Origin of the sequence: Coprococcus phoceensis, assembly GCF_900104635.1 — a bacterium.
GTDB lineage: Bacteria > Bacillota > Clostridia > Lachnospirales > Lachnospiraceae > Faecalimonas > Faecalimonas phoceensis.
The window spans coordinates 173,015-230,685 of sequence record NZ_FNWC01000006.1; the positions used below are offsets into that span (position 1 = coordinate 173,015).

Here is a 57,671-nt window from a genome sequence, read left to right on the forward strand (position 1 = left end):
TGGTATTTTTTTTCTGAACTTTCTTACAATGAGGATAAATGAAAGAACACAAAGGGAGGAAGAACGGAATTTTACCGATGATTTTTCACAAGCGACGTTTGACTTTCGATGTAATTATCTCCGGAACCCGGAGATGGAATGTTATGTGAGAGATACAGACAGGCAACGTCTGATTTTAAACGGAACAAACGAGACATTAAATGATGCGGCAAGCCCGACATGAATTGGGTAAGACAACAGGGATTTATAATGCAAAAAGCGCATTTCATAATACAGAGAATTGTCACTGTGACAGGGGTGTGTTATCTTATAATGGTATTCAGGAAAAGAGGGAAAAAATAATGAATTACACATATATCGTAGAATGCAAGGATGGCACGCTATACACGGGGTGGACGAATAATCTGGAAAAGCGAATTGCAGATCATAACAGCGGGAAAGGCGCCAAATACACGCGGGCGAGAAAGCCGGTCACACTTGTGTATTATGAGACTTTTGAAGCAAAAGAGGAAGCGATGAAGCGAGAGTATGCGATCAAACACATGAGTCGGAAAGAAAAAGAAAAATTGATAGAACATTTTCCTATACTTTAAGAATATTCTATATTATAATAGGAGTTAGATGTATATTTGCAAAAAAAGGAAGGAATCGGGAAAATATGAGCGATAAAAAATTAGAAGTAATTAAAAATTTACAACAGGCAGAAGCAATTTATGTGATTATGTCAGGATTTACAAAGATGCCGTATGTTGCGTGTGACGAAGAGACATTCGATGATAAGGTGTTTGTCTATTTTGAGGAAGAGCCGGCAAAGGAAGCTGGAAAGAAGCTTTTAGATGCAGGGAACCTCGTACATATAGCAAAGGTCGAAAACCGTCTGTTTTTAGAGTTTTATACAAGCCTCTATCCGATGGGAGTGAATTGTCTGCATATCAATCAGGGCGTGGATGGAGATATTTTGATTCAGCACAGTGATTTGCTGCGCAGAAAAGATCCTGCGGAGATTGACGATGGGAAAGTGCGTGTGGAGAATCCGGAATTCCAGCTCACAGCGCTTTATTTTGAGCAGGAATTTCGTAAGAATCAGACAATTCCAATGTCTGATGAACTGAAAGAGACTTATGAAGAGATGCTGGTGCATTTCAGCAGAGGAAAATACATTGTTCCGACACAGGAAGAGCATGGCATCCCAATTTTAAAACAAAAAGAAGGACAGGCTTACCTTCCTTTATTCACAGATCTTCACGAATTTCAAAAGTTCAATCGTGAGGACAAATTTAAGGGAGGCGTCGTAGAGGCTGAAAAAGTATCTAATCTTTTGAATGATGAGATGTCAGGAGTTGTTATAAATCCGTTTGGATTCAACTTAGTATTAAATCTGCAAAAGAAGGACGCTTAGTGGGAAAAGATGTGTTTCACAGAATGAACACAGAATTCTCATAATTTAAACACAAAAATATCATAAAGTTATCGATTTCTTTTCATATAATATAAACAATTCATGTTGTTTCAGGAGGGAAGAAATTGATAGAAGTAAAAAATTTAGTCAAGAAATATGGCGATCACACAGCTGTAGATCATCTGAGCTTTACAGTTGAAAAAGGACAAATCTATGGATTTCTCGGACCGAACGGCGCCGGAAAATCTACCACAATGAATATTATGACAGGATATTTGGGGGCAACAGACGGTGAGGTACTCATCAATGGGCACGATATTTTGAAGGAGCCGGAAGCGGCGAAGAAAAGTATCGGTTATCTGCCGGAGCTGCCTCCATTATATATGGATATGACTGTCATGGAATATCTTAAGTTTTCAACAGAATTAAAAAAGATTAAAAAAGAAGACCGAGAAGCGGAGATTGAAAAGGCGTTGAAGCTTGTCAAGCTCGCAGACGTGCAGGACAGATTGATTAAAAATCTGTCAAAAGGATATAAGCAGAGAGTAGGACTTGCGCAGGCGATTTTAGGATTTCCGGAGATTATCATACTGGATGAGCCGACTGTAGGGCTCGATCCAAAGCAGATCATTGAGATTCGTGAACTGATCCGTGAACTGGCGAAAGAGCACACGGTTATTTTGAGTTCGCATATTTTGGCGGAGATTCGTGAAGTGTGCGATTACATTATGATTATCTCAAAAGGAAAGCTGGTTGCAAGCGATACTCCGGAGCATTTGGAAGAATTGATGAATGGCTCCGATACGATTCATATTGAGACAAGAGCCGAAGAAGAGACGGTAAGAGAGATCCTAAGTGGACTGAAAGATATCGAAGATGTGACCTATACACAGGAAAATGAGATCTTGAAAGCAGAGGTTAAGACGAAAGAACGAAAAGATATCAGAGAAGCGATTTTCAGTGCATTTGCAGAGGCACAATGTCCTCTTCTCACATTGCAGAAGACAACAGTTTCGTTGGAAAAAGTATTCTTAGAATTGACAGGAGGACAAAAATCAGATGAAAGCAATTTATAAAAGAGAGTTAAAATCTTATTTTCAATCTATGATCGGGTATGCGTTTATCGCATTTTTACTGGCGTTTGTCGGTATTTATTTTATGGCATATAATCTGAATGCAGGGTATCCGTATTTTTCTTACGCGTTATCCGGCGTGATGTTCATGTTCCTCGTTGCTGTGCCGATATTGACGATGAAGAGTTTTTCGGAAGAACGAAAGAGTAAGACAGACCAGCTACTTTTGACATCGCCGGTCCGTCTGGTGGATGTTGTGCTTGGGAAATATCTTGCGATGGTAACAGTATTTCTGATTCCGAATCTAATTTTTTGCATCTATCCGCTGGTGATCAAAATGCAGGGGACTGCCTATTTGCGGGTGGACTATGCGGCGATTTTGATGTTTTTTATACTTGGCTGTGTCTACATAGCAATCGGAATGTTTTTATCTGCGTTGACAGAAAGCCAGATTATCGCAGCGGTAAGTACTTTTGCAGTGCTTCTCATTTTACATCTGTGGGGCGGATTGTTAGATTTTATCCCGAGTACGGCAATCAGTGGAGTGATTGGAATAATCGCAATTATCACGATTGTGGCGTTGATTATATACCAGTTGACAAAAAACTGGGTTATCAGCGCGGTGATAGAAGCAATTGGAGTGATTGCATGTGTCGTTACATACGTTGTGAAATCATCTTTGTTTGAGAATCTGCTCGTGAATCTTTTGGGTAAATTAGATATTTCCGGTAGTTTTTCAAATGTGTATATGAACAAACTATTGGATGTCAGTGATTTGATCTTATGTTTTTCACTCATTGCATTGTTTGTATTTCTGACAATTCAGACTATACAAAAAAGACGTTGGAGTTAGGAGGCTGTATCGGTGAAGAAAATAAAAGAAATGTTTCAAAGTCCTCAATCACGTTATGGGACATATAGTATGGTAATAACTGCGGTGGTAATCGCAATCGTGATCGTGATAAATATGATTGCAGGTCAGCTTCCTGACAGTATGAAAAGTGTAGATTTGAGTGGTAATTCACTCTATGAGATTACGAAGACGAGCAAGAAGCTTTTGAAGAATCTGGATAAAGAGGTACAGATTCATGTGTTGGCGGAGAAAAGCTCTACAGATGAGAGAATTCAGACATTCATAGAGAAATATGCAGCGCTCTCAAACAAGGTGAAGGTAGACTGGGTGGATCCGGTACTGCATCCTTCAGCGGTTACAGAATATGAGGCACAGGAGAACAGCGTTGTTGTAGAGTGTAAGGATACAGAAAAGAAGATGGTAATCCCGTTCACAGATATCATTGTGTACGATGAGATGTCTTATTATACGACAGGGTCAATGACAGAAAGTGAGTTTGATGCAGAAGGCCAGCTGACAAGTGCGATAAACTATGTGACAAGTGACGCTTCAAAGACAATCTACCGCACAACAGGACACGGAGAATCTACTTTCTCCACGACAATCACAGATTTGATGGGAAAATCCAATTTCACAATATCTGAGTTGAATCTGATGATGAATAATAAGATTCCGGATGACTGTGATCTGCTTGTTCTGTATGCGCCGACGTCGGATTTGACAGCGGACGAGAAGACATTGATCACAGATTATCTCACAAATGGCGGGAAGGTATTGTTCATTATGGGAGATACGCAGAATGAGACACCGAATTTAGATGCGCTGATGAAGACTTACGGAATGGAAAAGGTAGACGGCTATATTGCAGACACAACAAGATGCTATCAAGGAAATCCATATTACATATTCCCGGAGATCACAGCAAGCGGAGAGATGGCGGACGGTCTTTCTTCAAAAATGGTGTTGTTGATCAATGCGCTTGGATTTAACACGGCAGATCCGGAACGTGATACTATCACAGTTGACAGCTTCATGACAACTTCCAGCAACGGATATGCGGTGACAGAGGATAAGGAGACTCAGGGAACTTATACTCTTGGCGCTGTGGCAACAGAGGATGAAAGCCGATTTACAGTTATTTCGGCGGCAACTATGATCGATGCAAATGTGACAGATTCCTTCTCAACCTTGGAAAATACAACGCTATTTATGAATGCGGTTACAAGTAATTTTGACGATGTAGACAATCTTTCAATCGAAGCGAAGAGCTTGGAGACAACATTCAATACAATGCAGCACACAGGATTATTAGGACTTGCAGCGATCATAGGTGTTCCGGTTCTCATTGTCATCTTTGGATTTGTAAGATGGCTGAAACGCCGTAAAGCGTAAGGAGGACATAGAATGAAGAAATATAAATCACTGATCATTCTTTTGGCAGTTCTGGTTGTGCTTGTAGTTGCGTATGTTGTGACAGGGCAGTTAAAAAAGAAATCTGCGGAGAAAGAAAACGAAGAGAAACAGATTGCAGTGCTTGATATGTCGGATATCACCTCAATTCAGTATACGAACGGAACAGATACGATGTCGTTTATAAAAGAAGATGGTACATGGTACAGTGAGTCTGATAAAGAATTTCCACTGCAGCAGAGCAGTCTTAAGACGATGGCGGAGACTTTTGGAACGCTTTCAGCTAATCGGGAGTTAACCGATGGAGATACACTTGCGGACTATGGACTGGAAGAGCCACAGTATACGATCACGCTCAAGAATGCTGATGGAGAAGAACAGAACATTTATATCGGCAATGCGGCAGGTGAAGACTATTATATGACTGTAGGAGATAAGGAAAAGATCTATACGGTAGATTACAGTGTGGTAAATGCAATGAATTTTGATTTGGATTCTATGCTTCAGAAAGAGACATTCCCAAGCATTGGATCAGATAATATCAAGAAGGTGACAATTACAAAAGCCGGCGAGACAACCGAGTATGATGCAGATAACAGTGATCAGTCAGATGATATCACAGCAATCGGCGGAAGACTTGGAGCAGCTTATTTTGTAGATTGCGTGGACTATTCTGTACAGGCGGACGAACTGGCTCAATATGGATTAGATGAGGCACAGCGCACAACAGTCACAGTCGTATATACAGACAGCGATGATAAAGAACAGACATTTACACTTTATGTAGGCGGAAGAGATGAGAGTGATGCCTATAATTATGTGCAGATGGATGGCTCGAAAATGGTTAATACGATGACAAAAGAGACTGTAAATAACATATTGAATATTGAAGAATAAGAAAAACGGAGGCTATTTGTATAGTCTCCGTTGATATACATATATTTAAAGTATGAACACATACATTACGATGAAATGACAGATACTTCCACCCATTACAAACAGATGAAAGATCTCGTGAGTCCCGAAATTTTTATGCCGGCTGTTAAATATTGGAAGTTTCAGTGCGTAAATAATTCCGCCAATGGTGTAGATGATACCACCTGCTAAAAGCCATCCGAATGCGGCGGGAGAAAGTGCGTTCAACAATTTTGTAAAGGCGAGAACACATGTCCAGCCCATTCCGATATACAGCACAGAAGAGAACCATTTCGGACAGTTGATCCAAAATGCTTTGATCAGTATTCCGAAGATTGCAATGCCCCATACGATGGAAAGAAGAATGATTCCGGTTGTTCCTTTTAAGACAAGCAGACAAATCGGAGTGTAGCTTCCGGCAATCAAAACGGATATCATCATGTGGTCAAATTTTTTCAGTCTTTTATTCACTTTTTCTGAGATATCAAGGGAATGATAAATCGTACTCGCTGCATATAATAAGATCATGCTGACCAAATAAATCGTAAGTGAGATAAGGTAAATTGGGCTTGGTTCATGGGCAGCTTTTATCAGTAATGGTATTCCGGCAAAAATTGCCATTAACATGCCGATAAAATGAGTGATTGCGCTTCCCGGGTCTTTTAAATGCTTTTTATTCATAAGTCATACCTCCTGGTGATGAAAAATATTATATGTAGTAATTAATACTATGTTAAGTATATGTATATATTACACCTGATATGTATAAATAGCAAGTTAAATTTGACAAAAGCGTTTTGCTCTGTTATGATGTTACCCAGAAACTTTGTGAATACCCTTTACTTGGTGGCAAGTGAAGGGTATTTTTATTGAATGATAGGAAATTCCTTTGGAATCCTATCATTCAATAAATGCACACCGCGCGAAGATTACGCTACTGCGCAATCTTTTTTAAATAGAAAGGATATAAAATATGGGAAATATGAATTTTGAGAATCTCGGACTTTGTTCAGAGATTCAAAAAGCAGTAAAATACATGGGATTTGAGGAGGCGTCGCCAATTCAGGCAAAAGCAATTCCGGTTATTTTGGAAGGAAAAGATATCATTGGTCAGGCGCAGACAGGAACCGGAAAGACAGCGGCATTCGGGATTCCACTTTTACAGAAAGTCGATCCGAAAAACAAAAAGCTGCAAGGGATTGTTCTTTGCCCGACAAGAGAACTCGCAATACAGGTGGCGGATGAGATTCGAAATCTGGCAAAATATATGCATGGAATTAAAGTGCTTCCAATCTATGGAGGGCAGGAGATTGTAAAACAGATCCGTTCTCTGAAAAGTGGGACACAGATTATTATCGGTACGCCGGGGCGTGTGATGGATCACATGAGACGAAAGACGATCAAGATGGATCAGGTGCACACGGTTGTCCTTGATGAGGCAGACGAGATGCTCAATATGGGATTTCGCGAAGATATTGAGACGATTTTAAGCGGAGTGCCGGAAGAAAGACAGACAGTTTTGTTCTCAGCGACAATGCCAAAAGCAATTATGGAGATTACAAAAAAATTCCAAAAGAATGCCCAAGTGGTGAAAGTGACAAAAAAAGAGCTCACAGTTCCGAATATCGAGCAGTTTTACTATGAAGTAAGACCAAAGAATAAGGAAGAGGTGTTAACTCGTCTTTTAGATATTTATACACCAAAGCTTTCTGTTATTTTCTGTAATACGAAAAAGCAGGTGGACCTTCTTGTGACCGCATTGCTTGGAAGAGGATATTTTGCGGCGGGACTTCACGGTGATATGAAGCAGGCGCAGCGTGACCGTGTGATGCAGGGATTCCGAAGTGGGAAGACAGACATTCTTGTTGCGACCGACGTGGCAGCCAGAGGAATTGACGTAGATGAAGTAGAAGCAGTATTTAACTATGACTTGCCGCAGGATGATGAATATTATGTACACCGTATCGGGAGAACGGGGCGTGCGGGAAGAGTCGGACGTTCGTTTTCATTTGTATCCGGAAAAGAAGTGTATAAACTGAAAGAGATTCAGAGATATTGTAAGACGAAGATTTATGCACAAAAGGTTCCGTCATTGGACGATGTTGCGAACACAAAGATGGAGAATATTTTGGAGGACATTGACCGCATTATCGAGACAGAAGATCTGACAGCGATGGTCAATGCAATCGAGAGCAAAGTAAATGGCTCTGATTACACAGCGATGGACATTGCGGCTGCATTCTTGAAAATGTGTACGGGAATGACGATGGGCGATGACGGTTCAGCGGAGGATATGGACTTTGGTGACACCGGAGCAGAAGAGCCTGGAATGGTACGTTTGTTTATCAATATTGGAAAAAAGCAAAAAGCAAAACCGGGAGATATTCTTGGAGCGCTTGCGGGCGAGACCGGAATGCCTGGAAAACTCATCGGTACCATCGATATGTTTGACAAATATACATTTGTAGAGGTTCCGAGAGAGTATGCGAAAGACGTTCTGCATGCGATGCAGAATGCAAAAATCAAAGGAAAATCGATTGCCATAGAACCGGCGAACCAAAAATAAATAAACTGGACTGGTTAAAAACTCAAAAACTGGTATTTTTAAATATACCAGAATGATGTTAGTATAGTACCTAACTTAAGTAAGGAAAGGGGTATACAACATGGAAAAAAAGAATGAGACAATGATAAAATTAGCACAGACTGCTTTGGTGGCGGCGTTATGTTATGTGACCTTTACATTTTTGCAGATCAAGATACCGATGCCTGGTGGAGATGCCACATCACTGCATCTGGGAAATGCGGTATGTGTACTTGGGGCACTGCTGTTAGGCGGCTGGTATGGCGGACTTGCAGGAGCTATCGGAATGTCTATTGCAGATATTATGGATCCGGTTTATATTACAGTTGCACCAAAGACATTTGTATTAAAGTTATGCATCGGTCTGATTGTCGGACTTGTGGCGCATCGCATTGCCAAGATCAATGAGAGCAGTGATAAGAAGTATGTGCTCAGATGGAGTGTGATTGCATCTGTTGCAGGGCTTGGATTCAATGTAATCGCAGATCCGCTTGTAGGTTATTTTTATAAACAGTGGATACTGGGACAGCCGCAGGAGATGGCGGAGGTGCTTGCGAAATGGAGCACGGCGACCACATTCGTAAATGCAGTGGTATCAGTCATTCTGGTCGGTGTTGTATATAATGCGCTCAGACCGGTATTGCTTCGCAGCGGACTTATTCATATGAAGAGAAAGGCTGTTTAACTATGAGGCAGAGTAGTACGATAAACTTAAAGACGATTGTGACGGCTGGTTTTTTTGCCGCAGTTACATTTCTTGGGATACAGATGTTTCGGATTCCGCTTCCGGCAGCAGTTGGGACACCATTTGTACATTTTGGACATATTTTTGTTGTGCTGGGTGTGCTGCTGCAAGGCGGGAAGAAAGGTGCAGTATCAGGAACGATCGGACTTGTATTATTTGATCTGTTAAACGGATACGTGCAGGCGATTCCACAGGTTTTTATAGAGACAATTGTGAAGTGCCTGATCCTCGGTGCCATTTTAAAACACTTTGTCAAAGGGAAAGATGATAAGAAGACAGAATACCGGGCTGTCACGATCGGCGTGTTCGTGTACGCTGTGATGAATATTGTGATTGAATTTGTGATGGGAACGATTACACTTTTGATTGCGGGAAGTGGAGTGAATGCGGCACTTTTGGGAGCGCTCACTTCAATCCCTGCCACAGTGATAAACGCAGCGTTTATGGTCGGCGTGGTGCTTCTTATTTACAGACCGATAGGAAGGATATATAAAAAGTACTTCCATTAGCAGGCGCATCTGTGATTTCCAGATTAGTTCCCATATGGTCAGCTAACATTTACTCTATGATCCTGTAGTTCAGCGGAAAGCTGAATTACAGGATTTTTTTGAATTATAGGAAAATCCTTTGGAATCCTATAATTCAAAAAATGCACTTCGTGCAAAGATGCGCAGCTCGCGGGGGTGAAATTATCACTGCGTGAACCGCTCGCGCGCGAAGATTGCGCTATTGCGCAATCTTTTTTTAGATTTCACTTCATAACAGGGAAGAAGAACTTTTGAAAAAATTAAATTAACATACTTTTTGCAAAAAACAATTCTGAATTTAACAAATATCTTTTACAATTCTCTCGTAGTGCGTTTATTTAGGAGGAAAACAAATATGAAAAAAGTATGGAAAAGAGGAGCAGCGTTTGCATTAGCAGCATCTGTAGCCTACTCGCAAAATGTTATGAGTTTAGTTTACTCAGCAGATAAAAATAGTGATAGCGTGGAATGGAATACGGATGCAGAGGTTTCTGTAGAGTACCTGACACTTCAGCCGGGGGAGACGGATTCGGCTGTGAATCTGAATTGGTATGCGCCGACAGGAACGGAGAAAGCGATTGTGAAATTTGGGGATCGGATAGTGGAAGTATCTGTGGAGGAACTTCATACACCGACAAAGGTAGACAAAAACAAATATACTGACACTGGGAAAATGGTATGTAAAGCAACAGTTGACGGGCTTACAAAAGATACGGAATATCAGTATCAGGTGTCCTATGATGATGGGAAAACATGGTCGGAAATCAATAGCTATAAGACAGCAAAAGAAAATGAGTTTAAGTTTGGCTTCACAAGTGATCCTCAAATCAAGGAAAATGGAGAGAGCAACAAAGAAGGATGGAACTCATCTGATGGTACGAACCAGACCGGTTGGGCAACTATGCTGGATAAGCTGATGCAGGAGAATGTAAATCTGGTTGTATCTGCCGGAGATCAGGTGGAAGATCAAAGTTGGGGAAAGTCAAGTGAATATGCCGCATTTTTTGCACCGAAGGAGATGTCCTCGATTCTTTATGCTCCGGCGGTTGGAAATCATGACAGACATTATATGTTTGCAGATCATTTTAATCTGCCAAATGAAATGCTTGTAGATGGAAGTGAAGGCGTGCTCAGCCAGGTGAAGACAACATTTCGTGGGCAGAACAGTGGGACGAGTCAAAGTCATGGAAACTATATTCAGGCAACGGCAGATGAAATTGCGAACCAATCTGAGTCAAACGGAGTGACGCCAAATGCAGAAGGACAATATGACTTTACCGAGAGAAGAGAGATGGAGACAAAAGGTAATTATTATTATCTGTACGATAATGTACTTTTTGTAACTTTAAATACAGGGGCATATCCGGGTGGCAACGATGCGGAAAATGCAGGACAGTATCAGTGGCTGATTGTAACACATCACAAATCTACACAGACAGTGGCAAAGCATGCCGCAGACTCCGATATTGAGAACTATGTAGATGGAGGATTTGAAAAAGTCATGGATGAGTTTGATGTGGATTTTGTACTGGGAGGACATGATCATGTATATTCCAGAAGTTATGTTTTAAAAGACGGACAGCGCAATTCAGAGCGCCTGGATACGATTAATGATCCGGACGGAACGATTTATCTTACTGGAAATTGCTGTTCTGATATGCAGTATTATACCCCGTTTGAAAAACTAGATAAAAATAATAATGCGGATTTTCCGATTTTAGCAAATGGAGAGAGTGGTTCTGCATCCTATCTGGAAGGAAATCTTCCTGTGGGAAATCAAGAGTGGAATCAGGAGTATAGTCCAAGTTATGCTATTTTTGATGTGACAGATCAAAAGATTTCTGTAAATGTGTATAATCTTTCCGGAGAGAGCGATGCACCAGACAGTGAGCTGATCGATTCATTCAGCGTTACAAAGAATACAGACGGAGGAGAACAGACATCAGGAAAAGAAAATACAAAGACATCTCTGGATGTGGTTCAAAAGGCACGATATGACTCTGGCATGACAAATGCTGACGGCGGTGTGATGGAGATTGTAGATTATAATACGACGACTGGATGGGCATATGCGGTCAATGGCGTAACCGGAAACTTGACAGCCATCGCGATCAAAGATATGAAGTCTTCAGAAAAGATAGACCTTTTGGATGGCAATGATATTGATGTAAAATCGATGGTAGAAGAAAATTGTGCAGGGTTTGTATATGGAGATATGACTTCTGTTGCAGTTTCGGAAGACGGAAGTAAGCTTGCAGTTGCAATACAGGCAGAAAATTATGCAGATACCGGACGTGTGGCGTTATTTACATGCAATGCAGATGGGACGTTGACCTTTGATAAGGTTTATGAGACCGGAGTGCAGCCGGATATGGTTACATTTGCGTCGAATGATAGTAAAATTCTTACGGCGGACGAAGGGGAACCAAGAGATGGATACGGGGATGGAATCATAGATCCGAAGGGGACAGTCACAATTATTAATTTGGCAGACCAGACAGTATCACAGGTAGATTTTACATCGTATGATAATTCTGACAGCCGGGAACAACTCGTAGAAAGTGGAGTTATCCTGAAGAAAAATACGAATCCTTCTGTAGATTTTGAGCCGGAATATATTGCAGTAGGAGATAAGACAGCATATGTGACGTTTCAAGAGGCAAATGCTATCGCAGTAATTGACTTGAACCAGCAATCTCTTACAGGAGTTTATTCTGCCGGGTATGAAGATTATAGTACTTGCGCAGTAGATATTGACAAAAAAGATGAAGCATATAAACCAGCAGTTTATGAGACATTACGAGGAATTCGTATGCCGGATGGGATTGCAACATATCATATAAATGGTGTAGACTATATAGTAACAGCAAATGAAGGTGATTCTCGGGAATGGGGTGAGTGTCTGAATGAAGATGAGCGGAATTTCGGGAAAGGAGAGACGTCTCCAACAGGAAAAATCACAGCTGAAAACAGTGGACTGACTGGAAAAGTTGTATTTTTTGACAGCAGTGATTACGATGGGCTTGACAGTGAACTTGACTATCTCTTTGGAGGGCGCTCTTTTACGGTATTTAAAGCAGATGAGCAAGGTCTGACAGAAATATACACAAGCGGTAATGAGTTTGAAGCAAAAACAGCAGGCTATGAACCAGAACACTTTAACTGTTCGAACGACAATAATGACATAGATGACCGCTCAGGGAAAAAGGGGGTTGAAGCAGAAAATGTAACTATAGGAAATGAAGGCGAAAAGATTTACGCATTTATTGGTTTGGAAAGAATCGGAGGCGTAATGATGTATGATGTTACAAATCCAGAGAAAATCAGTTATGCAAATTATATTAACTCCCGCGATTTCAGTGCGGATATTGCAGGAGATGATTCACCGGAAGGACTTTGTTTTATATCGGAGTCGGAAAGTGTGGATGGAAATGCACATTTATTAACGGCATGTGAAGTATCAGGAACCGTTGCATCATATGAATTAACTGCTCGGAAAACAGAAGATCAGGGAAATGAGCAAGATTCGGATAACGGGCAGGATTCGGGGGAAGGACAGAATTCAAACAATGGACAGGAATCCGGACAAGGAGCAAAATCAGATGCACCAAAGACCGGAGATATGCAGAAAACAGCAGGACTTTTCACAGCAATTATTTTGACTTTGACAGTCGTATTTGGAATTACAAAACGCCGTCGCTATACGTTATAAAACGAGAGTTTCTTTTGAAAATTCAAAACAAAGGAGAAGGCGAAAATGGGAGAAATTTATATGAACCGGGAGCTTTCCTGGCTAAAATTCAACGAAAGAGTACTGGAAGAAGCAGAAAATGAGTCCGTTCCACTATGTGAGAGAATGACATTTGTCTCTATTTTTGAGAGCAATCTGGACGAATTTTTTATGGTAAGAGTCGGGTCTTTGAGAGACCAGATGCTTATCAGCAGTAAATGGAAAGACAATAAGACAAATATGACTGCACAGGAGCAGATTCATGCAATTTTTCGAGAAGTAAAGAAGCTTAACAAAAGAAAAGATAAAATATACAGCAAGCTGATGACAGAAGTAGAACAGTTTGGAATCTGCCTGATTGATTTCCAGATGGCGCGTGAAGAAGAACAGCAGTATTTGGAAAAGTATTTTGAGACAGAGATTGCGCCGTTGATTTCACCTACCGTAGTCGGAAAACGCCAGCCATTCCCATTTTTGCGCAACAAGGAAATCTACGCGGTTGTTGTATTGGAGACAAGAAACGGAAAGGAACGTCTTGGAATTATTCCATGCACAAATAATATGCTGGAGCGTATGATTGAGCTGCCGTTTGGACAGGGAAGATATATGCTGTCAGAAGATTTGATTTTACACTTTATGGCAAAAGTATTTAAAGGTTACAAGATCAAAGGAAAGTCTCTCATTCGAGTGATTCGAAATGCGGACATTGATGCAGATGCACTTTATGACGAAGATTTGGATTACCGTGAATTTATGGTAGAATTAATGAAAGAACGAAAAAAACTTTCTCCGGTACGACTGAGTCTTTCGCGTGAGATGGACGGAAATGTAGTGCATGCATTGTGTAAATATCTGGATATGGATACAGACAGTGTATTTCGTGAAGAGTCACCGCTGGATATGACGTTTATCTCTGAAATTGAGGACCTCCTCAGAAAGAATTCGGAAATGTTCTATGAAAAGCGAGTTCCGCAGAAAACACCTGATATCAAAGACGGAATCAGCATTATTGAACAGATCAAAGAAGAAGATAAGATGTTATCCTACCCGTATGAATCTATTCGTCCATTTTTGAATCTGCTCGTAGAAGCGGCGGAAGATGAAAATGTAGTTTCGATTAAAATGACCTTATATCGACTTGCGAAACAAAGTAAAATCATAGAGGCGTTATGCGAGGCGGCAGAAAACGGAAAAGAAGTAGTTGTATTGGTAGAGCTTCGGGCAAGATTTGATGAGGAAAATAATATTGAGTGGTCTAGAATGCTTGAAAAGGCAGGATGTCAGGTAATATATGGTCTGGAAAATTATAAAGTACATTCAAAGCTTTGCCTGATTACCCGCAAGGCAGAAGGAAAGATCGAGTATATTACGCAAATCGGAACCGGTAACTATAATGAAAAAACATCCAGATTATATACGGATTTGTCTTTAATGACAGCAAATGTGGATATTGGTCTGGAGGCAGCGGGAATCTTTCAGGCACTGTCAAAAGGGGAAGTGGTGAAAGAGACAAAACATCTTTTAGTTGCTCCCAAATGTCTGCAGTCAAAAGTCATTGAGATGATTGAGGAAGAAATCATACGTGCAAAAAGTGGAGAAGATGCATATATAGGATTAAAACTGAATTCTCTCACCGATAAAAAAATTATGGATAAGTTAGTGGAAGCTTCCTGCGCAGGAGTGAACATTGAGATGGTAGTGAGAGGAATCTGCTGTCTGATTCCGCAAGTTGCAGGTAAGACAGAAAATATCCGTGTACTTAGCATTGTCGGGAGGTTTTTGGAACATTCCCGCATCTATATATTTGGAGTTGGAGAAAGACGAAGATATTACATTGGTTCCGCTGATTTTATGACGAGAAATACAGTGAAAAGAGTGGAGGTTGCCGCTCCAGTCTATCAGGAGAATCTAAAAGAACGACTTCAGGAATTGTTTGATATTTTGCTGCATGATAATCAGAAAGCAAGATGGGAAGATAAAGATGGTTGTTATCACATGCGGGTGAATGAAGAAAAACCAGTCAATGCTCAGGAAGTATTGTACCAGATGGCATATGACAGAATTACAGAAAAAATATAAAGTAAAAGGAGCCTGACCACAAGCTGGTCGGCTCCTTTGTAAATGCTCGTAAGAAGCATTCAAATTAACCAAAATATCTGTTAAGAAGTCCTTCGAAAGCTTTTCCGTGACGAGCTTCGTCTCTAGCCATCTCGTGAACTGTATCGTGAATAGCATCTAAGTTAGCAGCTTTTGCACGTTTTGCAAGATCAAATTTTCCTGCTGTAGCGCCGTTCTCAGCTTCTACTCTCATCTCAAGGTTCTTCTTTGTGCTGTCAGTTACAACTTCACCTAATAATTCAGCGAATTTAGCAGCGTGTTCTGCTTCTTCCCAAGCAGCTTTTTCCCAGTATAATCCGATCTCTGGGTATCCTTCTCTGTGAGCTACTCTAGCCATTGCAAGGTACATACCAACTTCTGAACATTCTCCTTCGAAGTTTGCTCTTAAGTCAGCTAAAATATCTTCGCTAACGCCCTGTGCAACACCAACTACGTGCTCAGCAGCCCATTCTCTTTCTCCTGTCATTTCTTTAAATTTATCAGCTCCTACATGGCACTGTGGACATTCTGCTGGAGCAGCTTCTCCTTCATAAACATAACCGCATACTGTACATACAAATTTTTTCATTTTAAAACTCTCCTTTTCTGTTAATAATATTTTTTATCATCAATATTAGTAATAGTTACTGATATTAATTTATCATAATCAAATGAAAATGTCAATCCTTATTTTGAATTTTATTGTTTTTTAACACATTCATTACATGTCCCGTAGAACATCATAGAGTGGTTCTCGATAATACCATCAAAATTCTTGCCGGCAGTCTCATTAATGAAATCCATCTGTTCGATATCAAGATCCATGACTCTGCCACAACAAGTACAACAAAAATGATAATGTGGAATTGTTCTTCCATCAAATCGATCTCCGCCATTGGGAGTAGGTATCTTTATAGCATCTCCAATCTCTGCCAGCAGATTCAGATTGCGATATACTGTGCCCAGGCTGATGTTCGGAAACTCTTTCCTTACATTTAAATAGACAGTATCTGCTGTTGGATGTTCAGTTGTGCTATTCAGATAGTCTTTGATGGACTCTCGCTGGCGGCTGTATTTTAAAGTTGCCAATGGGAATCCTCCTTTCAGTCAATAATAGTAATAGTTACTATATTTATAATATTAAAAAAGTGAAATTTTGTCAATACAGAAAATAAAATTCACAATAAAAACACAGTATACACGGTTGACAGTAAGATGTTACGTTGATATAATACCAATGTAACATATTTAACATTTTTGTAACAATTAAGAAAAATATAGTAGGAGGACAATTTATGTATTCTAAATTCCTGAAAAAAGGAATCGCTTTAGGAGTATTGACAAGTGCAGTCTTAATACCGAACGATAAAGTTCTTGCAGCCGAAGCAAAAAATGCGGAGGGGGTAAGTACTGTAAATATAAATAAAGGATATTTGGCAAATGCTACAGCTGAGATTGAACGATACGTAGAAACTGAACTGAAAAATGTGTACGAAGACATGGCATTTACACAGGTGGAAGAGGGAAGTTATTTATTTGTAAGAACAGAACCATCTCAGGACAGTGAATGGGTTGGTAAGCTCTATGAAGCGGACGCAGCAAAAGTAATCGGTCCGGTGGGAGAATGGACACAGATTGAATCCGGCAATGTAACCGGTTATGTGAAAACAGAATATATTTTGACAGGGGAGTCAGCAGAAGAAAAAGCAAAAGCAATTGTAGCAGAGAAGAAACCGGAAGTAGATGTAGAGACATTGGATGAAGCGAAAGCAGAAGAGCTTGCGGCAGAGTGTTTTTCTTATGCAGAGTCAAAAGAAGAGGAAGCGGCAAGACTTGCAGAGGAAGCAGCGAAAGCAGAAGAAGAGGCTAAGGCGGCAGAAGCGGAAACAGTGGGAAATGGACAGGCTGTTGTGGACTATGCAATGCAGTTTGTAGGAAATCCATATGTATGGGGAGGTACAAGCCTGACAAATGGAGCGGATTGCTCTGGATTTGTTCAGTCAGTATATGCTAATTTTGGAGTTAGCATGCCACGTACATCAAGTGCCATGAGAAGTGCGGGAACAGAAGTAAGCTACAGCGAGGCTGTTCCGGGAGATGTAATCTGTTATGAGGGGCATGTAGGAATTTATATAGGAAATGGTCAGATTGTAAATGCGATTGATGAAGCGCATGGAATTGGTGTATCTTCAGCAACATATACAAACATTATCACTGTCAGAAGACTTCTGTAATAGTTCAGAAATTATAAGGAAAACCTCAGGAATTGTCTTGAGGTTTTTTTTGTGCCAGAACACATAAGAAAAATAGCGTGTACAAAATGCACAAAAATGTCGAAATGTGAAAAAAAATGAAAAAAATTAAAAATACACTTATCCACATGAAAAATTGGAAAAAACACAATAAATAGTAGTTTTCCTCAAAGTTATCCACATTATCCACACTAAAGGGCGTGGAAAGTGTGGATTATTATTGTGAAAAAAAGAACAAGCGTTTTGTAGAGAAATAATAAAAAAATTATTTTGTCGAAAAAACGGAGAAAAAATGTTGACTTTTAAGTAATCTCAATTTGTATACAATTGTATATACAATTGAGAAACTTTTGAAATGTTTAAGAGATTGATAATTTATAAAAATGGTATTATAATAGGTAAAGTAAAAATTATAGAAGGAGGAATCTCAAATGACTGTACAAGTTTCAAAAGAAATGACAATTGGTGAAATTCTTGCAATTAATCCTATGGTGGCACCGATTTTAATGGAAATTGGTATGCACTGTCTCGGATGCCCATCTGCACAGGGAGAATCTCTGGAAGAAGCAGCAATGGTACACGGTATTGACGTAGAATTATTAGTTGAAAAGATTAATGCAGCAATTAATGCATAAAGAAAAAATGGGAAGAGAGTATTTGAACTCTCTTCCCATTTTTTTAAATTACTGCCAACTGTTGAACTGCATTGTTGGCTATAAATACTTCACAGTGCTCTTCCAAATATGCAAGTGTTGCTCCGGAAGCACGTTCTAAGGATCCATATTCAGATAACATGTTACAAATCTTATTGTATTCATTAGTTGTATGCTCAGACTGTGTGAGCGCTAAGATGAATACATTGTTTGAAGTATCTTTATATAATGTGTTGGAACCAAAGTACATTGCCTTTAGCAAATGAGCAGCATGGATGACGCTGTCCATATTCGAGAATGAAAAAAGGCGAATTGCCGGATTTTTTGCTTCTTTTATCTCTTCTTTTTTCGCTTCCGCCATTTTAGCCGGAGGTTCGGATACCGCTTCTTTTACTTTATTTATCAAATCTAAAATATCTTCTGCGCCTTCCAGTTTATCTAATACATTTCGCTTTCTGCTGTCTAAATCAGCCGGAGAAGGAGCGAATTTTGAAAATCTTGTATCAAGTTCTTCCGGATCTTCTACCTTTGTGATAATGAGTACAATAGAATCGGAAGATGTAGGAATTGCCTCTATCATCAAAGGGATATCTTCTGCTTCGAAACCAAATTCAGCAGCAGCCTGTTGCATCATATCGTGGAAAAGTGATTTTGCCTTTTCAGTTCCATAAGCCAATTCGCTGAGTTTTAATTCGCGGTCAGCTAAATCAGCTTGTGTAAGAGTACAGCGTATTTGATTATCGTTAATTTTTTCAATCTTCATAATGATCACTTCCTATTCATAAATAGATCTGCTTACTTTTTATTAGTATAAACAAAAACAAAAAATATGTAAAGAGAATTTTGTGTGGAAAAGTATGTGGATATCTTGTGGAAAATCCGTGGATAAGTATAGTATGGATAAAGAAAAGCTTGAAATTACAAGGTAAATCTTTACAATTAGATATAAACAAAATAGTGCTTGCAAGTAATAAATGAAAATGATTATAATTTTATTACAAGAAGATAGTATGTCGGGCGGCTATGTTTACAATGTAAGGAGGGACGTATTATCGAAGGCAGGATTCTTAACTTCTCAATAAGAATCTTTTCGTAAAAATAATCTTTTAAGAAATAATCTGAAAAAGTCTAATTTGTTTAAATCAAACACATTTCAATAGCGAATCAACAATACATATCACAGGATTTAATCGAATCAGAAAACCAAAACAAGCAACGTATAAAATAAACAAAAAAAGAAATTCTAAAGAGAAAACCTATCTTCTTGTCAGCAAAAACATTTCCATAAGATATATCACAGAACCTCAAGGAATAGTGGAATGTCAGATGCCATAGTTGCCAATTGTAAAAATTATGGAGGAGCGGAACATGGAAGAGAGAGAACTATATAAAGATTTGTATGCGGAGTTAGAAAAATACGAGAATCGAGGTGTCAGCATACGGTTGAACAATCAGCCGGCAAGTCCTATGCAGATTGTTACGGCACATATGGTAAAAGAGGAAAATGCCTATATGAGAGATTACGTCTGGGATGATAAGGGAGACGTTAAAGAAATCGTATTTCACAGTATCAGCAACAGTTAAGAAAGACGCACAGATACCCCTCTTGCGAAGACAATTAGATTGTTTATATTTGCGGAAATTGTCGAAATAGTTGATGACGTGTACAAAAAATATTGTTATAATAGGTTCAAGTAGGAGGTGTAGCATGGACGAAAGAACAAGAAAGAGTTCAGGTACAACAAGGCAGATGCAAAATAAGAACACGACCCAAAGAACCAGATCAGCACAGAATGGTTCGAATAGGAAGAGAAGAAATGGTGCATCAAGGAGACGGAGAAAACGCAATTTGGCGTTCAAGATGAGTATCCTTGTTTTGATAGTAATAGGTATTGTAGGAGGCGCTTTCTTATTAAAGAGATATAGCCCATCTAAAGAAAAAGCTGATTTGAAAAAATATTATGGAATAGAACAAGACAATCAGGTAGCTGTTATTATAGACAATCAGATTCTTGAAGCGAAAGCGGCGATGTTTGATGGAAAGCCATACTTGGAATATTCGCTTGTGCGAGATTATCTAAATGATAGATTTTATTGGGATTCCAATGAGAATATTTTATTGTACACACTCCCGGAAGGAACGATCCGGGCAGACGTAGGAAGTAATGAGTATACACTGCAGAAAGAAAAGAAAAGTGAAGATTATACGATTATAAAGACGGAAGGAAGTACGGCGTATATCGCACTGGATTTTGTGCAGAAGTATACAAATATTGAATTTAAAACATATGAAGACCCGCAGAGAGTCATGATTATAAGTGACTGGGGAAAGATCAGAACGGCAACGGTCAAAAAGGATACACAGGTGAGGTACAGAGGCGGAGTGAAGAGTCCGTACCTGACAGAGGTATCCAAAAAGGATAAGGTAACTGTAATTGAGAATGAAGGGGACTGGAAAAAAGTTCGTACAGAGGATGGATATATTGGATATATCAAGAAAAATTGTCTGAAGAATGAAAAGGAAGAGACGATTTCGAGAGAGTTTGAAGAACAGGTATACACAAACATTTCAAAAGACTACACAATCAATATGGCGTGGCACGTGGTGACGAATCAGAGTGCGAACGAAAAAGTGCTTCAGACAATTGCAGATACAAAAGGTTTGACAACAATTTCTCCAACGTGGTTTACAATTGCAGATACAGATGGAAATATTAACTCTCTTGCAAGTTCCCAGTATGTGAACTATGCTCATCAGTCCAATATCGAAGTATGGGCGCTGGTGAGAGATTTTGATGGTGGAATCGGTTCTTATGAAGAATCTTACGAAGTACTTAGTCATACTTCAAAGAGAGAAAACTTGGTAAATCAGCTGATTGCAGAGGCACTGCAGACAGGAATTGACGGCATTAATGTCGACTTTGAGAAGATTTCTGCAGAGTGCGGAGAACATTATATTCAGTTTATCCGCGAGTTATCTGTAAAGTGCCGACAGAATGGACTTGTATTATCTGTGGACAACTATGTGCCGAAGACATACAATGCACATTATCATATAGAAGAGCAGGGGAAAGTTGCGGATTATGTAATTATCATGGGATATGATGAACATTACAGCGGCTCTTATGAAAGCGGTTCAGTTGCATCTTTGAATTTTGTAAAAGAGGGAATAGAAGCGACGTTAAATGCCGTACCAAAAGAAAAAGTAATCAATGCGGTTCCGTTTTTCACAAGACTTTGGAAAGAAGTTCCAAAGACCGAGGAAGAGCTGGCAGAGGAGGCAGGAACTGAAGCGGCTGAATATTCTGTAAAAGTGACGAGCGAAGCGCTTGGTATGGAAGCTGCAGAACAGGCGATTGCCGATGCCGGCGCTCAGACGACTGTAGATGAGGCAACCAAACAAAACTATGCTCAGTGGGAGGCAGATGGAGCCACATACAAGATTTGGTTAGAGGATGAGACTGCTTTGGAAGAGAAACTTAAGCTGATGAAGGAATATAAGCTGGCTGGAACAGCGGCATGGCGCTTAGGTTTTGAAAAGTCGAGTGTGTGGGAGCTGATTTTAAAATATGTGAACTGATCGATTAAGAAGAGCTGAATGTTCAGCTCTTCTTTTGCATATATTTTATCAATGAAATATATGGAGAATGATAGTTGAAAAGAAAGATAGAACTTTTGATGGTATTGCTGCTTTTAATAGGGGCGATTATTGCGAGTAAGGGATTGAGCGAGTATGTGACAAGTGAAAAGGTAGAAAAAGGTACAAAGACGGTTGTATTAGATGCCGGACACGGTTCAGAAGATCCCGGTAAAATAGGAATCAATAATGTGCTGGAGAAAGATGTGAATCTCAAGATTTCTAAAAAAGTACAGAAAAGGCTGATTGAGCAAGGGATACATGTGGTGATGACGAGAGAAGATGACGACGGATTTTATAATGAAAGTAAATCAAATAAAAAAATTGCAGATATGAAAAAAAGAGTTGCCCTTATCAATGAGACAAAGCCTGATATTGCGGTCAGCATTCACCAAAACAGCTATCATGAAGAGAGCATAAAAGGAGCGCAGGTATTTTATTATACACATTCCAAAGAAGGGGAACGTGCTGCAACTGTCATGCAGGAGGCATTGAAGGCGCTGGATACAAACAACAAAAGACAGGCAAAAGAAAACAGTACATATTATATGTTAAAGAGAACAGAAGTGCCGACGATCATTGTAGAATGCGGATTTTTGAGTAATGCCCAGGAGGCAGAAAAATTAAAAAATGAGGAGTATCAGGATAAAGTGGCGGAAGCAATTTGTGCAGGGATTATAAAATGGCTAGACTAAGTGTACATAATGATGATATAATAAAAGTTATGAAAACAATAATTAAAAAAATCGACAAAAATCAACTTGATACAGAGATCATTGCAGAAGCAGGTGAGATACTTGAAAAAGGAGGACTTGTGGCGTTTCCAACGGAGACAGTGTATGGATTAGGAGCCAATGCACTGAATGAGGAAGCAGCAAGGAAGACTTATGAAGCAAAGGGACGTCCGTCAGATAATCCATTGATTGTTCATATTGCAGATATTCAGGCATTGGATGAGATTGTAGAATTTATACCGGAAAAAGCAAAAAGTATCGTAGAAAAATTTTGGCCTGGTCCACTGACACTTATATTTGAAAAGAGTGGAGTAGTGCCGCTTGGAACAACCGGCGGGCTGCAGACGGTGGCGGTGAGAATGCCGGAGGACGAGATTGCAAGGGCACTGATTCGGGCGGGAGGAGGTTATGTTTCAGCACCGAGTGCCAATACTTCCGGACGCCCAAGCCCTACGAGTGCGGAACATGTTGCGGAAGACCTTGATGGAAAGATCGATATGATCATCGATGGGGGCAATGTGGAAATAGGAGTAGAGTCAACGATCGTTGATATGACTGTGGAACCTCCTATGATCCTCAGACCCGGAGCAATCACGAAGGAGATGTTAGAGGAAGTCATAGGTGAAGTTGCTGTGGACAGGACAACATTGTCTGAGACGAGCGATGCGGCACCGAAAGCTCCTGGAATGAAATACCGTCACTATGCACCAAAAGCTCAGCTTGTGATTGTGAATGGTGCGCCGTTAGAAGCAGTGAAAGCTATTCGTCAGCTTGCATATGAACAGATGCGCAGGGGAAATCAGGTGGGAATCATTGCGACAAGCGAAACAGCGGATTTATATACGAATGGAATCGTAAAAAGTATTGGGACAAGAGCAAACGAGAATTCCATTGCTAAAAATCTTTATAAAGTGCTTCGTGAATTTGATGATGAAGAGGTGGCATATATTTTTAGTGAGGCATTTGCCGTGGAAGGAATCGGGAATGCTATTATGAACAGACTTATCAAAGCTGCGGGTCATCAGATCATAGAGGCGGAAGGGATTACGAAGCTTCAGAAATACAGAAGGATTCTGTTTGTAAGTAACAGTGACAATTGCAGGGGACCGATGGCGGCAGAGATCTTGCGCAATCAGCCGCTTTTACAGGAATATGAAGTGGATTCTCGAGGAATGATCGTCTTGTTTCCTGAGCCGGCGAACCAAAAGGCAGAGGCAATCATGAAGAGCCAGCAGATGACCTTGGAGTCACATGAGGCAACGCCGTTTAGTGAAAAAGATTTGGATGACGATACATTGGTGCTTACATTGGAAGAACCGTACAAATGGAAGATTGTATCGGAATATGAAAATGTAAAAAACGTATTTACATTGAATGAGTACATTGAAGATGACAGACAGGTTCTTTCTACACATGGGCAGCCTTTGGTGGCATATGGAGAGAATTTTGAACTGTTAAAAGAGTTGATTTTAAAATTAGCAGAGAAACTAAATAAGGAGGCAAAAAAAGAATGATAGCAATTGGATGTGATCATGGTGGATATGATTTGAAATTGGAGATGATAAAATATTTAGAACGAGAAGGGCTTGCATATAAAGACTTCGGCTGCAATGGAGAATCGGTAGATTATCCAATTTATGCGAGAAAAGTGGGACAGGCTGTTTTGGATGGCGAGTGTGAAAAAGGAATTTTGATTTGCGGAACCGGAATTGGTATTTCCATCGCTGCGAATAAGATGAAAGGAATCCGTTGTGCACTTTGTTCTGACTGCTTTTCTGCGGAAGCTACAAGACTTCACAATGACGCAAACATCATTGCATTGGGGGGACGTGTATTAGGGCCGGAACTTGCAGTGAAGATTGTGGATACCTTTTTGAAGACTCCGTTTTCCGGAGATGAGCGTCATGTACGACGCATTTCGATGATTGAAGAATAAAGAACAAGAACAAGGAGAAAGAGTATGTCAAAAGTATACGTTATGGATCATCCGCTGATCCAGCATAAAGTAGGGATTATTAGAAGAGAAGAGGTTGGATCAAAGGATTTTCGTCAGATGATCAGTGAGATTGCAATGTTGATGTGTTATGAATCTACAAGAAACTTGAAGCTCCAGGATGTCAAGATCAAAACACCGATTTGTGAGACGACTGTCAAAGAACTGGCAGGGAAAAAACTTGCTGTCGTACCGATTTTGCGTGCAGGACTTGGTATGGTAGAAGGTATGCTTGCAATGATTCCGGCTGCAAAAGTAGGACATATCGGTCTGTATCGTGATCCGGAGACATTGGAGCCTGTAGAATATTACTGCAAACTTCCGTCAGACTGTAATGAAAGAGAAGTGTACGTGGTAGATCCGATGCTTGCAACAGGAGGTTCCTGTGTTGCGGCAATTCAGATGCTAAAAGAAAAAGGTGTCAAAAACATTCACTTCATGTGTATCATTGCGTCACCGGAAGGTGTGGAACGTCTGCAGAAAGAACATCCGGATGTAGATATTTATATTGCTGCATTGGATGAAAAATTGAACGATCACGGATATATTGTTCCGGGATTGGGAGATGCAGGAGATCGTATTTTTGGTACAAAATAGTTCATGTGGAGGTGTGTTGTCATGACTGAGAAGAGAAAAGATTATATTTCATGGGACGAATATTTTATGGGAGTTGCGATGCTCTCTGGTATGAGATCCAAGGACCCAAGTACACAGGTAGGGTGTTGCATTGTCAGTCAGGATAATAAGATACTTTCTATGGGGTATAATGGTTTCCCGATCGGGTGCTCGGACGATGAGTTCCCTTGGGAAAGGGAAGGCGATGATCCGCTGGAGACAAAATATTTGTACTCAACCCACAGTGAGCTGAATGCGATTTTGAACTACAGCGGTGGAAGTCTTGCAGGAGCGAAGCTTTATGTCTCACTGTTTCCGTGTAATGAATGTGCGAAAGCAATCATTCAAAGTGGAATACGAGAGGTGATATATGACTGCGATAAATATGCAGACACACCGTCTGTGATCGCATCAAAACGCATGATGGATGCGGCAGGAGTACGGTATTACCAATATCATCGCACAGGACGTGAGATAAAGATTGTTTTGTAACAGAGTATGGAACGGGGACTTTTTTAAGCCCCCGTATTTTAGTGGCAGGAACGTTGCCCTTTAGCCTGTCTCAATAAAAAACGATATTTTTTCCATGCAGCATTGCTTTCAAAAATGCAGCAGTCAATCAAATCTGGGTCGACGGCATTTTGAAAATTGGAATATGCGGCGTCCATCTGTGCTTTTACCTTTTCGATTTCTTCGTGTATATTGTATTCGGATGTTTCTCTTTGGCAGTTCTTTTGGAATAGTTTCATATGACACCCCTCATTCTTGTAAATAGTCTCTTTTATCTAGTATAGACAAAAAATAGAATAAAATACCATATTTGCAAAGGAAAAATCGGAATAAAACGAGGAGCTTGCACATATTCTGTAACAAAAAGCAGGGGGAAAAATATAATGCAGGAAGAGCCGAAAACCAGTTTTCTTATTAACTTTATTGTCAGAGCAGTAGTCGGTATGGGACTCATTTTTTTTGTCAATCAGTATCTGGAATATAGGGGGATCTCTCTGAGAGTAGGATTAAACGGAATTTCCTTTTTGACATCCGGAATCCTTGGAGTGCCAGGGGTTGCGATGCTTTACGGGATATTGGCGTACAAAATTTTATAGAGGTTGCACAAAAATAAAATATTTGAAAAAATGATATGGACAAGAGAGAAAAAGGCGTTTATAATGCAATGTACAAGTTAGTTAATCTTAAATTTTCAAAGATCAAAAGCCGATTCCGGCGAGAAATCCAAAGTTGAAAAATAAAATACGAAGGAGGGAGTATTTGAGTGAGAAGAATATTGTAATATGCGATCAGGAAGTCAAATATGCCGAGAAATTAATGGAAAATATTATGGAGCGAAAAGAATTTGCGGTGAGGGTATATGTATGCAGTACCTGGGAAAATGTAAAGATACTTTCGCGGGATAAAAATATTCATATCTTGGTCATAGATGAAACCTGTGCGAAGAAAGAGCGAAAAGGAGTGGAGGCAGAACAGATTTTTGTGCTGACGACAGGTAATTTTCAGAATGTGTCTCAGGATGAAAAGTGTGTTTACAAGTATCAGTGCGTGGATCAGATATTGTCAGAGATTCTGGAGATATATTTTGAGAGAACAAAAGAAAATATGATGCGAAGTGTGAAAAAGGAATCGGTTAAAATGCTGGCGGTATACTCGCCTATCCACAGAGCGGGAAAGACAAGCTTTGCAGTGGCGTTTGGAAAAGAACTGGCGAGATGTAAAAAAGTGCTGTATTTGAATCTGGAAGAATATTTCGGATATGGCGGAATATTTACACAGGCAGACGGTGGAAATCTTGGAGACGTCCTGTATTATACAAGACAGGAGAACAGTAATTTTGGACTTCGGCTTGGAATGCTGGTCAGGAAAATGGATGAATTGGATTATATTCCGCCGATGCCGGTAAGTCTTGATTTGAAGGAGGTACTTTGGGAAGAATGGGAAGTTTTGCTGAAACAGATTGTGGAGGACAGCGTCTATGAGGTGATTCTTTTGGATGTCGGCGAATGTGTGCAGGGACTTTTTCAGATGCTGGATTTGTGTGACAGGATTTATATGCCAATTTTAGAGGATAGTATCTCACAGGGAAAACTGCGACAGTATGAGGAGAATCTGCAGACACTGCAGTTGGAGAGACTGTCAGAAAAAACATATTCGTTTATTGTCCCACAGGATATTGAAAATGCGGTAAGGAGGCTTGTGAAGGAGGAACGTCTATGATTCAGATGGAAGAATTATATGAGAAAATTCTGGCGGAACTGGATCTGTCGAAGGAAGTGGAAGATGACGAACTTGTAGAGATCATACACCGGACTTTAGAAGAAAAGGGAAAAGAGTCCTATATACCATTGAAACAAAAATCAGGTCTTGGAAAGGAACTGTTCAATACATTCCGAAAGCTTGATATTTTGCAGGAACTGATTGAAGATGATGAAATTACGGAGATTATGATCAATGGAACTGATCATATTTTTGTGGAGAAGCAGGGAAAGATTTTGGAACTTGAAAAGAGATTTATCACAAGGACAAAACTGGAAGATGTGATTCAGCAGATTGTAGCGGGTTCAAACCGGATTGTAAACGAAGCTTCACCGATTGTGGATGCAAGGCTTCCGGATGGTTCCAGAGTCAATGTGGTACTTTATCCGGTTGCGTTAAATGGTCCGATTGTGACAATTCGAAAATTTCCGAAAGAGAATATCACAATGGAGCAGCTTGTACAGTGGGAGGCAGTCGGACCGGAGCTTGTGCCATTTTTAAAGCGGCTGATGGAAGCAAAATACAATATTTTTATCAGCGGTGGAACAGGTTCTGGGAAAACCACTTTTTTAAATGCATTGTCGGACTTCATCCCAAAAGATGAGAGGATAATTACGATTGAGGACAATGCAGAGCTGAGAATCAAAAATGTTCCGAATCTGGTTCGTCTTGAGGCGAGAAATGCAAATGTGGAAGGAACAGGAGAGATTTCGATTCGCGATTTAATCAAATCGGCGCTTCGAATGCGCCCAACGAGAATTATTGTCGGTGAAGTGCGCGGAAGTGAGGCGATCGACATGCTGCAGAGTCTGAATACCGGACATTGCGGAGCGAGCAGCGGGCATTCGAACAGTCCGGAGGATATGCTCAGCCGATTAGAGACAATGGTTCTGATGGGAATGGACATTCCGCTTACGGCAATTCAGAGACAGATTGCCTCAGCAATTGATATTATTATACACCTTGGAAGACTGAGAGACAGAAGCAGAAAGCTTTTACAGATTGTTGAGGTATTAGGGTATGAGGACGGGAAGATCCAGCTTCAGACGTTGTATGAGTTTCAGGAGACGGAGATGATTGGAGGGAAAATCAAAGGAGAATGGGTAAAATTACATGAGATACAAAAGAAAGAAAAATTATTGGCAGCAGGACATTCGCAGGCGTGATTATCTGTTGGCGGTATTAACAGGCAGTTTTGTAATTTTAATGTTTTCGTATTTATTCTATGGGACATGTCTATGTGCAATTCTATTGGCACCTTATTTAGTCTATTTTTTAAAATCATGGGAAAAACAGTGGATAGAAAAAAGAAAAAATGTGTTTCAGCTACAGTTTAAGGAGGCAGTACAGTCTTTGGCGACAGCATTAAACGTAGGATACTCAGTCGAAAATGCAATGCGTGAGGCATTAAAAGATCTGCAGATCATATATAAGAAAGATGAGCTGATCGTGCGGGAATTCCGGTATATGGTTCGACAACTGGATGTGAATGTAACAATGGAGAAAGTGCTTCAGGAGTTTTCACAACGGACTGGCGAGGAGGATGTTCAGACGTTTGTGACAGTATTTGTAATGGCAAAAAGAAGCGGCGGCGATATGATTGCGATTATTCGCAATACGGTACAGCAGATGTCGGAGAAGGCAGATATAAGAAGAGAGATTGGAACGATTATTGCCTCTAAAAAGCTGGAATTTAAAGTTATGTCGGCGATACCATTCGGGATGATCTGCTATATGAAGTTCAGTTTTCCGGAGTTTATGGGAGTCTTGTATGGCAATGCAGCCGGAGTTGTAATTATGACAATTTGTTTTTTAGGATATGTCATTGCATATGAGATTGGAAAACGAATTGTAGAAATTGAGGTGTAGATCATGATCATATGTATTATTGGATATGTGGTATTACTTTTTTTAGTGCTTCAAAAGCAGAAACGAAAAATTTTTGTGTGGTGTGAGGAAAAGACAGGAAGGCAGATTTTATTGATTTTGTTTTGTGCAAATACGATTGCACTCGGACTCTTTTGGCTGGACAGACAAGAAAAAGATTCAGGAGAAATCGAGCGGAATGTCTATGGCGGCGGAAGCAGACGAGAGACTTATGAGATCACGATCGGACAGACATTGAAAGAAAAAGAAGTTACGATAGATGTGGAAGAACAAAGGTATACATCACAGGAGACCAAAAAAATTTTCAAACGAGTGATGGAGAAAATGGATGAGGTTATTTTAGGTGAAAATAAAAGCCTTGATCGTGTGGAGAAAGACCTGAATCTGCTTACGGAGTGGAAAGATTATCCGGTGCAGATTCAGTGGGAGCTGGATCATTATGAAGTGATGAATGTGCAAGGAGAGATTCAGACAGAAAAGACAAAAGCAGAGGGAACGCTGGTAGAGCTTACCGGAAGGCTTATGTATGGTGGAGAGGAGGCTTTGTACGTGACAAATGCAATGGTATATCCGGAGTCGAAGAGCAAAGAAGAAAAACTACTGTCGGATGTTTTGCAATTGGTGGAAGAAAAAGAAAAAACAACAAAGACTGAAAAAGTATTTTCGCTTCCGAAAAAAATAAACGGACAACCAATTCACTGGAAAAAGAAAGTGGAAGCAAGAGGCTATTATGTACTTGTACTTGGCGGGGTGAGTGCTGTGCTTATGATTGCATTGAAAAAACAGAATGAACAAAAAGCAAGAAAGGCACGTAAAGAACAAATGCTTACAGATTATCCTGAGATTATTAATAAATTTGCACTTCTTTTAAGTACAGGAATGACAACGAAAAACGTGTGGAAAAGGATTGTGAAAAATTATGAAGAGCAGAAGATATGTACCGGAGAGCGGGCAGCGTATGAAGAGATGCGATACACCTGCAATGAAATGCAAAGCGGAATCACAGAGGCGGAGGCGTATGAAAGATTTGGTAAGCGGTGTGGAATCTCGGTGTATATGAAATTCGGGGCATTGCTTGCACAGAATCTGAAAAAAGGAACAAAAGGGATGACAGATTTGCTGCGAAATGAATCGGATCAGGCATTTGAGAATAGAAAAAGCAGAGCGAAGCGATTGGGTGAGGAGGCCGGAACAAAACTTCTTGCGCCAATGTTTGGAATGCTTGCAATTGTACTTGTCATCGTGATTGTTCCGGCATTTTTATCCATGCAGTTATAAGAATGTATGAAGTTACAGGAGGAGAAGGTATATGAAGAAGATAAGAAGATTTTTGGAATTTATGAAAGAAGAAAAAGGAATCGGGGTCGTGGAGGTGATTTTGATTCTGGTCGTGTTGATTGGTCTGGTTATTATTTTTAAATCGCAGCTTACAGATTTGGTACAGTCCATTTTTGATAAAATCACAAGTGAAAGTGGAAGAATATAAGGTAGGTGGATAGGTGCAAAAAGGAGAGATCACTGCGTTTTTAAGTCTTGTTTTTCTTTTGATCTTGTCGTTTCTAGGTGCAATGGTAGAAAGTGCATCAATTCAAGTGCTCAAAAATTATAAAAGAGCAGATACGATCCTTGCTGTGGAAAGTGTATTTGCGGAATATCAAAAACAGCTATTAGAGCAATATGATTTGTTTGCATTGGATGCAGGTTATGGAGAGGGAAGATTAGATGAGGGAAAGATTCTAAAGCGTCTGGAATATTATGGCGCGCAGGAGAACGCAAATCAGGTGGAGAAGTCAGAGTTGTTGACAGACAACAGAGGGGCTGCATTTTATCGTCAGGCAGTTCGCTATGTGAAAAGTAAAATTGGGTTAGACCATATCGAAGAAGATACCTCATATTGGGAAGAACAAGAAGAAAGTGGGAAAGACTTTGAGAAAGAAGAGACGGAGGTTCAGGAAAATTTGGACTCTATGCTTGAGGGGACAGAAGAAAGTCTGCCAAGTGAAAATAATCCAATCGAATCCGTCTCGTCAATTCAAAAATCAAATCTATTACAAATCATTGTGGAAAATCCAGAACAATTATCAGAGAAATGTGTAAAAAAAGAGGAACTTGCCTCAGTGCGTAAACTAAATACAGGAAAAGGGAATTTTGCAGAAAAAGAAAAGAAAAATGAAGTGACCGGAAAACTCTTTTTTGAAAAATATCTGCTGGAACATTTTGCGGATATTACGCAAACGAAGGAGGAACGTGCATTGGACTATGAGTTGGAATATCTGATTGGAGGGTATGAAAATGATCAGAAGAATCTAGAAGCCGTTGTAAAGAAAATATTGCCAATTCGACTTGGAATCAATTATGCATATCTGCTTACGGATGAGGTAAAGAAAGCGGAGGCGGAAGTTCTGGCGCTGTCTTTATGTACGCTCCTTACTGTTCCGGGAATTACAGAGGTCGTAAAGCATGCAATCCTGTTGGCATGGGCGTATGGTGAGGGGCTTGCAGATCTTCGGACTCTTGTAGCGGGCAGGAAAGTGCCGCTTGTAAAAAGTAAGGAGACTTGGAAACTGAAGCTGTCAGAACTTTTGAATATCGGAGAGCAGGGAATACAAGATGTGGATCAGGATACAGGAGAAGGGCTGACATACCGGGATTATTTAAAAGGATTATTGATTCTGCAAGATAAAGAGACATTATCTATGCGGGCTTTGGATTTAATAGAACAGAATCTGGACCTAAAGGCAGATAACTGTGTGATGCGTATAGAGATTGAAAGCAAATGTAAACTGCGGCGTGGCGTACAATATGAATTTTCAACATATTTTGGATATCAATAAAAGAAAAGGGGTGAATGAAGATGTCCTTTCGATTCAATAATACTCACAAAAGAAACTATAAAAATGATCAAAAACAAAAAAGAAAGGAGAAAGACTCTTTTTTGACACATCTCTCCCAAATAAATGTCATCTCTTTATCGAAAAGGGCATCTTCATTCACCTCTGAAGGAAGTGTCACGGTGGAGGCTGCGTTGGTGGTGCCAATATTCTTTTTTGCAGTGTTGAGCCTTGTGTATTTGCTGGAAATTATGAATGTCCAGACTGTGATGAGATCTGCACTCCATTGTGCAGCAAAAGAAATCGCGGAGGAAGCATATGTTAATCCGCTTGTAATACGAGGGAAGCTGGAAAAACATATTGTAGAACATGTGGGAGAAACATGGCTGGATCACAGTGTTATTTCTGGCGGTTCGGATGGAATAGACTGTAGGAAGTCAATGGCATGGGGAAGTACAGGAATTATGGATCTGTCATTGATATATAAGGTTGAAGTTCCTATTTTAATGTTTCGTATCCCTGCAATTGTACAGGAAGAATCTATGCGGGTGAAAGGGTGGAATGGCTATGCCGGAAATGGATTTGGAAATCAAAGTGATGAGACTATCTATATTACAGATACCGGAATTGTATATCATAAAGATGCAGATTGCACGTATTTGGAATTGTCTATAAAGTCGGTTGCCATATCAGATGTGGAACAATTGAGAAATGAAAGTGGAGGAAAATATTATCCATGTGAATCGTGTATGAGAAAAACATTTGGAAAGCAAATGGTATACATCACAGATACGGGTAATCGATATCATGGATCACTTTCGTGCAGCAGACTAAAACGAACGGTATATGCAGTGCCTTTATCCGAAGTTTTTGGAAGAGGAGGGTGTAAAAGATGTGTAAAATAGAGGATTTTATTATGCTTTTGCTTTTGCTTTGGTGTAGTATAAGTGATCTTCGCACAAAGAAAATACCGACGGTGCTGCTGATCATTATGAGTCTTACCGTAATTATGATTCGTTTGATTTTTATAAGACAGGAAATAGCTGGTATGGCAGGAGGTGCATTGATGGGAGCGATATTCTGGCTCATCAGTAAATATACAAACCAAGCGATTGGATATGGAGATAGCTGGCTTCTTGGAAATATGGGAATATATTTGGGAGGTATCAGTATGTTGGAAGTTGCGACAACTGCATTTTTTCTTACAGGACTTGTCTCACTTGCAGGCATTGTAATCAAACAGTGGAAGAAGAATGTCACAGTTCCGTTTGCCCCGTTTTTGACCGCAGCGTATTTGGGGGTGATCATGCTGTGAAGAAGAACCAAAATGGCAGTTTTACAATAGAGGCATCTTTTGTTGTGCCGATTATTTTAATGGTGTTTATGGCAAGCGTATATATCATATTTTATTTTCATGACAAGAATATTCTGTCGGGGGCTGCATATGAGACAGCTGTGGTAGGAAGTGAAAGAAAGAGTTATAAAAAAGAGGAGTTAGAGGCATATTTTAGAAGAAGAATAAAAGGGAAACTGATTGTTTTTTCTAATGTGAAAGAAAACATAGAAGTGGAAAGAGAAAAGATTACGGTCACGTGCAGTGCGAAAAAGAGGCGGATGAAGATAAAGGTTAGTGCCTCGGTGAAACAGACAGAACCGGAAACGTATATTCGAAATGTGCGAAAAATAAAAAAAATAGAAGAAAAGATAGGAGATACCAAGTGAAAGCGTGTTATAAGAATGATTTAAAGAAGGCATATTTAATTTTGGAAGGAGTGGAGAGCGAGGCGGAAGATTATCAGATTTATATGCTGAAGGAAAACACAATTCCCGGACTTTTGAAGACAGATATTCGGTATGTAGATAATATCAGTCAGTATTATTACGATATCAGCGGGAAGGTATCCTTAAAGGCAATTCATGAAAAGGCAAACTTAAGCTATGAGGAGATGAAAAATCTTGTGTATGCATTACTTCGTACGATTAAAACAATTCGTAAATTTATGTTGGAGGCAAACTGCATATTGCTGGATCCGGAATATATTTATTGCGAGAAAGAGGAATTTTATTTCTGTTATTTTCCGAGGTGTGAGTGTGAATTGAAAGAAGAGTTTCACAGACTGACAGAATACTTTGTAAGTGAGGTGAACTATAGGGAGAAAGAAGGGGTTCATTTTGCCTACAGTATTCATAAGGCATCAATGGAAGAAAATTATAGTATTGAACGTATTATGAACGAGTTGGTGGAAGCAGTTCAGGAGGAGAAAAAAGAAGAAAGAATGATTCCGGCTGTGGATTATGAAGAGCGTATGGAAGAACAGGGAATACCGGAGATTCATGAGAAAAAAGATTTTTGGGAACCGGTAAAACGGCTTTTGGACAAAAAGAAAAAAGGAAAATGGGGATATTGGGACGAAATCCATATTGAACAGGATGACTTGTAATTCAGGTACAAACTTTCTATAATTAGGATATATTTATTTTATAGAAAGGAAATTTTTATGGGAAATCAGAAAAAAGCAGTTTGTACAATTGGAATTGCTGCAGTAAATGTCATTGTTTTTTTACTTCTTTCTTTCGGAGGGAGAACAGAAGATGGGATGTATATGTTGGAACATGGAGCAATGTATGTCCCGTATGTAGTGGAATATAAGGAATATTACCGGTTGTTTACGTGTATATTTTTACATTTTGGTTTTTCACATCTGATGAATAACATGCTTACACTTGTGGTGGTCGGATGGAATGTAGAGATGTTTGTCGGAAAAGCAAGATTTCTTACGATATATCTTTTGAGCGGGTTGGGAGGAAATCTATTGTCCATGGCAGCAGATATATGGAGACAGGATTATAGCGTATCAGCAGGGGCGTCCGGTGCAATTTTTGGACTGACCGGAGCCTTGCTGTGTCTTGCGATTTTAAATCATGGAAGAGTTGGAAATATCACAAAACAGGGTATGATCGTGATGATTCTTATCAGCTTATATACCGGTTTTACAAGCGGGGGCGTTGACAACCTGGCCCATGTGGGAGGATTGCTGACAGGAATTCTCGTTACAGCACTGCTTTGTTGGAAGCGTAATCCGAAACGTTGATCCTTTTTGTGGAGCAGAGTCAACCTCAATTGTTCCGCCATGGGCTTGTATGATACTTTCGGAAATCGAAAGCCCAAGGCCGGTACCGTTTTTCTTATATGTAGTAAATGGTTCGAAGATGGAACTTAGATGCTCTTTGGAGATACCGCATCCGTTGTCTTGAACCTGGATGATGATGGAATCTTTGGACTGCTCGGCCGTCATGGAGATGGTTCCGTCAGGGGAAGCTGCATCGGCAGCATTTCTCAAAAGATTTAAAAATACTTCTTGTAATTTTGTTTTATCTCCTGTAATCTGATTAATAGAAGAATCTATTTTGGAAAAATATTCCAATTTTGTATCCGCGACAGATGCGGCGAAAGAAAGGGAGATATATTCCCAAAATGGACGGAAAGAGAACGTTGAAAAATTAAGGGCACCGGCATGATTGAATCGGGAAAGATCATCTAAGAGTACTGACATAAATTCTACATCCTGCATCAGCTCGTGCCAATGGTCAAATGTTCTCGCCTCAGGATGTCTGGACTCTATGAGCTGAAGGGTACTATATATAATTGTAAGTGGGTTTCGAAGTTCATGTGAAATTTTACTTATGACTAATTGTTCGTCTTTATTTAGTTGCATAGATTGCACCGCCTTTCATATGAAAGTGTAGCATTGGTATGACGGTTATTCAAACAAATCTCGTCGACAAAATACGACAATAACAGACATTTAAAAGGGATTAATAAAAGAAAGAAGGAAGAAAAAATGAGAGATGAAAATTGTATTTTTTGTAAAATTGCAGCAGGAGAGATTCCATCTGCAACATTGTATGAGGATGATGACTTTAGAGTCATTCTGGACATTGAGCCAGCTTCGAAAGGACATGCGTTGATTCTTCCGAAGGAGCATTATGCAAATTTATACGAATTGGATGATGAGATTGCAGCGAAAGTACTTGTGCTTGCAAAAAAGATTGTGACGAAACTGAGCGATATTTTAGGATGCGAGGGCTATAATATCGTGCAGAACAATGGGGCAGCAGCCGGACAAAGTGTATTTCACTATCATATGCATTTGATTCCTAGATACAAAGACGACACAGTTGACATTAAGTGGAAACTGGGTACTTTGACAGAGGAAGATAAAGAGTACATTTTAAAGAAAATGAACGAGAAGTAATAAAAACGGGAGATATTTATTGTGGAATCAAAATCGACAAAAGATAAAAAATTCGACAGTATCTATCGGGCGTATAAAGATTCAATCTTTAAAGTGGCTATGCATTATGCAAAATGTGAAGATTTGGCAAATGAAATTACACAAAAGACATTTTTTCAACTATATATTTACTTTGAAAATGTAAATTTAGATAATGTTTATCCGTGGTTGGTAACAACCGCTAGAAATTTTACGTTTAATTACAATCGAGATAAAAAGCGTGAGATATTAGGAGAAGTATTTGAGGTACTAAAAGAGACAAAAGACAAATTTTGCAATATAAACAATATGGAAGAATACTATTTGAGAACAGAGCAAAAGAGAAGGGCAGAGGAGTTGGAAGATAGTATTTTTGAATGTTTATATAAAGACCACAGAATATGGTATGATGCAGTTACACAAGTGTATTGTTTTGGAAAATCGCAACAAGAGGCAGCAGAACAATTAGGAATTGCAGTTGAAGTATTGAATAGCAGACTATATAGAGCCAGACAATGGATACGAAAGAATTACGAAAATGAATACAGAGAGGTTGTCAGTTGGTTCTGAGAAAGCAAATGGTGTCGTAACGACACCATTTGCTGATTTGTTCCAATAATTTAGTGGACAGCTTCTTGAATTAAGTTAATAATTGTATTGATAGAATCTTGCTGTGAAGAATGCTTCATAGCGTCTATGTAAGTGTTTCTGTGTTGATACAATTTGTGAATGGAATCTAAAAGTGTGTCTTTGTTTAATTCCTCTTCCTCTAAAACAATACTGAAACCTTGACGTTCAAAAGAACGTGCATTCAAAATCTGATCTCCGCGGCTTGCGTTTGCAGAGAGCGGAATTAAAAGATTTGGCTTATGCAGTGCAAGAAGTTCGCAAATTGCATTAGCACCAGCTCTTGAAATCACAACATCTGTGAGTGCGAACAAGTCTTTCAATTGATTTTGAATGTATTCGAACTGAACATATCCTTTTAAAGATTTCAAAGAATCATCCATCTTTCCTTTTCCGCAAAGGTGAATGACATGAAAATCTTTTAATAATTCAGGAAGAACAGAACGTACAGCATTGTTGACAGCGACAGAACCAAGACTGCCTCCAATAATTAAGATAACAGGTTTGTCATCGGCCAGTCCGCAAAATTCAAGTGCGGAAGATCTGCTCCCTTCTAACAGTTCCTGACGAATCGGTGAACCGGTAAGCACTGCTTTCTCCTTTGGAAGATGTTCTAAAGTTTCCGGAAAGTTGCAGCATACTTTTGTTGCGGACGGAATGGAAATCTTGTTCGCAAGTCCCGGAGTCATATCCGATTCATGAATGATGGTTGGCACGTGACGACGTTTCCCTGCCATGACAACCGGAACGGAGACGAAACCGCCTTTGGAAAAGATAACATCTGGCTTCAGTTCTTTAATCAATTTATTTGCTTCGCGAAATCCTTTTAGAACCCGAAAAGGGTCTGTAAAATTCTGCACACTGAAGTAACGGCGAAGTTTACCAGAGGAAATCCCGTGATAAGGAATCTCAAATTGTTTAATTAAATCTTTTTCAATACCCGTATAAGAACCGATATAATGGATATCATATCCCAGTTCTTTTAGACGGGGCAGTAAAGCAATATTAGGTGTAACATGACCGGCAGTACCACCACCGGTAAGAATAATACGTTTCATAACATTCCTCCGAAGTTTTTTCTATAAAATAATATTAAACAGTATTTTGGCAAAGGTCAAGAGGAATGGAGAAAAGAACGTAAGTAGTGGAGTGAACAGTAAGGAATTTGTTGACAGTTGCATAAGGAGACATTATGGATGAGGAAATGAAACGATTTTTGCAGGAAGAACTGAAAAAAGAGGCGGATCAGATTATGCGAGAGGTGGAGGCTGATCCGGAAGTGGCAGATCTGACAGCGCCTTCTGAGATTGATCAGAAGTTGTATGAACAGATTAAGCAGTATAAAGAAGAACATTACGCCCCGGAAGAGACATTGTCGGGAGAACAACAGGAGTTAATTCGCCTTGGAAAAATTTACAAAAGAAAACAAAAGAGGCGCAAGTATGTGGTGTTGGCCGCAGCAGTTGTGTCAGCGTTTGCGGTGGGGATTACAAGCTTTGGAGGACCGGAGCGGATATTTCATAAATTTAATTGGAACATAGGAAATAGAGAACAGACGAATTTTGACTCTGATGATGAGGATATTGTAGCCGCAAAAGTAAGTGAAGAGGAAGAAGCGTATCAGAAGATAAAAGATGAGTTTGGGTTTGATCCAGTGAGGATGTACTATTTGCCAGAGAATATGAGATTTCAAGAAGCAACTATTTTGAAAGAAATACAAAATATATATTTGACATACAGTGATGGAGAAAAAGCAAGTATTTCTTATCATATAAATACAAATTATAATACAAGTTCAGTTGGAACGGATGTGGAAGATGATGTTGTTAAGGAACAGGACTTAGAGGTTGGTAATGTGTGTGTACATATTAAACAGTATCAGATGCAAAACAGTAGATATAGAAAAATCAGAGCAACTTTTGAATATAATGAAATACAGTATTTTGTTACGGGAAATGGTCTGAAAGAGGAAGAATTTAATGAAATTATAAAAAATTTAAACTTTTTTTGAAAAATAGCGTTAGTTTTTTCCGACTTATGTGTATATATAGTATAGACATAAAAAAGGAGAGAAAAAATGAAGAAGAAAATGTTAATGATTATCAGTGCACTTGTATTTGGGATAACAGGAATGTTTGCAAATGGAATGGAATTGTCAGCACAGGAGACAAGCAATGTAGAAAAGGACTATTCCTATCTATTAACAGGAGACGCTATTATTGGACAGATGGAGCAAAACTCTAAGGGAGCCTACCTATCAAGTGGAACCTCTGTTATTAAAGATGCTGGGACAGGGAAAATAGCAGCGGGGGGAATTACACAAGCTGCACAAAAATGTAATGTGACAGTAAATGTTATTGTAGAAAGACTGACTAGTGGGAGTTGGGCAAGAGTAACATCGTGGACAGCGAAAGAGAGTAATGCATGGTCTGTTGGGACAGATAAAACCCTCAGTGTAGGACGCGGATATTACTATCGTGTGAGATGTCTACATAGTGCACATACAGATGCAAGTAGTTCAATGACAAGTAGTCTTTGGAGATAACCGTCATATAATTTAGCATCTCTCTGGGGGAACTGTCGCAGCCACTGCAAGCGTAATTATGAGGAAACTCATAAACTAACAAAAATTATAGAGAGAGCTTACATCAAGAACAAAACCACATAGCTCATAGAGCTAAAAATCTACGGATTTGCAGTGGCTGCGATAGTTCCCCCGGGTAAAAAAGGAATGGAATCATCCATTCCTTTTCTTTTTGAATTATAAGAAATTCCTTTGGAATCCTGTAATTCAAAAAATGCACTTCGTGCAAAGATGCGCAATCTTTTTTGCCTGATTTATAAAAAATATATAAGATAATTTTGAAATTTATTTTCCGGTAGCTTGTCTTAATGCCTGAGCAAGCTGGTCTGGGCAGGAAGTTGGACGTGGACCGCATTTGATACCTTCAATGCGGGCGATTGCATCGTCTACTTTCATACCTTCTACTAAACGGGCAACACCCTGTGTGTTACCGGAGCATCCGCCAACAAATTCTACGGAGCGAATGGTGTCTCCGTCAAGTTCTAATTTTATCATACGGGAACAGACTCCCTTTGTTCTGTATTCCATGAAATTATCCTCCTCTGAATGTGATATTAGATTAATAGTGTTTCACATATTATAACAAATGGGATATGAAAAAACTAGAAGAAACAAAACTTTTTCTTTTACGTGCAAGTATGACCCCTCAAAGGAGTGTTTCTTCTACGGACTGACAGGAGCAGACAGCAACCAATTTGTGAATATTTTCAAAAAAACTGTGAAAAGTGCTTGATGTATGGGCAAAAATATTATAAAATACAAAACGTATGGAACGCAGAAAAGTTTAGAGTTTCATGCAAATATTTTTGGCAGTGAATGCTGCCTTATTGATTGAGTTAGAAGCTCAAATTTTATAAGTTGGTTACTTTATAACCGGTGTTGAGAACAACACATCAACTTGTGAAACGGTCAATAAGAGTATTAAAAGTAAAATATTTGCTATATAGACTCTAACATAAATATCTGGAATGTGAAGAAGGACAGTCTCGGACTGTATTGTTCGCATGAAAGTGATAAAGAAGTAGACGCAAGCAAGAATGATGTAAATTCCTGCCTGCGTTTTTTGTATGTAAAATTACGCGTGGTAAGGAATTGTAGTAACCTGATAGAAAAGAGGAACGATAAGATGGAAAAAGAATTACAGCAGAGAGCTCCGATATATGAGGCATTGGAACGATTTCGAAGAATGCGTATTGTTCCGTTTGATGTTCCGGGGCATAAGCATGGAAGAGGCAATCCTGAACTGGTGGAACTGCTTGGAGAAAAATGTGTTGGAATTGACGTGAATTCTATGAAACCGCTCGATAATCTGTGCCATCCGGTATCGGTCATCAAAGAGGCGGAGGAACTGGCAGCAGATGCATTTGGAGCAAAACACGCATTTTTAATGGTTGGCGGAACAACTTCTTCCGTTCAGGCAATGGTGTTGTCTTGCTGCAAAAAAGGCGACAAGATCATACTTCCGCGAAACGTACATCGAAGTGTTATCAATGCTCTTGTTCTTTGTGGAGCGCATCCGGTATATGTGAATCCGGATGTAGATAAAGAATTGGGAATTTCGCTTGGAATGAAAGTGTCACAGGTAGAGCAGGCGATTCGGGAAAATCCTGATGCAGTGGCAGTATTTGTAAATAATCCGACATATTATGGAATTTGTTCGGATCTTAAGACGATTGTAAAACTTGCGCATGAGCAGGATATGAAGGTTCTTGTGGATGAGGCGCATGGGACGCATTTTTACTTTGGAGAGAATTTGCCAATCTCGGCGATGGCAGCCGGGGCAGATATGGCATCTGTCAGTATGCACAAATCTGGTGGCAGCCTGACACAGAGTTCATTTCTACTTATTGGTGAAGGAGTAAAAGAAGGGCATGTAAGGCAGATCATCAACCTGACACAGACGACGAGCGGATCATATCTGTTGCTGTCCAGTCTCGATATTTCCAGAAGAAATCTAGCACTTCGCGGAAAAGAGGCTTTTGGAAAGGTCGTTGCACTTGCCGACTATGCAAGGGAAGAGATTAATAAAATTGGCGGATATTATGCGTTTTCCAAAGAGCTTGTGAATGGGAGCAGTATTTTTGATTTTGATACGACAAAGCTCTCGATTCATACGCTGGAACTGGGACTTGCCGGAATCGAAGTATATGACATTTTGAGAGATGAGTATGATATCCAGATTGAGTTCGGAGATATCGGAAACATTCTGGCATATCTGTCCATCGGCGACCGCAAGCAGGAAGTGGAGCGTCTTGTGAGTGCCTTGGCGGAAGTAAAAAGACGCTATCAAAAAGATAAAACGGGAATGTTGACGCAAGAGTACATCGACCCACGTGTTGTCACCACGCCGCAGGAATCATTTTATGCGGAAAAAGAGTCTCTTCCGCTGAGCGATACGGTAGGAAGAGTCTGCAGTGAGTTTGTAATGTGCTACCCGCCGGGGATTCCGATTCTTGCGCCAGGGGAAGAGATTACAAAAGAAATTTTAGATTATATTATTTACGCAAAAGAAAAAGGATGTTCTATGACCGGACCGGAAGATGCCCAGATAGAGTATCTGAACGTGCTGAAATAACAGGGAGGTGTAAGCGATGGAGATGTGGTTCCATGATGAACATACGGACAATGTAAAACTGGCAATTAGAGTGGATTATCAGGTGTTTTCGGCTCAGAGTGAGATACAGAGAATCGATGTGCTTGAGTCGAAAGAGTTTGGCAAAATTCTTGTTGTAGACGGAGATTTGATGCTCACCGAAAAAGACGAGTTTATCTATCATGAGATGATCAGTCATGTGCCTATGGCAGTGCATCCGCAAGTGGAAAAGATACTTGTAATCGGCGGAGGAGACGGCGGTGTTGTAAGAGAACTTGCGAAATATGATACGGTGGAGCAGATTGATGTGGTAGAGGCAGATCCACTTCTTGTGGAGGTGTGCCGAAAATATTTTCCACAGATGGCATGCAGTTTGAATGATCCGCGTGTGCATATTTATCATGAGGATGGATTACGGTTTATCCGTTCAAAATCTGATGCGTATGATTTGATCATCATTGATTCGCCGAATCCGTTTGGCGCAGGGGAAGGGCTTTTCACAAAAGAATTTTATGGAAATTGTTTTAATGCGCTTCATGAAGATGGTATTATGATCAACCAGCATGAGAGCCCGTTTTACAAGGAGGAGGCATTCCAATGTCAGAGAATGCACAAGAGAATCATTGAATCCTTTCCAATCAGCAGGATTTATCAGGCACATATCCCTTCCTATCCGTCAGGACACTGGCTGTTTGGGTTCGCTTCAAAGAGATATCATCCGATTCATGATATGGATGGAATTCAGTGGAAACTGCGTGGGATTCAGACAAAATATTATTTGCCGAGACTGCATGAAGGAGTATTTGCACTCCCGGCATATGTGGAGGAATTAGTACAAGATGTTGAATAAAAATATTGTGACGTTTATAGGATGCGAGTCTGAGTATGAAGATGCAAAGATTGTGCTTTACGGAGCGCCGTTTGACTCGACAACGTCTTTTCGTCCAGGCACAAGATTTGGAAGTGCCGCGATCAGAAATGAGTCTTTTGGTCTGGAGACATACAGTCCGTATCAGGACAAAGAACTGACAGAGTATTGTGTGTTTGACAGCGGAGATCTGGAACTGCCGATGGGAAGTGCAAAGAAGTCTCTTGAGATGATAGAAGAACGATGCCGTGTGATTTTGAAGGATGGTAAAGTTCCGTTTATGATCGGCGGAGAGCATTTGGTGACACTTGGCAGTATGAGAGCGGCGGTTGAGAAATACCCCAATCTTCATATCATACACTTTGACGCGCATGCGGATCTTAGAGATGAATATCTGGATGTGAAAGAGTCACATGCATGTGTGATGAGACGGTGCTGGGAACTTGTAGGTGACGGCAAAATTTATCAGTTTGGTATTCGCTCAGGTGACAGAGAAGAATTTCTGTGGTCGAAAGAAGGACATGTGACGATGCATCCGTTTGACCTGAATGGGTTGGAAGATGCGATAGAGGCATTAAAAGGGAAACCGGTGTATTTCACAGTGGATCTGGATGTGTTAGATCCGTCTGTATTTCCGGGGACAGGAACGCCGGAGGCTGGTGGAGTGAGTTTTAAAGAGCTTTTGGATGCGATTATAAAGGTATGCGAAGGCTGTAATGTCATCGGATGTGATGTGAACGAACTTAGTCCGCACTATGATCAAAGCGGCGTGTCAACTGCGGTGGCAGGAAAGATTGTGAGAGAATTTTTAATTGCATTGGCAAAATAAATCAGGATAAAAGCAGGAGGAAGAAAAAATGGGAAAAATATTAATTATTGGCTGTGGCGGTGTAGCAAGTGTGGCAATTCAAAAATGTTGTCAGGTAAGTGAAGTATTTACAGAGATGTGTATTGCAAGCCGTACCGTTTCAAAATGTGAGGCTTTAAAAGAAAAACTGGAAGGAAAGACAAATACAAAGATTACAACAGCACAGGTAGATGCTGACAATGTAGATGAGCTGATTGCGTTGATTGAAAAAGAAAAACCGGAAGTAGTGCTCAATCTTGCACTTCCATATCAGGATCTGACAATCATGGACGCATGTCTTGCGACAAAAGTACACTATATTGATACAGCGAATTATGAGCCGGAAGATACAGCAAAATTTGAATACAAGTGGCAGTGGGCATATCGTGAAAGATTTGAGGAGGCTGGTATCACAGCGCTTCTTGGAAGTGGATTTGACCCGGGAGTGACAAGTGTATTTTCTGCATATGCATTGAAACACTATTTTGATGAGATCAATTATATTGATATTATGGATTGTAATGCGGGAGACCACGGTTATCCGTTTGCGACAAACTTCAACCCGGAGATCAACATTCGCGAGGTGTCTGCAAAAGGTTCCTACTGGGAAGATGGTCACTGGGTAGAGACAGAGCCGATGGAAATCAAACGTGTTTACAATTTCCCGGAAGTTGGAGAGAAGGATATGTACCTTCTTCATCATGAAGAGATCGAATCTCTTGCATTGAATATACCTGGAATTAAGAGAATCCGTTTCTTTATGACATTTGGACAGAGTTACCTGACACATTTAAAATGTTTGGAAAACGTAGGAATGACTTCTATTGAACCGATCATGTATGAAGGAAAAGAGATTATTCCGCTTCAGTTCTTAAAAGCAGTACTTCCGGATCCGGCGTCATTGGGACCTCGTACAGTTGGTAAGACAAATATCGGATGTATTTTCATCGGGAAAAAAGATGGAAAAGAAAAGAAACTTTATATTTACAATGTATGTGATCATCAGGAATGCTACAAAGAGGTGGGCTCTCAGGCAATCTCTTACACAACAGGAGTTCCGGCTATGATCGGTGCGATGATGATCATGAACGGAACATGGAACAAAGCAGGTGTATATAATATTGAAGAGTTTGATCCGGATCCATTCATGGAAGCGCTGAACAAATATGGACTGCCATGGAAAATCAGTGAAGATCCGGAATTGATTGATTAATTTGAAGAGAGAAAAGGTGAGGAGAACCGATGAGAAGAAATGAACTTCCAACACCGTGTTATGTCATTCAGGAAGAACAGCTCAGACAAAATCTTGAGATACTAAAAGGTGTGATGGACAGAACCGGATGTAAAATCCTGCTTGCCCAGAAAGCATTTTCCATGTATGAGGTGTATCCACTGATTGCGCAATACCTTTCGGGAACAACAGCCAGTGGTTTGTACGAGGCAAGACTTGGGGCGGAAGAGATGGGAATTCCGTTTGGAAAGGAAACGCATATTTTTTCACCTGCCTATAAGGAAGAAGAATTTGATGAGATTTTAACTTACTGCGATCACATTGTATTTAATTCTTTTGAACAGCTGGAACGATTTGGAAAGAGAGCGGCTGAGGCGGGAAAAAGTGTAGGACTTCGCATTAATCCACAGTATTCAACACAGGAGGGACACGAGATCTATGATCCATGTGCCACTGGATCGAGGCTTGGGGTGACGATTGAGAAATTCAGACCGGAGCTTTTGGAATATGTTGATGGTCTGCATTTTCATGCGTTGTGTGAGCAGGATGCGCAGCCTTTACATGACACCCTGAAAGAAGTGGAAAGACAGTTCGGGGAATGGCTGCCGAAGATGAAATGGCTGAATTTTGGCGGCGGACATCATATCACGAGAGAGGGCTATGACATCGCATTATTGGAGCGGTGTATTTGTGATATGAAAGAAAAATATGACTTGGAGATTTTTCTGGAACCGGGAGAGGCGGTAGCCTTAAATGCCGGTGTACTGCTTACGAAAGTAGAAGAAATTGTGGAAAACAGCATACAGATTGCGATTTTGGACACGTCCGCAGCATGTCATATGCCGGATGTGCTTGAGATGCCATACCGTCCGCCGCTTCAGGACGGCTATGAGGGGGAGGAGAAGGCATATACTTACCGCCTTGCAGGACCGACCTGCCTTGCGGGAGATGTAATCGGTGACTATTCATTTGCGGAGCCGCTAAAAAGAGGTGATACACTCACATTTGAAGATATGGCAATCTACACGATGGTCAAAAACAATACATTCAATGGAATGCGTCTGCCGGCAATTGTATTGGAAGATAAGGATGGAGAATGCCGGGTGGTTCGACAGTTCGGATACGAAGATTTTAAGATGAGATTATAGAAATGAGGAAACAGTTATGATAGGTATTATAGGAGCGATGGAGGAGGAAGTAGCCGCGTTAAAAGAGGCTATGACAATTGAAGAAAATGTCACATTTGCGTCTATGGATTTCTGTAAGGGAACATTGTGTGGAAAAGCAGTTGTTGTTGTCAGAAGCGGGATTGGAAAAGTCAATGCTGCAATCTGCACACAGATTTTAGTAGATAAATTTGGAGTGGATACATTGATCAACACAGGAATTGCCGGTTCTTTAGATGCCAATATTGATATCGGAGATATGGTAATTTCTACGGATGCGGTAGAGCATGATATGGATGCAAGCATTTTTGGAGATCCAATCGGACAGGTGCCGCGGATGGATACATTTTCGTTTCCGGCAGATTCGGAATTGGTAGAAAAAGCGAAAGCTGCCAACGAAGAGGCGAATCCGGATATCCACACATTCGTAGGACGTATTGTGAGTGGAGATCAGTTCGTGTCTTCCGCGGAGGTGAAAGAGAAATTAGTATCTAATTTCGGAGCGAAATGTACAGAGATGGAGGGGGCTGCGATTGCGCATGCAGCTTACTTAAATAAAGTTTCGTGCGTCATTATCCGAGCAATTTCGGACAAAGCCGACAACAGTGCGACGATGGACTATCCGGAGTTTGAAAAGCAGGCAATCACACATTCTGTAAGGCTTGTGAAGAGTTTGTTGCCACGATTATAAAAAACATGTGACAAATCATGCGGAAATTCGCGTGATTTGTTGTTGAAATATGTAAAACGATTCAAGAACCCAACTTCTTTATTTGCTGTATAATAAAGCCAACAGTTCAGTCATGACACAAAGTGTACATGCAAGTATAAAGAAGGAGGGCTCTTTTATTATGTTAGAGACATTAGTGGAAAATCAAATTATTTTTTATGCGATGGGAGCAGGAGCGGCGATTGGAGTTTTAAGCAAGCTGATTGCCCATTTTACGTTGAGAAGAATGGTGAAAGCGGCCAGCAGAATGAGTAAAAGCAATCATAAGCTGATGAGACTTGTGCGGGCAAAATTCGAACATGCCAGTATGGTCAGCGACAAGGTGCAAAATGTAGAAGCGTTTGTGAAAAAATATGTCTATGAATATCGGGTTTTTGGAATCAGACTTCATACATTCCGAAACTTAGAAAAAAAGACAATTTGGATTGTAGCGGTATTGGGGACGGCAGGAACTGTGGCGGTATATTATCTATATGGACTGGAAGAGCAGGTATTCCAATATGCAGCATGGACAGGAATCGGTGCAGTGATATTGTGCATGGTACATATATTGAGCGATGAAAATTATTATCAGCAGATGGCAGAAAACTATATGATTGACTATTTGGAAAATGTCTGTGCCCATCGTTATGCAAAACTGTATAAGGAAAAGAACGTAAGTCAGACAAGCGTACTGGAAATGGAAGAAACATTCCAGCCGGAGGCTGAGGAAGAAGTGGTCGTGGCAGCGGTGGAAGAAGTTCAGGAAGAGCCGGTTTCCGAGCAGGAACAGGTATATGCCATGGAGCGCGAAGAACCAGCAAAAGAAGAAAAAGATGCAGTGGAAGAAAAAAGACTGCAGGAAGTGCAGGTGCGCCGGATTTTAGAAGAATTTTTGGCATAGTTCTTATCTGATAGAAACGCATAACTTATAGATAAAGTCAATATATCTTATATAAAAAAACAATTAGCAAAGAATATGGAAAATAAGTATAATAGTAACCGTTGGCTAAAGGAAAGGTCAAAAGAAATGAAATTTTTTGGAGGTTACTATGAAAAGAAAAGTATTGGCAGCATTGCTGGCTGGTGTGATGGTATTCTCTTTGACAGCATGTGGGGACAAGAAGGACGAGAAAAAAGATGACACAGCAAAGAACGGGAAAACAGAGTTAGAGGATTCTCTTGTCATTTATTCGACACACTCTGAGGAAATGTTGGAGACAATCTGTGACGCATTTACGGAAGAGACAGGTGTGGAAGTAGAGTTTATCAATTTGAAAGGAGAACTTGCAGACCGTGTCCGCAGTGAGAAAGAGAATCCGCAGGCAGATATCATGTTCGGGGGAGACACAGCGACATATATGCTTCTTCAGGAAGAAGGATGCTATGAGCCGACAACACCGTCATGGGCGGACGAGCTTGCAGATGATTATAAAGATGCAAAAGGATATTGGTATGGAACATATAAAACTCCGGTTGTTATGTTCTACAACAAAGAGTTGATGAGCGCTGAGGAAGCGCCGAAGGACTGGAGCGACCTTGTGAAAGAAGAATATCAGGGAAAAATCATTTCCCGTGATTCCTTATCTTCTTCTATGAGATCTACAATTGCAGCGTTAGTTTCATTCTATTCTGAAAAAGACGGTGAGGATGCGGCGTGGGATTATGTGACAAAACTGAATGCAAATACAAAGAACTATTATAACAGTGGAAGTATGATGTTCCAGGCGATCGGAAAAGGTGAGGCTGCGATTTCTATGGCAGTTTTGGACAACGTGATCGACAATAGAGACAACAACAAGATGCCTTTGGAGATCATCGATGCAACAAGCGGGGCAATCACAATCACAGACTGTATCGCGGCAATCAAAGATGCGCCACACCCAAATGCGGCGGCAGAATTTATCGAGTTTGTGGGAAGCAAAGAGGGAGAAGAGCTGGTGGCCAATTCATTCAACCGTATGCCGGCTTTAGATGCGGCTTTAGAAAATGCCCCGGAATGGATGCAGACAGGATATGAGCCGATGAAATTAGACTGGTCAGTGATCAGTGCAAATCAGACAGACTGGTTAGAAAAATGGGAGACAGACATTCTTGATGCAAGCAAAGCGATTGCAGCCGAGTAAATAAAGTACAAAGTTTTGAAATAGTGGGGGTATTCTCCACTATTTCTGTATGTAGAAAAAGGAGTTACGATGAGCGATATTTTTTTGAAGAACATTTCACATTCTTATGATAAAAAAGAGAATTCGGTTTTGAAGAATGTGAATCTGACGATAAAAAAAGGGGAATTTTTCACGTTGCTTGGACCTTCCGGATGTGGAAAGACAACGCTTTTGCGCATTTTGGCCGGATTTATACAGCCGACGGAAGGACAGGTGTGTATCGGGGAGCAAGACATTACGGTGCTGCAGCCGGAGAAGAGAAACATGGGAATTGTATTTCAAAACTATGCCCTGTTTCCGAATATGACGGTGCGGGACAACATTGCGTATGGAGTGAAGATTCGGAAATACCCGAAACAGAAAATCAAAGAGAAATGTGACTATTATATGGAACTGTCCGGTTTGAAGGAATTTGAGCATCGGAGAATTCAGGAATTGTCCGGAGGACAGCAGCAGCGTGTGGCGATTGCGAGAGCGCTTGTGATTGAGCCGAGTATGTTGCTTTTGGACGAGCCAATGTCCAATCTGGATGTGGCTCTGCGTGTGAGAATGCGGGAAGAAATTCGAGCAATTCAGAAAAAGATTGGTATCACGACATTGTTCATCACACATGATCAGCAGGAAGCGTTGGCGATTTCCGATAAAATCGCTGTGATGCGGGACGGAGAGGTGCTGCAGGTAGGAGAGCCGGAAGAGATTTATAACAGGCCGAATCAGGAGTTTGTCGCAAATTTTGTCGGGGTGTCCAATAAAATTGTTCGGGGAGATTATGAGTTTTTCGGAATTGTGGGAGAGGTGGACAGACCTTATATTTTTGTCCGCCCGGAGGAATTTTCAATCAGTGGAGATGGAAAGTGCGGAATTTCAGGCTGCATTACAGAAGTGAAATTCGGAGGAATGTATTACGATTATACAATTCAGGCGGAAAATCAGGACTATCGCGTGGTGCAGATGAATGAGGGAGCAGGCATGAAAGTATGGCAGGTGGGCGACAATGTTTGTCTGCAGTTGAAAAATAAGGACGGAGTAGTGAAGCGGTATGAAGAATAAAAAGGTGGGGATTTTTCGTTGGATTTGGTATGCGGTACTCGGTTTTTTGATTGTCGGCTATATTTTGATGCCGTTTTTTCAGACAGTTCTTCAGGCGGTGCAGACGGAAGACGGTTATAGTCTGCAGGTGTTCGGACAATTTTTCTCAAATCCAAATCAGAGAAAGGTGATTGGGAACACGGTTGTGCTCGGTGTACTGTCCGTGTTTACTTGCGGCGTAATCGGCATTATGCTGGCAATGTATATGACATTTCTGGTGGGAAAATGGAAAAAGGTTATTCACATTCTGCTCTTAAGTCCGATGATGATTCCGGGAGTCATCACTGTGATTTCGTTTATTCAGCTCTACGGTGAGAGTGGAATTTTAACGAAAGCAGTTCAATATGCATTGCATTTGGAGAAGATACCGTATGAATTTCAGGGGCTTGGCGCGATTGTGTTTGTCATCACTTATACACAGTATGTGTATTTTTACCTGAATGTGTATGTGGCGCTGAAATATGTGGACAATTCCGGAATTGAGGCGGCGCGGAGTATGGGAGCTTCGTGGTGGAAGATTTTTCGGGATGTGATCTGGCCGGTCATCACACCGGCGGTGCTGTCGTCTGCGATTGTCACATTTGCATCGGGAATCAGTGCATTTTCTGCTCCGAATTTAATTGGTGGAGGATATAAGGTGTTAAGCACACAGATTGTGCGTTCGAAGGCGAACAATCATATGGAAATGGCTTCTGTTCAGGTCATCGTTTTATTTTTAATCAGTCTGGCAGTGATGATGACCATTCAGTATTTCGGGAAACGATATAGAGGACAAAGCACAGAGCGAAGTACACCGATTCAGGCGGGAAAAGGACGGCGCAGTGTGCTTTCGATTGTGAGCAGACTGATTGTATTTTTGCAGATTGTGTTTATTATCCTTCCGATTGTCACAATTGTATATCTGTCTTTTACAGAGACAAGTTCTATCATGCAGGAAATTTTCCCACATGCATTCACATTGGAAAACTATCGGGTAATTTTTGAAAAACCGCGAGTACTAAAACCGCTACTGAATAGTTTGAAAATGTCGGCGATTGCGGTGGCAGTGGGACTTCTGATTACTGTTCCCAGTTCCTATATGCTTGTGAAATATAAAAATAAATTTCATACATTTTTGAAAGTATTGCTGCTGCTTCCGTGGACAATGCCGGCGAGTGTTGTGGCAATCAACTTAATTAATGCGTTTGGGCAGGAGACAATTTTTGCGTTTGGACAGTCGTTGATTGGCGGATTTGCGATTCTTCCGATTGCGTATACAATCACAGCGATTCCGCTGCTTTTAAATTCCAATGAGACGGCGATTTTGGGAATGAACCCGAACATTGAGGAGGCGTCAAAAAGTCTTGGTGCAAATATGTTTTATACATTTACCCGTGTTGTCATACCGAATATCGCTCCGGGTATCCTGGCAGGCGGAGTGCTGGTGTTGATTCGGACAATCGGCGAGTACACGATGTCTGCCCTGCTGTACGGTGTGTTCAACCGCCCAATCTCTATTTCTATGGTCACAAATATGCAGGAGTATAAAGTTGGAATTTCACTGGCGTATGGGGTGATTGTGATCGCGATATGCTATGTGGCATTGGCAGTAATATTCAAATTGGATAAAAAGAGATTTTTATAGAGAGTGAAAAGAACATATTGCTTGTGCAGTCTATGCGGATGTGCTATATTAAAGATACAAAAAGAACAATCGCCACATAAAAGTGGTTGACCAATTGAAAATAATTTAGAATTACCACCCAACTCGTCAAAGTATCAGGGTGGTTTTTCTATGTACTAATGACTGATCAGATAAATGAAGGTCAGTACTGATAAAATGAACATACCAAATTGCATTAAGTCTTTAAAGTCAAATTGTGAACAGATATTTATAATTTCTTGACTTTCCCCTCTCCCGTTTGGTAAAATAATAACATCTATGAGACCAATTAGAAGGGAAGGATAAACGTGGGAAATAAAGTCACATTTGACTATTCAAAAGCAAGTACATTTGTTGCAAAACATGAAGTAGATTATATGAGCAAGTTGGCAATGGATGCAAAGGAATTGCTCTTAAGCAGAAAAGGAGCAGGGAATGATTTCCTTGGATGGATTGATTTGCCGGTTGATTATGATAAAGAAGAATTTGTACGCATTCAGAAAGCGGCAGAGAAGATTAAAAATGATTCCGAGGTATTGCTCGTAATCGGTATCGGTGGTTCTTATCTGGGAGCCAGAGCTGCAATTGAATTTTTAAGACATAGTTTTTACAATGTTGTTTCAAAAGAGATTAGAAAGACACCTGAGATTTATTATGTTGGCAACAGCATCAGCAGCACATATCTCAAACATCTGATCGATGTAATCGGAGACAGAGATTTCTCTGTAAATATGATTTCCAAATCAGGAACAACAACAGAGCCTGCAATTGCATTCCGTATTTTCAAAGAAATGTTGGAGAAAAAATATGGAAAAGAGGAAGCTGCAAAGAGAATTTATGCGACAACAGATAAAGCGAGAGGATCATTGAAGAACCTTGCTAATGAGGAAGGATACGAGACATTCGTTGTTCCGGATGATGTCGGAGGACGTTTCTCTGTATTGACAGCGGTAGGTCTTCTTCCAATCGCAGTAAGCGGTGCAGATATCGAGAAATTGATGGAAGGTGCACAGGCTGGAAGAAAAGAAGCATTAGAAAATGATTTTGCTGAAAACGGTGCATTACAGTATGCGGCAATCCGTAATATTTTACACCGTAAAGGAAAAGCAGTTGAGGTACTTGCGAACTACGAGCCAAGTCTTCACTATGTGTCTGAATGGTGGAAACAGCTTTACGGAGAAAGTGAAGGAAAAGACCAGAAAGGTATTTTCCCTGCATCTGTAGATTTGACAACAGATCTTCACTCTATGGGACAGTTCATTCAGGATGGAAGCCGTATTATGTTTGAGACGGTATTGAATGTGGAGAAAGCAACAGAGGAGCTTTTCATCGGAGAAGAGCCGGTGGATTTGGATGGTCTGAACTATCTTGCAGGAAAGACAGTTGATTTCGTCAATAAGAGTGCGATGAACGGAACTGTTTTAGCACATACAGATGGAAATGTACCGAACTTAATGGTGACAATTCCAGAGCAGAACGAATTCTATCTTGGACAGTTATTTTACTTCTTTGAATTCGCCTGTGGCGTGAGTGGTTATATTTTAGGGGTGAACCCATTTGACCAACCGGGTGTGGAAAGCTACAAAAAGAATATGTTTGCTTTACTTGGAAAACCTGGTTTTGAAAAAGAAAGAGAAGAATTGTTAAAGAGATTATAAGAAAAAAAGCCAGAGTTGCAACGGAGCAGCTTTGGCTTTAAATGTAAAAAAGGAAGTGATAAGTTGTTATCGAATCAAATATTGCACAAGCCCATCAATGATATACATGAGATTATGGGGGTGGATTGTTCCGTGTGGAGTATGGAGGGAAAATGCCTTGCCATTGCGGGAATGAACGAGGATAGAATTAAGGCTGGAGTAGACAAATTTCTGAAAGAAGGAAAAGATGAGCAGGTATGTGAAGATGAGGCATTTTTCCTGATTCGAGATAACTATGATGCAGTGTATGTCCTTGCGCTTCATGAGGTTGTAGAGCAGGTTGCGATTATCGGAAGACTTTGTATCAGTCAGTTCCAAAACCTGATACACGCATATAAAGAACGTTTGGATAAGAATCATTTTTTCCAGAATTTATTGCTTGATAATCTTCTGCTTGTGGATATTTTTAATCAGGCAAAAAAGCTTGGGATTGAAGTGGAGCGAAGAAGAGTTGTATTCTTGATTGAACCGAAAAATGAGACGGACAATATCGTTCTTGAGACGATGAAAGGTCTCTATGCAACCGGCTCTAAAGATTTTGTAACTTCAGTCGATGAAGGGCATATTATCCTGATTAAGGCGTTGGAGACGACCGAAGGATATAAAGAACTGAATATGATTGCAAAATCCATTGTCGATACATTGACGATGGAAGCGATGGTCAACATGAGGGTGGCATATGGCACGATCGTAAATCAGCTACGAGATGTATCAAAGTCATACAAAGAAGCGGGCATGGCGCTGGATGTGGGGCGGATTTTCTATGAGCAGAAAAATGTTCTTGCATACAATGAACTGGGTATCGGTCGTCTGATTCATCAGCTCCCGGTATCTTTGTGTGACATGTTTTTGCAGGAAGTGTTTGACGGAAAAGCGGTGGATCAGTTCGATGAGGAGACACTGAGTACGGTCAATCAGTTCTTCCAGAATAATCTAAATATCTCGGAAACGGCGCGGCAGCTTTATGTACATAGAAATACATTGGTATACCGCCTGGAGAAGATTCAGAAACTGACAGGGTTAGATGTCCGGGTATTTGACGATGCGCTCACATTTAAAATCGCTATGATGGTATCGAATCATCTGAAATTCTTGCAATCAAAAGAGTAGAATACTATAATGAACAAATAATAAGACGTAGGAGGGAACAGTAGAATGATAAAATTATATGAACATGGTGCATATTTACTGAATGGTACAGAAATTATCGAAGATGTGAATGATGCACAGGCAGCTGTTGCAGCAAAGACAGGACAGCAGGTCACAAAAGAAGAAGCTGCAAAAAACACAATTGCGTACAGCATTTTAGAAGCACACAATACTTCTTCCGATATGGAGAGATTAAAGATTAAATTTGACAAATTGACTTCGCACGATATCACATTTGTCGGAATCATTCAGACCGCAAGAGCGTCTGGACTTGAAAAGTTCCCAATCCCATATGTTCTGACGAACTGCCATAACAGTCTGTGTGCCGTAGGTGGAACAATCAATGAAGATGACCACATGTTTGGACTTACCTGTGCAAAGAAATACGGCGGTATGTATGTTCCGCCACATCAGGCAGTCATCCACCAGTTCGCAAGAGAGATGCTTGCAGGCGGCGGAAAGATGATTCTTGGTTCTGACAGCCATACTCGCTATGGAGCGCTTGGAACAATGGCGATGGGTGAAGGCGGACCGGAGCTTGTAAAACAGTTATTGAATAAGACATACGATATTAAGATGCCGGGCGTTGTTGCGATTTACTTAGACGGAGAGCCATCTGTCGGAGTGGGACCTCAGGACGTGGCGCTTGCAATCATTGGAGCAACATTTGCAAATGGATATGTAAATAATAAAGTAATGGAATTTGTCGGACCTGGTGTGGACAAGTTAAGCGCAGACTTCCGTATCGGAATTGATGTTATGACAACAGAGACGACCTGCCTTTCTTCTATTTGGAAGACTGACGAGACAATCAGAGAATTCTATGAGACTCACGGAAGAAGTGAAGAGTATAAAGAACTGAATCCGGGTGGGGCAGCGTACTATGACGGACTTGTTTATGTGGATTTGAGCAAGATCAAACCGATGATCGCGATGCCATTCCACCCAAGTAATACATATACGATTGACGAGGTAAATGCGAACTTAAAAGATATTTTACACGATGTAGAGCAGAAAGCGCTCGTAAGTCTTGACGGTGCGGTTGAGTATTCGCTGCAGGATAAGATTCGCGACGGGAAACTCTATGTAGAACAGGGAATTATCGCAGGATGCGCCGGCGGTGGATTTGAAAATATCTGTGCGGCAGCAGAGATCATTAAAGGGAAAAATATCGGTTCTGATGCATTTACATTCAGTGTATACCCGGCAAGTACACCGGTATATATGGAGCTTGTGAGAAACGGAGCGGTTGCAGATCTGATGGCAGCCGGAACAATCGTGAAAACAGCGTTCTGCGGACCTTGTTTTGGCGCTGGAGATACACCTGCTAACAATGCATTCAGTATCCGCCACTCTACAAGAAACTTCCCGAACCGTGAAGGTTCTAAATTGCAGAGCGGACAGATTTCTTCTGTGGCACTTATGGATGCGCGTTCTATCGCTGCGACAGCGGCAAATAAAGGTTTCTTAACTTCTGCGGCTGATGTGATGGACAGAGAATACAAAGCTCCGAAATATCATTTTGATAAGAGCATTTATGCAAACCGTGTGTTTGACAGCAAAGGTGTTGCAGATCCAAGTGTTGAGATTCAGTTTGGACCAAACATCAAAGACTGGCCGGCAATGTCAGCATTACCGGAAAATCTGGTCTTGAAAGTGGTATCTGAGATTCACGATCCGGTTACGACAACAGATGAGTTGATCCCATCAGGAGAGACTTCTTCTTACCGTTCTAACCCACTTGGACTTGCAGAGTTTGCATTGTCGCGTAAAGATCCTGCATATGTGGGACGTGCAAGAGAAGTGCAGAAAGCACAGAAAGCAATCGAGGCAAATCAGTGTCCATTAGAAGTGCTGGAAGAATTAAAACCGGTTATGGAGACAATCCGTGCATCTTATCCTGAAGTGGGCGAAGGCAACATCGGTGTCGGAAGTACAATCTTCGCGGTGAAACCGGGAGATGGTTCTGCGCGTGAACAGGCAGCGTCCTGCCAGAAAGTACTTGGAGGATGGGCAAATATCGCAAATGAATATGCGACAAAACGTTATCGCTCGAACTTGATCAACTGGGGTATGCTCCCGTTTATCACAGAAGAAAAAGATACAGAGTTAAGTTTCAAAAACGGGGACTATATCTTCGTGCCGGATGTGAGAAAAGCAGTGGAAGATAAGACGGATGCTGTGAAAGCATATGTAGTCGGAGAAGAATTAAAAGAGATTACGTTGAAGTTAGGCGATCTGACAGATAACGAGAGAGAGATCATTTTAAAAGGATGTCTGATCAACTATTATAGAGGATAAGCGTGAAAGAAAAATTATATACGATACCTGTAAATGATGCGTTCAAAGAGGACTGTGAATGTCCTCTTTGTAACATATATAAAAAACTGGAGCAGGAAGCGTTAGAATATACACTTCGTCCTTCCACATATATGACAGATGACTGCAGACTGGAAAGTGACAAGGTAGGATTTTGTGCGAAACATGTTGCAATGTTGAAAGAAATGCCAGACCGCCTCGGACTTGCTCTGATGTTAAAGACACATATGGAAAAATCTATGAAAGAGATAGAAGCAAAACAAAATGAATCTGTAAAGGCAGCTTCTCTTTTTAAGAGAAAGTCAGAGCCTTCCGAACTTTTGAGTTATGTGAAAGGGTTGGAACATTCCTGCTTTGTATGTGATAAGATTGAAAGCACATTTCAAAATTATTTAGGAACAATTTTCTACCTTTACAAGAGAGAAGAAGAGTTTCGCAAATTGTTTCAATCATCAAAAGGATTTTGTACGAAGCATTATGGAATGTTGTATGAGATGGCGCCGGAACG

Annotated in this window: 58 protein-coding genes and 1 pseudogene (1 of these 59 cut by a window edge); 51 read left to right on the plus strand and 8 right to left on the minus strand. The window is 40.5% G+C overall.

Annotation, left to right across the window (positions count from 1 at the left end; genetic code table 11):
* Positions 1-28 precede the first annotated feature (28 nt).
* The 7 genes from BQ5364_RS17655 to BQ5364_RS01750 all read left to right on the plus strand — a co-directional run bounded on the left by BQ5364_RS17655 (position 29) and on the right by BQ5364_RS01750 (position 5,632).
* Positions 29-223: a hypothetical protein gene (locus BQ5364_RS17655; protein ID WP_136017783.1), complete on the plus strand. Its 195-nt coding sequence runs from the start codon at positions 29-31 to the stop codon at positions 221-223.
* A 118-nt stretch (positions 224-341) separates the two neighbouring features.
* Positions 342-593, plus strand: a complete 252-nt coding sequence (locus tag BQ5364_RS01725) for a GIY-YIG nuclease family protein (protein WP_044987458.1) — start codon at positions 342-344, stop codon at positions 591-593.
* 65 nt (positions 594-658) lie between these two features.
* On the plus strand, positions 659-1,399 hold the full coding sequence (locus BQ5364_RS01730; RefSeq protein ID WP_004613203.1) for an SseB family protein: 741 nt from the start codon (positions 659-661) through the stop codon (positions 1,397-1,399).
* A 125-nt stretch (positions 1,400-1,524) separates the two neighbouring features.
* Entirely contained in the window at positions 1,525-2,475 is a 951-nt protein-coding gene (locus tag BQ5364_RS01735) for an ABC transporter ATP-binding protein (RefSeq protein ID WP_071143520.1), read from the plus strand.
* Complete coding sequence (locus BQ5364_RS01740) at positions 2,459-3,325, plus strand: ABC transporter permease (RefSeq protein ID WP_004613201.1); 867 nt, start codon at positions 2,459-2,461, stop codon at positions 3,323-3,325. Before BQ5364_RS01735 ends, BQ5364_RS01740 begins: the two co-directional genes overlap by 17 nt.
* Before the next feature lie 12 nt (positions 3,326-3,337).
* The gene (locus BQ5364_RS01745) at positions 3,338-4,717 is read left to right on the plus strand and encodes a GldG family protein (RefSeq protein ID WP_022250644.1); all 1,380 of its coding nucleotides are present in this window, start codon (positions 3,338-3,340) and stop codon (positions 4,715-4,717) included.
* A gap of 12 nt (positions 4,718-4,729) precedes the next feature.
* Positions 4,730-5,632: a DUF4340 domain-containing protein gene (locus BQ5364_RS01750; protein ID WP_071143521.1), complete on the plus strand. Its 903-nt coding sequence runs from the start codon at positions 4,730-4,732 to the stop codon at positions 5,630-5,632.
* 45 nt (positions 5,633-5,677) lie between these two features.
* Here the strand turns inward: BQ5364_RS01750 and trhA are convergent, their stop codons facing one another.
* Positions 5,678-6,331: a PAQR family membrane homeostasis protein TrhA gene (gene trhA, locus BQ5364_RS01755; protein ID WP_004613198.1), complete on the minus strand. Its 654-nt coding sequence runs from the start codon at positions 6,329-6,331 to the stop codon at positions 5,678-5,680.
* A 292-nt stretch (positions 6,332-6,623) separates the two neighbouring features.
* Here trhA and BQ5364_RS01760 point away from each other — a divergent pair, with 292 nt between their 5' ends.
* The 5 genes and pseudogenes from BQ5364_RS01760 to ppk1 all read left to right on the plus strand — a co-directional run.
* Positions 6,624-8,216: a DEAD/DEAH box helicase gene (locus BQ5364_RS01760; protein WP_071143522.1), complete on the plus strand. Its 1,593-nt coding sequence runs from the start codon at positions 6,624-6,626 to the stop codon at positions 8,214-8,216.
* A gap of 100 nt (positions 8,217-8,316) precedes the next feature.
* Positions 8,317-8,919 (plus strand): ECF transporter S component, encoded by a 603-nt coding sequence (locus tag BQ5364_RS01765; protein WP_022250646.1) that lies wholly within the window; start codon positions 8,317-8,319, stop codon positions 8,917-8,919.
* Positions 8,920-8,921: 2 nt separating this feature from the next.
* Positions 8,922-9,488, plus strand: coding sequence for an ECF transporter S component (locus BQ5364_RS01770; protein WP_083382623.1), 567 nt, complete (start codon positions 8,922-8,924; stop codon positions 9,486-9,488).
* Between the two features lie 373 nt (positions 9,489-9,861).
* Positions 9,862-13,218 carry a choice-of-anchor I family protein gene (locus tag BQ5364_RS01775; protein ID WP_071143524.1) on the plus strand — a complete coding sequence of 1,119 codons (3,357 nt, stop codon included), beginning with the start codon at positions 9,862-9,864 and terminating at the stop codon, positions 13,216-13,218.
* Between the two features lie 21 nt (positions 13,219-13,239).
* Positions 13,240-15,315 (plus strand): annotated as a pseudogene (ppk1, locus tag BQ5364_RS01780) (polyphosphate kinase 1); the annotation flags it as partial.
* A gap of 64 nt (positions 15,316-15,379) precedes the next feature.
* On the opposite strand, the gene BQ5364_RS01785 reads toward ppk1, so the two are convergent.
* Together BQ5364_RS01785 and BQ5364_RS01790 are read right to left on the minus strand one after the other, a co-directional pair.
* A complete protein-coding gene (locus BQ5364_RS01785) occupies positions 15,380-15,922 on the minus strand; it encodes a rubredoxin-like domain-containing protein (protein ID WP_004613190.1) in 543 nt (180 codons plus the stop codon).
* Positions 15,923-16,032: 110 nt separating this feature from the next.
* Positions 16,033-16,422, minus strand: a complete 390-nt coding sequence (locus BQ5364_RS01790) for a Fur family transcriptional regulator (protein WP_004613189.1) — start codon at positions 16,420-16,422, stop codon at positions 16,033-16,035.
* 206 nt (positions 16,423-16,628) lie between these two features.
* On the opposite strand from BQ5364_RS01790, the gene BQ5364_RS01795 reads away from it, so the two are divergent.
* Positions 16,629-17,567, plus strand: a complete 939-nt coding sequence (locus BQ5364_RS01795) for a C40 family peptidase (protein WP_022250649.1) — start codon at positions 16,629-16,631, stop codon at positions 17,565-17,567.
* A 449-nt stretch (positions 17,568-18,016) separates the two neighbouring features.
* Positions 18,017-18,220, plus strand: coding sequence for a DUF1858 domain-containing protein (locus tag BQ5364_RS01800; RefSeq protein ID WP_071143526.1), 204 nt, complete (start codon positions 18,017-18,019; stop codon positions 18,218-18,220).
* A 43-nt stretch (positions 18,221-18,263) separates the two neighbouring features.
* Here the strand turns inward: BQ5364_RS01800 and BQ5364_RS01805 are convergent, their stop codons facing one another.
* Positions 18,264-19,001 (minus strand): adaptor protein MecA, encoded by a 738-nt coding sequence (locus BQ5364_RS01805; protein ID WP_004613186.1) that lies wholly within the window; start codon positions 18,999-19,001, stop codon positions 18,264-18,266.
* Positions 19,002-19,606: 605 nt separating this feature from the next.
* On the opposite strand from BQ5364_RS01805, the gene BQ5364_RS01810 reads away from it, so the two are divergent.
* From BQ5364_RS01810 to BQ5364_RS01840, 7 genes are all read left to right on the plus strand, one after another.
* Positions 19,607-19,822: a hypothetical protein gene (locus tag BQ5364_RS01810; protein ID WP_022250650.1), complete on the plus strand. Its 216-nt coding sequence runs from the start codon at positions 19,607-19,609 to the stop codon at positions 19,820-19,822.
* 124 nt (positions 19,823-19,946) lie between these two features.
* On the plus strand, positions 19,947-21,818 hold the full coding sequence (locus BQ5364_RS01815) for a glycosyl hydrolase family 18 protein (RefSeq protein ID WP_004613183.1): 1,872 nt from the start codon (positions 19,947-19,949) through the stop codon (positions 21,816-21,818).
* Between the two features lie 74 nt (positions 21,819-21,892).
* Positions 21,893-22,570, plus strand: a complete 678-nt coding sequence (locus BQ5364_RS01820; RefSeq protein WP_022250651.1) for an N-acetylmuramoyl-L-alanine amidase — start codon at positions 21,893-21,895, stop codon at positions 22,568-22,570.
* Between the two features lie 29 nt (positions 22,571-22,599).
* Complete coding sequence (locus BQ5364_RS01825) at positions 22,600-24,123, plus strand: L-threonylcarbamoyladenylate synthase (protein WP_071143646.1); 1,524 nt, start codon at positions 22,600-22,602, stop codon at positions 24,121-24,123.
* Positions 24,120-24,545, plus strand: coding sequence for a ribose 5-phosphate isomerase B (rpiB, locus tag BQ5364_RS01830; protein ID WP_022250653.1), 426 nt, complete (start codon positions 24,120-24,122; stop codon positions 24,543-24,545). Before BQ5364_RS01825 ends, rpiB begins: the two co-directional genes overlap by 4 nt.
* Positions 24,546-24,569: 24 nt before the next feature.
* Positions 24,570-25,199, plus strand: a complete 630-nt coding sequence (upp, locus tag BQ5364_RS01835; protein WP_004613179.1) for a uracil phosphoribosyltransferase — start codon at positions 24,570-24,572, stop codon at positions 25,197-25,199.
* A 21-nt stretch (positions 25,200-25,220) separates the two neighbouring features.
* Positions 25,221-25,709 carry a deoxycytidylate deaminase gene (locus BQ5364_RS01840; protein WP_004613178.1) on the plus strand — a complete coding sequence of 163 codons (489 nt, stop codon included), beginning with the start codon at positions 25,221-25,223 and terminating at the stop codon, positions 25,707-25,709.
* Positions 25,710-25,747: 38 nt separating this feature from the next.
* Here BQ5364_RS01840 and BQ5364_RS01845 read toward each other — a convergent pair whose 3' ends face one another.
* Entirely contained in the window at positions 25,748-25,966 is a 219-nt protein-coding gene (locus BQ5364_RS01845) for a YaaL family protein (RefSeq protein ID WP_004613177.1), read from the minus strand.
* Between the two features lie 144 nt (positions 25,967-26,110).
* Between BQ5364_RS01845 and BQ5364_RS01850 the strand changes: the two genes are divergently transcribed.
* From BQ5364_RS01850 to BQ5364_RS01900, 12 genes are all read left to right on the plus strand, one after another.
* Complete coding sequence (locus BQ5364_RS01850) at positions 26,111-26,323, plus strand: pro-sigmaK processing inhibitor BofA family protein (RefSeq protein ID WP_004613176.1); 213 nt, start codon at positions 26,111-26,113, stop codon at positions 26,321-26,323.
* 163 nt (positions 26,324-26,486) lie between these two features.
* Positions 26,487-27,446 carry a P-loop NTPase family protein gene (locus BQ5364_RS01855; RefSeq protein WP_071143527.1) on the plus strand — a complete coding sequence of 320 codons (960 nt, stop codon included), beginning with the start codon at positions 26,487-26,489 and terminating at the stop codon, positions 27,444-27,446.
* On the plus strand, positions 27,443-28,651 hold the full coding sequence (locus BQ5364_RS01860) for a TadA family conjugal transfer-associated ATPase (RefSeq protein WP_022250657.1): 1,209 nt from the start codon (positions 27,443-27,445) through the stop codon (positions 28,649-28,651). Before BQ5364_RS01855 ends, BQ5364_RS01860 begins: the two co-directional genes overlap by 4 nt.
* Positions 28,599-29,354: a type II secretion system F family protein gene (locus BQ5364_RS01865; RefSeq protein WP_044987341.1), complete on the plus strand. Its 756-nt coding sequence runs from the start codon at positions 28,599-28,601 to the stop codon at positions 29,352-29,354. The genes BQ5364_RS01860 and BQ5364_RS01865 overlap by 53 nt, the downstream gene beginning before the upstream one ends.
* 3 nt (positions 29,355-29,357) lie before the next feature.
* Positions 29,358-30,650, plus strand: coding sequence for a type II secretion system F family protein (locus tag BQ5364_RS01870; RefSeq protein ID WP_071143528.1), 1,293 nt, complete (start codon positions 29,358-29,360; stop codon positions 30,648-30,650).
* 31 nt (positions 30,651-30,681) lie between these two features.
* The gene (locus BQ5364_RS17280) at positions 30,682-30,858 is read left to right on the plus strand and encodes a Flp1 family type IVb pilin (protein ID WP_022250659.1); all 177 of its coding nucleotides are present in this window, start codon (positions 30,682-30,684) and stop codon (positions 30,856-30,858) included.
* A 13-nt stretch (positions 30,859-30,871) separates the two neighbouring features.
* The gene (locus BQ5364_RS01875) at positions 30,872-32,206 is read left to right on the plus strand and encodes a DUF5702 domain-containing protein (protein WP_022250660.1); all 1,335 of its coding nucleotides are present in this window, start codon (positions 30,872-30,874) and stop codon (positions 32,204-32,206) included.
* A gap of 194 nt (positions 32,207-32,400) precedes the next feature.
* Entirely contained in the window at positions 32,401-33,108 is a 708-nt protein-coding gene (locus tag BQ5364_RS01880; protein WP_235837108.1) for a pilus assembly protein, read from the plus strand.
* Positions 33,096-33,518: a prepilin peptidase gene (locus BQ5364_RS01885; protein WP_071143530.1), complete on the plus strand. Its 423-nt coding sequence runs from the start codon at positions 33,096-33,098 to the stop codon at positions 33,516-33,518. Before BQ5364_RS01880 ends, BQ5364_RS01885 begins: the two co-directional genes overlap by 13 nt.
* Complete coding sequence (locus BQ5364_RS01890; RefSeq protein WP_004613088.1) at positions 33,515-33,925, plus strand: TadE family protein; 411 nt, start codon at positions 33,515-33,517, stop codon at positions 33,923-33,925. The genes BQ5364_RS01885 and BQ5364_RS01890 overlap by 4 nt, the downstream gene beginning before the upstream one ends.
* Positions 33,922-34,644, plus strand: a complete 723-nt coding sequence (locus BQ5364_RS01895) for a DUF6382 domain-containing protein (RefSeq protein ID WP_071143531.1) — start codon at positions 33,922-33,924, stop codon at positions 34,642-34,644. The genes BQ5364_RS01890 and BQ5364_RS01895 overlap by 4 nt, the downstream gene beginning before the upstream one ends.
* A 57-nt stretch (positions 34,645-34,701) precedes the next feature.
* The gene (locus BQ5364_RS01900) at positions 34,702-35,295 is read left to right on the plus strand and encodes a rhomboid family intramembrane serine protease (RefSeq protein ID WP_004613086.1); all 594 of its coding nucleotides are present in this window, start codon (positions 34,702-34,704) and stop codon (positions 35,293-35,295) included.
* Here the strand turns inward: BQ5364_RS01900 and BQ5364_RS17285 are convergent.
* Positions 35,182-35,919: a sensor histidine kinase gene (locus tag BQ5364_RS17285; protein ID WP_118208389.1), complete on the minus strand. Its 738-nt coding sequence runs from the start codon at positions 35,917-35,919 to the stop codon at positions 35,182-35,184. The genes BQ5364_RS01900 and BQ5364_RS17285 overlap by 114 nt on opposite strands.
* A gap of 126 nt (positions 35,920-36,045) precedes the next feature.
* Here BQ5364_RS17285 and BQ5364_RS01905 point away from each other — a divergent pair, with 126 nt between their 5' ends.
* Together BQ5364_RS01905 and BQ5364_RS01910 are read left to right on the plus strand one after the other, a co-directional pair.
* A complete protein-coding gene (locus BQ5364_RS01905) occupies positions 36,046-36,459 on the plus strand; it encodes an HIT family protein (protein WP_004613084.1) in 414 nt (137 codons plus the stop codon).
* 21 nt (positions 36,460-36,480) lie between these two features.
* Positions 36,481-37,047, plus strand: a complete 567-nt coding sequence (locus BQ5364_RS01910; protein WP_004613083.1) for an RNA polymerase sigma factor — start codon at positions 36,481-36,483, stop codon at positions 37,045-37,047.
* 50 nt (positions 37,048-37,097) lie between these two features.
* Here BQ5364_RS01910 and BQ5364_RS01915 read toward each other — a convergent pair whose 3' ends face one another.
* Positions 37,098-38,162 (minus strand): undecaprenyldiphospho-muramoylpentapeptide beta-N-acetylglucosaminyltransferase, encoded by a 1,065-nt coding sequence (locus BQ5364_RS01915; RefSeq protein WP_071143532.1) that lies wholly within the window; start codon positions 38,160-38,162, stop codon positions 37,098-37,100.
* 134 nt (positions 38,163-38,296) lie between these two features.
* Between BQ5364_RS01915 and BQ5364_RS01920 the strand changes: the two genes are divergently transcribed.
* Both BQ5364_RS01920 and BQ5364_RS01925 read left to right on the plus strand, forming a co-directional pair.
* Complete coding sequence (locus BQ5364_RS01920) at positions 38,297-39,115, plus strand: DUF4367 domain-containing protein (protein WP_071143533.1); 819 nt, start codon at positions 38,297-38,299, stop codon at positions 39,113-39,115.
* Between the two features lie 66 nt (positions 39,116-39,181).
* On the plus strand, positions 39,182-39,649 hold the full coding sequence (locus BQ5364_RS01925; RefSeq protein WP_071143534.1) for a DUF6147 family protein: 468 nt from the start codon (positions 39,182-39,184) through the stop codon (positions 39,647-39,649).
* A gap of 324 nt (positions 39,650-39,973) precedes the next feature.
* Here BQ5364_RS01925 and BQ5364_RS01930 read toward each other — a convergent pair whose 3' ends face one another.
* Positions 39,974-40,216 (minus strand): TIGR03905 family TSCPD domain-containing protein, encoded by a 243-nt coding sequence (locus BQ5364_RS01930; RefSeq protein WP_022250666.1) that lies wholly within the window; start codon positions 40,214-40,216, stop codon positions 39,974-39,976.
* A 598-nt stretch (positions 40,217-40,814) separates the two neighbouring features.
* Between BQ5364_RS01930 and BQ5364_RS01935 the strand changes: the two genes are divergently transcribed.
* From BQ5364_RS01935 to BQ5364_RS02000, 14 genes are all read left to right on the plus strand, one after another.
* Entirely contained in the window at positions 40,815-42,263 is a 1,449-nt protein-coding gene (locus BQ5364_RS01935) for an aminotransferase class I/II-fold pyridoxal phosphate-dependent enzyme (RefSeq protein ID WP_071143535.1), read from the plus strand.
* A 16-nt stretch (positions 42,264-42,279) separates the two neighbouring features.
* A complete protein-coding gene (gene speE / locus BQ5364_RS01940; RefSeq protein ID WP_004613075.1) occupies positions 42,280-43,131 on the plus strand; it encodes a polyamine aminopropyltransferase in 852 nt (283 codons plus the stop codon).
* Positions 43,121-43,978, plus strand: a complete 858-nt coding sequence (gene speB, locus BQ5364_RS01945) for an agmatinase (protein ID WP_004613074.1) — start codon at positions 43,121-43,123, stop codon at positions 43,976-43,978. Before speE ends, speB begins: the two co-directional genes overlap by 11 nt.
* A gap of 28 nt (positions 43,979-44,006) precedes the next feature.
* Positions 44,007-45,209, plus strand: a complete 1,203-nt coding sequence (locus tag BQ5364_RS01950) for a saccharopine dehydrogenase family protein (RefSeq protein WP_004613073.1) — start codon at positions 44,007-44,009, stop codon at positions 45,207-45,209.
* A 29-nt stretch (positions 45,210-45,238) separates the two neighbouring features.
* Positions 45,239-46,375 carry a carboxynorspermidine decarboxylase gene (nspC, locus tag BQ5364_RS01955; RefSeq protein ID WP_071143536.1) on the plus strand — a complete coding sequence of 379 codons (1,137 nt, stop codon included), beginning with the start codon at positions 45,239-45,241 and terminating at the stop codon, positions 46,373-46,375.
* A 16-nt stretch (positions 46,376-46,391) separates the two neighbouring features.
* Complete coding sequence (locus BQ5364_RS01960; protein ID WP_004613069.1) at positions 46,392-47,084, plus strand: 5'-methylthioadenosine/adenosylhomocysteine nucleosidase; 693 nt, start codon at positions 46,392-46,394, stop codon at positions 47,082-47,084.
* Between the two features lie 160 nt (positions 47,085-47,244).
* The gene (locus tag BQ5364_RS01965; RefSeq protein ID WP_022250671.1) at positions 47,245-48,006 is read left to right on the plus strand and encodes a hypothetical protein; all 762 of its coding nucleotides are present in this window, start codon (positions 47,245-47,247) and stop codon (positions 48,004-48,006) included.
* A 148-nt stretch (positions 48,007-48,154) separates the two neighbouring features.
* Entirely contained in the window at positions 48,155-49,228 is a 1,074-nt protein-coding gene (locus BQ5364_RS01970) for an extracellular solute-binding protein (protein ID WP_004613067.1), read from the plus strand.
* A 69-nt stretch (positions 49,229-49,297) separates the two neighbouring features.
* The gene (locus BQ5364_RS01975; RefSeq protein ID WP_022250672.1) at positions 49,298-50,317 is read left to right on the plus strand and encodes an ABC transporter ATP-binding protein; all 1,020 of its coding nucleotides are present in this window, start codon (positions 49,298-49,300) and stop codon (positions 50,315-50,317) included.
* Entirely contained in the window at positions 50,307-51,980 is a 1,674-nt protein-coding gene (locus BQ5364_RS01980) for an ABC transporter permease (RefSeq protein WP_022250673.1), read from the plus strand. Before BQ5364_RS01975 ends, BQ5364_RS01980 begins: the two co-directional genes overlap by 11 nt.
* Positions 51,981-52,306: 326 nt before the next feature.
* A complete protein-coding gene (locus BQ5364_RS01985) occupies positions 52,307-53,656 on the plus strand; it encodes a glucose-6-phosphate isomerase (protein ID WP_004613064.1) in 1,350 nt (449 codons plus the stop codon).
* Between the two features lie 63 nt (positions 53,657-53,719).
* A complete protein-coding gene (locus tag BQ5364_RS01990; protein WP_022250675.1) occupies positions 53,720-54,805 on the plus strand; it encodes a PucR family transcriptional regulator in 1,086 nt (361 codons plus the stop codon).
* A 45-nt stretch (positions 54,806-54,850) separates the two neighbouring features.
* The gene (locus BQ5364_RS01995) at positions 54,851-57,145 is read left to right on the plus strand and encodes a hydratase (protein ID WP_071143537.1); all 2,295 of its coding nucleotides are present in this window, start codon (positions 54,851-54,853) and stop codon (positions 57,143-57,145) included.
* 2 nt (positions 57,146-57,147) lie between these two features.
* Positions 57,148-57,671: the 5' portion of a DUF6062 family protein gene (locus BQ5364_RS02000; RefSeq protein WP_071143538.1), read on the plus strand. Its footprint extends 190 nt past the window's final position; only the first 524 of its 714 coding nucleotides appear in the window; its start codon is at positions 57,148-57,150; its stop codon lies beyond the right edge, outside the window.

Coding starts and splice junctions, on each gene's coding strand:
- BQ5364_RS17655 (WP_136017783.1), top strand. CDS start 29: ATGAGGATAAATGAAAGAACACAAAGGGAGGAAGAACGGAATTTTACC.
- BQ5364_RS01725 (WP_044987458.1), top strand. CDS start 342: ATGAATTACACATATATCGTAGAATGCAAGGATGGCACGCTATACACG.
- BQ5364_RS01730 (WP_004613203.1), top strand. CDS start 659: ATGAGCGATAAAAAATTAGAAGTAATTAAAAATTTACAACAGGCAGAA.
- BQ5364_RS01740 (WP_004613201.1), top strand. CDS start 2,459: ATGAAAGCAATTTATAAAAGAGAGTTAAAATCTTATTTTCAATCTATG.
- BQ5364_RS01750 (WP_071143521.1), top strand. CDS start 4,730: ATGAAGAAATATAAATCACTGATCATTCTTTTGGCAGTTCTGGTTGTG.
- trhA (WP_004613198.1), bottom strand. CDS start 6,331: ATGAATAAAAAGCATTTAAAAGACCCGGGAAGCGCAATCACTCATTTT.
- BQ5364_RS01760 (WP_071143522.1), top strand. CDS start 6,624: ATGGGAAATATGAATTTTGAGAATCTCGGACTTTGTTCAGAGATTCAA.
- BQ5364_RS01765 (WP_022250646.1), top strand. CDS start 8,317: ATGGAAAAAAAGAATGAGACAATGATAAAATTAGCACAGACTGCTTTG.
- BQ5364_RS01770 (WP_083382623.1), top strand. CDS start 8,922: ATGAGGCAGAGTAGTACGATAAACTTAAAGACGATTGTGACGGCTGGT.
- BQ5364_RS01775 (WP_071143524.1), top strand. CDS start 9,862: ATGAAAAAAGTATGGAAAAGAGGAGCAGCGTTTGCATTAGCAGCATCT.
- BQ5364_RS01785 (WP_004613190.1), bottom strand. CDS start 15,922: ATGAAAAAATTTGTATGTACAGTATGCGGTTATGTTTATGAAGGAGAA.
- BQ5364_RS01795 (WP_022250649.1), top strand. CDS start 16,629: ATGTATTCTAAATTCCTGAAAAAAGGAATCGCTTTAGGAGTATTGACA.
- BQ5364_RS01800 (WP_071143526.1), top strand. CDS start 18,017: ATGACTGTACAAGTTTCAAAAGAAATGACAATTGGTGAAATTCTTGCA.
- BQ5364_RS01805 (WP_004613186.1), bottom strand. CDS start 19,001: ATGAAGATTGAAAAAATTAACGATAATCAAATACGCTGTACTCTTACA.
- BQ5364_RS01810 (WP_022250650.1), top strand. CDS start 19,607: ATGGAAGAGAGAGAACTATATAAAGATTTGTATGCGGAGTTAGAAAAA.
- BQ5364_RS01815 (WP_004613183.1), top strand. CDS start 19,947: ATGGACGAAAGAACAAGAAAGAGTTCAGGTACAACAAGGCAGATGCAA.
- BQ5364_RS01825 (WP_071143646.1), top strand. CDS start 22,600: ATGAAAACAATAATTAAAAAAATCGACAAAAATCAACTTGATACAGAG.
- rpiB (WP_022250653.1), top strand. CDS start 24,120: ATGATAGCAATTGGATGTGATCATGGTGGATATGATTTGAAATTGGAG.
- upp (WP_004613179.1), top strand. CDS start 24,570: ATGTCAAAAGTATACGTTATGGATCATCCGCTGATCCAGCATAAAGTA.
- BQ5364_RS01840 (WP_004613178.1), top strand. CDS start 25,221: ATGACTGAGAAGAGAAAAGATTATATTTCATGGGACGAATATTTTATG.
- BQ5364_RS01845 (WP_004613177.1), bottom strand. CDS start 25,966: ATGAAACTATTCCAAAAGAACTGCCAAAGAGAAACATCCGAATACAAT.
- BQ5364_RS01850 (WP_004613176.1), top strand. CDS start 26,111: ATGCAGGAAGAGCCGAAAACCAGTTTTCTTATTAACTTTATTGTCAGA.
- BQ5364_RS01860 (WP_022250657.1), top strand. CDS start 27,443: ATGATTCAGATGGAAGAATTATATGAGAAAATTCTGGCGGAACTGGAT.
- BQ5364_RS01865 (WP_044987341.1), top strand. CDS start 28,599: ATGAGATACAAAAGAAAGAAAAATTATTGGCAGCAGGACATTCGCAGG.
- BQ5364_RS01870 (WP_071143528.1), top strand. CDS start 29,358: ATGATCATATGTATTATTGGATATGTGGTATTACTTTTTTTAGTGCTT.
- BQ5364_RS17280 (WP_022250659.1), top strand. CDS start 30,682: ATGAAGAAGATAAGAAGATTTTTGGAATTTATGAAAGAAGAAAAAGGA.
- BQ5364_RS01885 (WP_071143530.1), top strand. CDS start 33,096: ATGTGTAAAATAGAGGATTTTATTATGCTTTTGCTTTTGCTTTGGTGT.
- BQ5364_RS01900 (WP_004613086.1), top strand. CDS start 34,702: ATGGGAAATCAGAAAAAAGCAGTTTGTACAATTGGAATTGCTGCAGTA.
- BQ5364_RS17285 (WP_118208389.1), bottom strand. CDS start 35,919: ATGCAACTAAATAAAGACGAACAATTAGTCATAAGTAAAATTTCACAT.
- BQ5364_RS01905 (WP_004613084.1), top strand. CDS start 36,046: ATGAGAGATGAAAATTGTATTTTTTGTAAAATTGCAGCAGGAGAGATT.
- BQ5364_RS01915 (WP_071143532.1), bottom strand. CDS start 38,162: ATGAAACGTATTATTCTTACCGGTGGTGGTACTGCCGGTCATGTTACA.
- BQ5364_RS01920 (WP_071143533.1), top strand. CDS start 38,297: ATGGATGAGGAAATGAAACGATTTTTGCAGGAAGAACTGAAAAAAGAG.
- BQ5364_RS01925 (WP_071143534.1), top strand. CDS start 39,182: ATGAAGAAGAAAATGTTAATGATTATCAGTGCACTTGTATTTGGGATA.
- BQ5364_RS01930 (WP_022250666.1), bottom strand. CDS start 40,216: ATGGAATACAGAACAAAGGGAGTCTGTTCCCGTATGATAAAATTAGAA.
- BQ5364_RS01935 (WP_071143535.1), top strand. CDS start 40,815: ATGGAAAAAGAATTACAGCAGAGAGCTCCGATATATGAGGCATTGGAA.
- speE (WP_004613075.1), top strand. CDS start 42,280: ATGGAGATGTGGTTCCATGATGAACATACGGACAATGTAAAACTGGCA.
- speB (WP_004613074.1), top strand. CDS start 43,121: ATGTTGAATAAAAATATTGTGACGTTTATAGGATGCGAGTCTGAGTAT.
- BQ5364_RS01950 (WP_004613073.1), top strand. CDS start 44,007: ATGGGAAAAATATTAATTATTGGCTGTGGCGGTGTAGCAAGTGTGGCA.
- nspC (WP_071143536.1), top strand. CDS start 45,239: ATGAGAAGAAATGAACTTCCAACACCGTGTTATGTCATTCAGGAAGAA.
- BQ5364_RS01960 (WP_004613069.1), top strand. CDS start 46,392: ATGATAGGTATTATAGGAGCGATGGAGGAGGAAGTAGCCGCGTTAAAA.
- BQ5364_RS01965 (WP_022250671.1), top strand. CDS start 47,245: ATGTTAGAGACATTAGTGGAAAATCAAATTATTTTTTATGCGATGGGA.
- BQ5364_RS01970 (WP_004613067.1), top strand. CDS start 48,155: ATGAAAAGAAAAGTATTGGCAGCATTGCTGGCTGGTGTGATGGTATTC.
- BQ5364_RS01975 (WP_022250672.1), top strand. CDS start 49,298: ATGAGCGATATTTTTTTGAAGAACATTTCACATTCTTATGATAAAAAA.
- BQ5364_RS01980 (WP_022250673.1), top strand. CDS start 50,307: ATGAAGAATAAAAAGGTGGGGATTTTTCGTTGGATTTGGTATGCGGTA.
- BQ5364_RS01995 (WP_071143537.1), top strand. CDS start 54,851: ATGATAAAATTATATGAACATGGTGCATATTTACTGAATGGTACAGAA.